Origin of the sequence: Corallococcus sp. CA049B (genome assembly GCF_003611685.1) — a bacterium.
GTDB classification, from domain to species: Bacteria; Myxococcota; Myxococcia; order Myxococcales; family Myxococcaceae; genus Corallococcus; species Corallococcus coralloides.
Genome location: NZ_RAWC01000024.1, coordinates 1 through 55,400, shown reverse-complemented (window position 1 = coordinate 55,400; position 55,400 = coordinate 1). Strand labels below are relative to the sequence as shown.

Sequence of the window (55,400 nt, the reverse complement as noted above, 5' to 3'; positions counted from 1 at the left end):
GCGGCCAACACCACCCACGAAGTGATGGCCCCCGCCACCACTGAGACAAAGAACTCCGGATTCAGCGTGTCCTACAGCGCGGCTCCAATGCTCGCGCGCAACGGTTCCAGCGACATGCCCACCGCGAGCGTCAGCCGGTCCAGCTCACCGAAGCCCGCTCCATCCTCCAGCAAGGACAGACAGTCTCCCGGAGCCTCATGCGCCCGGCACCAACGTCCATATCCGTCCCAAAACATGAACCCGAGCCCCAGGTCCAGCTGCGCCCCCTTCTTCGCGACCGCGCGCACCACCTTCGGCGCCCGCACCGTCAGTGGCACCTCCAGCACCAGCCGCGTCAGCGCGTCCTCGAACTCCCGCGCACTGACCGGCACACGGCGGTCCCACGTGGCCGGCGCATACGTCCGGGTCCCCTGCTCCGTGCGCAGCCGCACCGTGGGTCCGCTGGCGCAGCCCACCCAGAACACCAGCAGCAGCAGCCAGCCCGGCCCCACGGTTTCGTGCCCACGCGGCGTCTCCAACTCACGACAGGTCATCTACACTGTGCCGCGGACCGCGATCCTCCCCCGGTCCCGGAGCACGGATGACGTCGATATCGGATGAGACCCACCAGCGCATCACCGACCTCTGCGCCCAGGGAGACACCGCGGCGGGTGATGGCGACTTCGATCAGGCCCTGAAACACTTCAAGGCCGCCCTCGCCCTGATTCCCGAGCCCACCCGCGACCATCAGCAGAACACCTGGGTGCGCGCCGCCATCGGCGACATGTACTTCCAGCTCGAGCGCTTCGAGGACTGCCGCGAACACTTCCGCGAAGCCGTCCACTCGCCGGGAGGGCTCGGCAATCCCTTCATCCACCTGCGGCTCGGCCAGAGCGCCCTGGAGCTGGGAGACGAAGCCCGCGCGGCCGACGAGCTCGCCCGCGCCTTCATGGGCGGAGGCGAGGAGCTCTTCGAAGGCGACGACGCGAAGTACCTGGAGTTCATCCAGTCCCGCCTGCTGCCGCCCCAGGACGCCTGAGGGTTCCGGGGACCCGAGCGCCGGACTCCCCGCTCGACCTGGCGCCTCACGCACGCGGGGCATGCACACCCTGAGGCGTGAACCCGCTCCCGCGAGGAGGCGCCCATGACACGCCAGCAGCCGAGCACCGTCCGTCCCTTCTTCCCGGAGGGCTTCCGCGAAGGCGACGAGGACGTCAACGGCACGCGCATCCACTTCGTCATCGGCGGGAGGGGCAGCCCCGTCCTGCTGCTGCACGGCTACACGCAGACGCACCTCATGTGGTGGCGCCTGGCGCCGGAGCTCGCGAAGCAGCACACCGTGCTCATCCCGGACCTGCGAGGCGCGGGTGCGTCCGCCGCTCCCGCGCAGGGCTATGACAAGGAGACGATGGCCCGCGACATGCGCGCGCTGGTGAAGAAGCTCGGCTTCGACAAGGTCTCCGTCGTGGGCCACGACATTGGCCTGATGGTCGCCTACGCCTACGCAGCCCTGTTCCCCAGCGACGTCGAACGCCTGGCCCTCCTGGACGCGTTCCTGCCGGGCATCGAGCCCTGGTCCGACCAGGTCATGCGCAGCCTGGAGGTCTGGCACTTCACCTTCAACGGACCCACCGCGGAGAAGCTGGTGCAGGGGCGCGAGCGCATCTACTTCGACCATTTCTGGAGCGACTTCGCCGCCAATCCCCAAGCTGTCGGCGAAGCAGAACGGCAGGCGTACACGGAGGCCTACGCGGCCCCGGGCCGGCTCCACTCGACGTGGGGCTACTTCCAGGCGTTGGACCAGGACAAGAAGGCCTTCCGGGAGCTGGCCCGCAACAAACTCCCCATGCCCGTGATGGTCATTGGCGGTGACAAGTCCATGGGCGAACCGCTCGTCGCGCAGGCGCGTGCGGTGGCCACCCAGGTCGAGCCCCACATCCTCCGGGACACCGGCCACTGGGTGACCGAGGAGCGCCCCGAGGAGGTCCGCGAGCTGCTCGGCGGCTTCCTCCGGGCGTGACGCCGGGCCCGCTAGGCTCCGAACCCACCCAGCGCCGTGCGGCTGAAGCTGGCCGCGCCCTGGCTGACGCGCACGGCGGACTGGCTGAACACCTGGAACGCGGCGCGGATCTCCTGGGCGCTCTGCCCCGGCGTCAGAATCCACCGGTCCGAGATGCCCATCTCCTGGAACACGCGCCGGAAGTCCGTCACCCCATCGTCGATGCCCATCGCCGCGACGATGTGGTTCTCCACCCGCTGCAGGTCCTTCACCAGCGCCGCCACATCCTTCGCCCGCGCCTTCTGCGAGCCCGCGTCCGCGCCGTCCGTGATCAGCAGCGTCACCGTGCGCACCGGCACCCCGTTGCCGCTGAACTCCTGCGCCTTCGCCAGCACCGTGCCCAGCAGCACCACCGCCTGGTCGTACAGCGGCGTCCCCATGTCCGCCGAGTAGTTCTTGGAGTGCATCCGCACCACGTCCTCCAGCGGCCGGAACGGATTGAGCACGTGTCCGTTCAGGTAGCGCGTGTGGAACAGCACGCCGTCCTTCTGCTGGCTCGCCAGCAGCGCGTCCAGCACCAGGTTGTGCCCGTCACACACCGTCTTCGTGTGCCCCGCGTGCGAGATGCTCCCGGAGTCATCCGGCATCACCGTCACCAGCACCACCTCGCTCGCCTGCACGTCATCCACGTGGATGCCCAGGCCCGCCTGGATCTGCGCCCCCAGGTCCACCACCGTGAGCGTCTGCAGCCCCGCGGGGCTGAGGATGCCCTCCGCGTGCGCGTCCTCGAAGAGCTTCGTGACACCCGTCCCGTTCGCCTTGCTCATGTCCGTGTCTCCCTTCGTGTGAGTGTCAATGCCAGACGTCACGGCAGGTGCAGGTCGGGCCAGCTCGCCAGCGGGTCCGTGGACTTCACCAGGTGCATGCCCGCGTCCGCGAAGCGCTTGAGCGCCGCGTCCGCCTGCGGCGTGAAGTCCGCCGCGAAGCCGCCCTTGCCGTCCGGCACCGTCACCGACGACATGCAGTCCGTCAGCAGGTACACCTTGCGAGCCAGCGCCGCGTCCTGCGCGACGATCTCTCCCAGCAGGTCGTCGATGCTGCTCTTCACGCAGTGGCTGGCCGCCTGTCCGCCAATCACCACCGCGTCCGACGTGAGCAGCGTCTTCAGGAACTGCGTGTTGCGCTGCGCGAGCGGCTGGCCGTCATGCCGCATCAGCACCTCCGGCCGCAGCACCGAGTAGTTCTCCGTCAGCGGGTTGCCGCCCTTCACCTCCGCCCACGACTGCACGCCGCGCGCGTACGAGTGGAACAGCCGCGCCTCCTGCACCACGCCCGACAGCGCATGCCCGTCGCTGCCCAGCAGGCAGTGCGGCGGCCACAGGTAGAGCGTGTACTTCCCCGCGCGCTCCAACTCCTCGCAGTAGAACTTCACCTGCTTGAGCAGCCACGGGTAGTTGCCGCCGCACAGCCACTTCGCCACCGCGGGGTTCGGCTTCGCCTGGCCGCGCTCAATCTGCTCGCGAGTCACCTCGCGGTACGCCTGGAGCGGCTGGTCGTCCTGGTCCACCCAGAAGGACGGGAAGAAGATCTGGAAGGCGAAGTGCGTATCCAGCGTCGCGGTGACGTTCGTCAGCGACCCCAGGTTCCGGTAGATGAACTCCGCGATGCGGCGGTTGTCGTCGATGGCGCCCCGCCCGCTGCGCCCCGCCACGTACAGCGAGCCATCCGGGAAGCAGAAGTCCTTCTGCACGTCGATGAGCAGCAGGTGCAGGTTGAAGCGGTCCGTGGCCGCCGCCGTCACGCCCTGCGCCGCCTTCCACGCTCCGGCGTCACGCTGGAGCTTCCCGGCGTTCGCGCCGTAGCCGTACTCCGCCGCGTGGTTCGAATTGTAGAACCCGGGCAGCGGCAGTTCCTTCACGGTCGTCTTCTTCATGTCCATCCCCCTGTGTGTGTTTCACGTCATCCGCAGCACGGTGAGGTCCTGGGCCCCCACCACCGTCAATCCCTCACGCGACAGCAAGAGCCCCCGGCCCGCGTCCACGAACGGCTCCGCGTCCGGGAACTCGCGCACCGCCACCAACTGGCCCTGCTGGAGCTCCACGCGCGTCAGCCCCGCGTCCGTGGCGCAGAAGAGCGCGCCCCCCACGGCGCACTTTCCGCCCAGCGTCCCCAGCCACGAGCCGTCCCCCGCGTCGGCCCGGGCGCTCGCGCGCACCGCTCCGTCCAAGCCCAGCAGCACCGCGTGGTGCACCGTGCGGCCGTTGGCCTCCTCCGCGAGCAGCAGCCACACCGAGTCCGTGTCGAACACGGCCTCCGCGTCCAGCAGCTGCCCTGACGGCCACGGCAGCGCGAGCCCGTCCCGCAGGCCCTTGCGCTCCACGTTGAACAGGAAGGCCCCCCGGAGCCCCGCCGCGCGGTGGAACCCCAGACCGAACCGGGGCCCCACGAACAGCCGCGTCTGCCCCTGCAAGACGTCCCCCCACCGCTCGGCCCCGTACACACCGTCCCGCCACAGCCCGCCATCCGACGCCCAGAACCGGTGTCTGGCGTTGGCCGCGAACACCGGCCGGTGGTCGCAGACATCCACGCCCAGGAACTCCTGCTCCCGGCCCGGCGTGAACACCGCCACGCGCCCCCTCTGTCCCAGCAGCGTCACGTCCCCCTGCACCGCCCAGCGCAGCGTCGGGTCCAGCGCGCCGCGCATCACCGTGCGCCCGTCCTCGCGCCGGTACGCGCCGTCCGCGTGGTAGACGAAGCGCACCGACCCGTCCTCCGCGCTCGCGTGCACCAGCACGCCTCGGGTCGTGAACGTCCGCTTCGCCGTCACCTGTCCGCGCACCGCCGACACCGGCGTGGCCGCCACCATCGCGTGCGGCTGACACGTGGGACACGCGGCCCGCGCGTGCTCCAGGCCACACGACGCGCACACCGTGAAGCGAAGCCCCTCCAGCACCGGTAGAGGGAACGCGCCGCGCCGGTCCTCCACGAACACCTGGTGGAACAGGTGCAGCAAGTCATCCGGCAGCGAGGCCCGGGGCAGCGCGGGCTTGGGGTACTGCACGTCTGGATGGAACACCGTGACGCGCTGGAGCATCCGTCCCACCGCGTTCAGCCGGGCCGCCTGCGCCTTCGGCTTGTGGATGCCCCCCTGCGGCCCCACGCACAGCAGCGACTGCATCACGGTGACGGCGAAGGCATACCAATCGCTCTCCACCGTCGCCGGCCGCGAGGGCGTCAGCGTCCGCGCGCCAGGGTCCAGCCGCAGCGGGTCCAGGAACTTCTCCGTGAACACCGGGCACAGGAAGGGACCGAACTGGAAGCTGTCCGCGTCGATGAAGTACGCGTCCGTGCCCACCGTCAGCACGTTCAGGTCGTTGAAGTCCCCCACCACCACCCCGGCCGAGTGCACCGCCGCCAGCCCCCGGTGCAGCCCCGCCAGCACCGTCAGCGCGTCCGCGGCCTTGCCTCCCGCGCGCCGGAACGCGGGCTCGCTCCACCGGCGCAGCGGCTCCACGCCGTCCAGCTTGCGCATCGCATAGCCCAGCACCTCCGCGCCCTTCTTGTCCGTGGCCAGGGCCTGCGGCGTCACCACTCGCGCCGGAAGGCCCGAGGGAAACGCGCGCAGCTTGCGCTGGTGCTCCACCAGCCGGGCCTTCGCCGCGGCCTGCTCGGGCAACAGGCCCAGGTAGTCCGGGTGCTCGGGCTGCTTGAAGACCTTGAGCGCGCGGCCATCGCCCAGGTCATACACATCCGCCTCACCGCCCTTGCCCAGCGCGTGCTGCGGATCCAACCGGACCTTCCTTCCCTCCAGCCAGACGTCCATGGCCTCACGCCCTCCCCACCCGGCGGCGCAGCACCACCAGCGTGGTGTCGTCCGTCAGGAGGCCCGGCGTGCGCAGCAGCCGCCGCTCCGCGAAGTCCGCGCGAACCGACTCGCGGTTGAGCTGCGCGAGCCGCCGTCGCACCGCGTCCGGGTTCGTGAAGTACCGGTCCTCCGTCCAGAAGCGCGACAGCGGGCCCACCGCTTCATCGCGCTCCGGCAGCCGAGCCTGCGAAAGGCCCAGCAGGTCCCCCACCCCGTCCGTGCCCACCAGCAGCGCGTGCACGTCCTCCGTGGGCACCAGCGCCCGGGGCTCCAGCCGCACGTCCTCTCCGCGCAGCAGCGCGTGCGCGAGATACGGCGGCGCGTTGCCCGGGAACGGCCCCAGCGAGTGCACCTCGCCGTTGAGCATCCACACCCCGTCCCCCGACGAGAAGACGAGCGTGTGAGCCGGCGTCATCACCGCCCCCACCAGCGTGAAGAGCAGGTCCCCCAGCACGTCCCGACCCAGCGTGGACGCCAGGCCCTCCATCAGCTCCAACAGGTCCGAGCGCAGCCCGGGCAGGAAGTCCGCGCCGTCCACCGTCTCGCCGCGCGCCAGCCTCGCCTGCGCCGCCTGCGCCAGCCGCCGCACGCCCAGCTGCGCCCCCAGCTCACTGCACGGCTGGCTGCCACACCCGTCCGCCACCACCACCACCAGCCCGTGCTCGCTCTCCCGGACGCAGGCGGCGTCCTGGTTGTTGCGTCCCGAGCGCGCGTGCTCCCGCCCCTGCACCGAACCCACCGCGACATCGAAGGGCAGCGTGGACATGGCTCTCCCGTGGCCCTCGAAGGGCACGCACGACACAGGAACCTGCTGGCGAGTGGACGGCCCCAAGCCGACCAGCTTCGTGTATCTACGACACCAACATAGTGTCAATACAACACGAAGTCAAGGCAACGTGGGACAACCTGTCAGCGGGCGCCGATGGGCGTGACGGGAGGTGGGGGTGTTCAGAGCTCGAAGTTGAAGCCGGCCTTCTCGAGCTGTTTGTACTTCTTGTGGTCGAACCGGTAGAGGCGCGCGGCGCGGTGGGAGACGTCCTGCTCCACCTCGTCCAGCTCCTCCAAGAGGTCCATGGCGAGGATCTTCTTGCGGAAGTTGCGCTTGTCGAGCTCGCGCTCCAGCACCGTCTCGTACAGCCGCTGGAGCTGCGACAGCGTGAACTTGGGCGGCAGCAGCTCGAACCCGATGGGCTGGTAGCGCACCTTGCCCTTGAGCCGTTGCAGCGCGGTGGCCAGCACGTCCGCGTGGTCGAACGCGAGCTTCGGCGTGTCCCAGACGGAGAACCACGCCGCCTCACGCGCGTCGGTGGACGCCTGGAGGCGGTGCTGGGACAGCTTCACCAGCGCGAAGTACGCCACGGTGATGACGCGGCCCCGGGGGTCGCGGTCCGGAGCACCGAACGTGTAGAGCTGCTCCAGGTGGCTGGTGCGCAGGCCCGCTTCTTCCTCCAGCTCACGGCGCGCGGCGTCCTCCAGGGACTCGTCCATGCGCACGAAGCCGCCGGGCAGCGCCCACCGGCCCTGGTACGGCTCCACGCCGCGTTGGATGAGCAGCACCTTGAGGTCCTCTTCATCCAACCCGAAGACGACGCAGTCCACCGTCACCGCCGGGCGCGGGTACTCATAGGTGTGGCTCACGGGGAAACCCTCCGGCCAGCATCGTGTCCAGAGGACACGGTGCCGGCAAGCGCCTTCACACGTGGGAGGCGCACGGCGGCTGGACAGGTCTCCCGCGGTTCTTGAGCCCCCGGCGGCCGAAGCTCCCACGAGAACACGCGACGCACGGAGCGCAGCGGTAGGCCGTGACGGAGTGCTGGAACGGACACCAGGGCAGGCCACGGGCAGAAGCCGCCTGCCGGGGGCGATGTCCGCGAACTGGTCCGACAGTCGGACCAGTTCGCACCGCCTGCCACCCAAGGCCGTGCTGTCCCGGCGGGCGCCAGGGAGGGCCTGCCCTCGCGTCCATGTCAGACCCGTCTGGTTGGATGGGCGAAGCATGGACGAGGAGGGGGACGGTGATGGTGCGGGTGGGGCTCGTGGCGTACGTGGAGGAGCAGCTCGAGCGGGAGATCGCGCTGGGACGGCTGCCGAGGAACGGGCGGTTGGCCTCGGAGCGGATGATGGCTCGTCGCTATGGGGTGAGCCGGGGCACCGTGCGCGAGGCACTGCGGCGGCTGTCGGCGCGGGGGCTGGTGGTGCTGCATCCCGGCCGCCAGGCACGAGTGGTGGCACTGGATGAGTCGCTGACGCTGGAGAACCTGGGCCTGGCACTCCATGGCGAGCGCCCCGAGGAGTGCCGGCGCCTCTTGGAAGGCTTCTTCCACCTCAAGCGGCAGGTATTGGTGGAGCTGCTGGCCGACTGCTGCGCGAATGCCTCCGTCATGGACCTGCAGCTGCTGGGGGGCATCTGCTTCCAGCTTTGGGACGCGGCGCGCTGGCACCCCGCGGAGCGGTGCGTGCAGCTGGAGTTCGAGTTGCTGCGACTGGCGGCCCAGGCGGCGGCACATCCCGGGTACCAGCTCCTCATCCAGTCGCTACAGCGGGCCTTCAGAGGCACTGCGGCCCGGCTGCTGCCCTTCATGGGCGGCGAGTCGCTGCGCGAATGGGCCGTGTGCGCGATGCATGCCCTGAACGAGCGCGACACCCAGGCACTCCTGCACCAGCTGCCGGCACTCCTGAAGGCGTGCGATGAGCGTGTGCTGGACGCCTTCGCCTCCACTTCACGGAAGCATGCGTCCCCCGAGGACAACCGCCCCCAGGAGTGCAGCCCCAGCGCCCCAGCGTCAGCCACCGCGCAGGATGATGCGGGCCACCTCGCGCCAGCCGACGAGGCGCTCGAGGTTGCACCTCATGCCTCGCGGCAGGACTGTCCCGAGGAGGCGGACCGCGCGGCGCCGTTGTTCGCAGCGGCCCCGGCGCTCGCTCCCTGTGAGGGTGATGGGGAGTGTGCCGGAGGAGACGAGACGAACGCGCCCTCGGGGAGCCTGTCCGACGGTCGGACAGGTTGTGACGCTTCGCCTCCCCAGGCGGGACTCCAGCCCAGGTCTCCATCCACCGGCGCTCTTGGAGAGAATCGCGTAACGGAGGACGAGGCGGGTGGATTGCTCCGCGTCGACTGCTCCGGACGCCTCCGCACGAATCGTGCTTCCGCGCCGGATGCGTCAACGGACCGCGAACCGCCTTCCTAGACGGCGACGAGCCGGCCCAGGCGCCGCCAGTCGACCAGGTTGACGTTCTCCTCCGCCAGGTCGAACTCCAGCGAGCGGCGCATGCCCAGCACGTCGCCGCCCATCTGGAAGGGCACCTCGCGGTCGAAGTCCATCCGCAGGCGCTCCACGAAGAAGTCGTGCATGCGCGGCATGGGGTGCTCGCCGCGCCACAGGCGGAACATGTTGCGCGTGGCCTCCATCACGCCCGCGCCGTACACGCGCACGGACAGCCGGTGCGGCACCGCCTGCGCGAACGGGAACGCCTTGAAGCCGAAGCCCCACTCCGGCGTCGTCGCCGCGCCCGCCACGCCCGCGGGGCCCTGGTACAAGAGCTGCCCCTCGCCTGCGTTGGGCAACGGCCGCACCGCGCCCGTCGGGTCGATGGTCAGCGCGGGCGCGCCCAGGTTGTAGACGGAGACGTTCGGGTTGCCCTCGCCGAACAGGTGGCGCGGCACCGTGCGCGTGAACATGGCGCCCAGGTAGCCGCGCAGGCCGGACTGCGCCTTCTTCAGCGGACCCGCGGCGGCCAGCTGGTTCTTGAAGTCCTGAATCATCTCCGCGTCCCAGCCCGTGCCCGCGAAGGGCGCCACCCTGCCCTCCACCCGCACCAGGGAGAAGGGACGCAGGGGCGGCAGGCGCTCGCCGTACGCGGCGATCTGCTTCAGGGCCACCTGGGGACGCGGCGCCCCGGTGACGCGGGCCCAGGCGTTGCCCGTGCCCAGCGGCAGCACGCCAATGGCCGGCAGGGCCACGCCCTGGGAGCGCAGCTCGTTGAGCAGGCCCGTGATGGTGCCGTCACCTCCGCCCGCGAGCAGCAGGCTGGGCGGGTCGTGCCTCAGCTGATCCACCCACTCCTGGGCTTCCTCCAGGGAACGGGTCAGGGCCACCCGGGCCCGGGGGAGCAGGTCTCTGACGAGCCCGCCCATCCCCTCGGACCCTTTACGCGCACGCAGATTGACGAGGACGGCGATGTTCATGGCGGGCGCGACTCTTCCCCAGTTCATGTCATGGCCCCGTCACGAAAAGAGCCCCGGCATGGGACTCTCTCCGAAACATGGGCATCACACCCCCAGGGCGTGCATGAGCCGCGCGTCCAGGCGCCGCTCGGCCGCACGCCGGCGCAGCGTCACCGCCGCGGCGGCCAGCCCTCCGGCCACCAACAGACGACGTAGCCATTGTTTTCCGGTGCCGTGGTAACCGCCCGAGGCCGTATCCCCCTCCTCCATGGGCTGGAAGACGTTGCCGGAGGTGGGGCCCTGCCGCTCGCCCTGGAAGTGCAGCACCTCCGTGCCCACCCGCATGGTGCGCTCGTACGTGCGGGGGAACAGGCCGTGCATCGCCGCGAAGCTCTTCCCCGCGGGGCCGACAATCACCTCGTCCTGGGGGTGGCGCAGCACGCGGAGGATGGTGCGGGCCACGCGCTCCGGCGTGTAGACGGGCTCCACCGGGCGGACGCGCCAGCCGGTGTAGTTGGCGGTGTGGCGCCACAGGGGCGTGTCGATGGCGGCGGGCATCACCGTGCACACGTCGATGCCCGTGCCCAGCAGCTCCTGTCGCAGCGACGCGGAGAAGCCGCGCACCGCGAACTTGGAGGCCACATAGGCGCTCAGGTACGGCGCGGGCACGGTGCCAAAGGTGGAGGACACGTTGACGAGCGTCCCGTAGCCCTGGCGGCGGAACTGGGAGAGCGCCACGCGCGCCCCGCTCACCGTGCCGAAGAAGTTGGTCTCCATGAGCTGGCGGAACGCCTCGTCCGGCGTCTCCTCCAGGCTGCCCAGCATGTAGACGCCCGCGTTGTTCACCCAGCCGTCGAAGTGGCCGAAGGCCTCCACCGCGGCCTCCGCCAGGCGCTTCACGGCCGCCGCGTCCGACACGTCCGTGGGCACCATCAGGGCCTGGACGCCGTGGGACTCGCACTCGGCCGCCAGCTCCTCCAGGGGCTCCTCCCGCCGCGCGGCGAGCACCACGTGGGCGCCCTTCTTCGCCAGCAGCAGCGCCGTGGCCCGGCCAATGCCGCTGGAGGCGCCCGTGATGACGATGACCTTCTTCTTCCAGATGCGATCCATGGAGTGGGTCCTTGTTGGCGGGCCCGCCGGCTCTGGACGGCCCGAGCGTTCAAAATGGGTTCGTGGACGGAAAGGTGGGGATGACGCCCGGCGTCGCACCCGGGACGCCGGTGACTCACCCGAGGGGCAGGCAGCGAGGCAGGGGGCCTGGAATCCGGACGGGGGTCCACATGCGGGACCGGAGGCAGGCGCCGGGGGTCGCTGGCCTGGAGGGTGGACAGTCCGGTAGAGGACGGAACGCGGCCTGCATCGCCGGTCCGGCCATCCCTTCCACACCCACGTGACCATGCCCTTCCGTCCGAAGCCGTCCGCGTCCGCGCTGCTGTTGTGCCTGTTGTGCGCCACCGCCTCGGGGGCCGCGCCCCACCGGCTGGTGGTCTCCAGCGGCGATTGCCGGGACGCGGAGCTGAGCGGCCAGTCCAAGGCGTTCTACGACGCCCTCCGAGCCCGCCCCGAACAGCACCTGCTGAGCGCGCCCGAGTTCGCCGAGCGCCTCTTCCCAGACTCCTCGCGCTCCTTCGAGGACCTCCAGCGCCAGCTGGACGCCGCGCAGGACCAGTTCTACGAGGGCCGCAACGCCCGCGCGACCCAGCTCCTGGACGACGCCCTGCGCGACATCCGCCGCCTGCCGCCGGGCGAGCCGCGCTGGAAGCTCTTCGCCCATGCGCAGCTGTTGCACGGCCTCAACCACCGGGCGCAGGGGAAGACGAAGGACAGCGACGCGGCCTTCCTCCAGGTGCTGCGCCTCCAGCCGAAGTACCAGCTGGACCCGGACCAGTACGCCCCCTCCATCCGGCAGGCCTTCGAGAAGCTGCGCCGCGACCTGGCCCGGACGCCCAAGGTGAAGCTGTCCCTGAAGTCCACGCTGCCCGCGGCGGACGTGTACCTGGAGGGCCTGAGTGTGGGGCAGACGCCGCTCACGCTGGAGCTGCCCGCGGGCGCGTACGAGCTGACGATGGTGAAGGGGGACGCGGTGAGCTTCCCCCGGCAGGTGCAGGCGCAGGGGGCGGACACGCCGCTGCTGGTGGACCTGGCCTATGAGGGGTCCGTGACGGCCGCGCCCTTCCCGTGCCTCGCCGCCGCGGACGGCAACGAGGAGCGCACCTGGAGCCACGCGGTGCGCCTGGGCGGCACGCTGGGCGTGGAGGAGGTCATCGTCGTGCGGCTGGAGCGCCCGAGCAGCGGGCCCAAGTGGTTCGCCGCCACGGTGCTCAACGTCGACGGCGGGCAGAAGCTGCGCGAGGGCGGCTTCAAGACGCAGGGCCTGGACGCGCCCGGTGAGGCGCTCTCCGCGCTGGTGGACTTCGTCACCACCGGGCGCTCGCCCTCCAACCTCGTGGTGATGAACAACGCCAACGGCAAGGCGCCCTGGGACGCGGGCAGCGCGCGGGGCACGGCCGGCGCCTCCGGCACGGGCGCGGAACTCACCGCGCCCCACCTGCTGTCGGAGGACGTCTCCGGCGGTGCCGCCCCCGGCGCGGGCCTGCGCACGGCGTCGTACGTGACGCTGGGCGTGGGCGTGGCGGCCCTGGGCGGCGCGGGCGTGGTGCGGCTCTTGGCCCAGAAGGACCTGAACGGACTGGAGGACCGCCGCGCTGCCAACGGCGGGCAGCTGGTGAGCACGGATGCGCGGGCCGTCGCGCTGCGCGACTCGCTGGTGGGCAAGAGCAACGTCATGACGGGGCTGCTCGTGGGCGGGGGCGCGGCGGTCGTCACCGGGGCGGTGCTCTTCCTCGTGTCCTCCCCCGCGAAGCCCGCGCCCGTGACGCTGGGCGTGACGGCGGACGAGACGGGCGCGGCGGCGAGCGTGTCCGGAGCGTTCTGAGCGGACGGTCCCGGCCAGAGGTTCCTGGCCGGGAAACGCCGGGCGCGTAGAGTCGCGCCCCATGCGCGCTTCCCTCCTGCTGTTGCTGCTCACGGCGAGCACCGCCCTCGCCGCGCCCCGGACGTTCCGCGTCGACTACTTCCACACCGGCAACGCCACCGAGGAGCGCTTCAGCCTGGAGCGGCTGGTGGTGGAGCCCCTGCCCTGGCCGGGCCACCCGGCGCGGGCCATCGACGAGACGAACCTGGGCAAGTACCTCTTCGAGGTGCGGGACCGGCGGACGAACCGGCTCCTGTTCTCGCGCGGCTTCGCCTCCATCTTCGGCGAGTGGGAGCTGACGGACGAGGCGAAGCAGGCCCACCGCACCTTCAGTGAGTCGCTGCGCTTCCCCGCGCCGGACAGCCCCGTCCAGGTCATCCTGAAGAAGCGCGACGCCCAGAACGCCTTCCGCGAAATCTGGTCGCTGGTGGTGGATCCGAAGGACCCCTTCGTGGATCCCTCCTCGCCGCCCGCGCCGGGCCCGCTCTTGAAGCTGCTGGAGAACGGGCCGCCGCAGGACAAGGTGGACTTCCTCATCCTGGGGGACGGCTACACGGAGGCGGAGCGCGCCAAGTTCGAAAAGGACGCGCGCAAGCTGGTGGACATCCTCTTCAGCTATTCCCCCTTCAAGGAGCGCAAGGCGGACTTCAACGTCTGGGGGCTGATGCCCAAGGCGGCCGAGTCCGGCATCTCTCGGCCCTCCACCGGCGTCCACCGCCGCCCGCCCCTGGGCTCCACCTACGACGCCTTTGGCGCCGAGCGTTACATCCTCACCTTCGACAACGCCGCGCTGCGTGACACCGCCGCCTTCGCGCCCTACGAGTTCGTGGAAATCCTCTCCAACGGCAACACCTACGGCGGCGGAGGCATCTACGGCCTCTTCAGCACCGTGGCCGCCGACAGCCTCTGGGCGCCCTACGTCTTCGTCCACGAGTTCGGCCACCACTTCGCGGGGCTGGCGGACGAGTACTACACGTCCGCCCCCATCTACGGCGCCGCGCCCGCGGAGCGGGTGGAGCCCTGGGAGAAGAACGTCACCGCCCTCCACGACCCCGCCCGGCTCAAGTGGAAGGACCTGGTGGCGCCGGGGACCCCGCTGCCCACGCCCTGGAACCAGCCCGCCTATGACGCGCATGCCCTGCAGGTGCAGCAGCGCCGGCAGAAGATTCGTGCGGAGCGCAAACCCGAGTCGGAGATGGACGCGCTCTTCGTGGCGCAGCGGGACTGGGAGGAGAAATTCCTGGGCACGCAGAAGTTCTCCGGGAAGGTGGGCGCCTTCGAGGGGGCGCACTACGAGGCGAAGGGCTACTTCCGGCCCCAGATGGACTGCATGATGTTCACCCGCGACCGGGTGCCCTTTTGCGCGGTGTGCCAGCGCGGCATCACGGAGGTCATCGACCTGTACGCGGGTCCAGCGTCCGCTCCTGCACGGAAGAGTCCCTGACTTCCTTCGATTCCCAGGCCCCTGGGCGTCCTTTCGCGTGACAGGGACGTGGCAGGTGGTTGGGCAAATGGACGCCCCTCTGTCTTCGGGTGTAAGGGGGACCGCACCTGCAATCTGGACCCTATCTGGGAGGCATTCACATGCTGAAGCAGAGCCTGAAGCGGAGCTGGCTGCCGGCGCTCGTGACCACCGTGTTCGTCACGGTCGGCACGGGTTGCGGCGACGAGTGTGTCGATCAGTTCGACTGTCGTGACAAGGGCGCGCCGCCCGCGGGCCAGACGTGGACCTGCGCGGAGAACAAGTGCGAGCTGCGCACGCTGAACCTCCCTCCGGAAGAGGACGCGGGCACGGACGTGGACGCGGGCACGGACGCGGGCACCGACGCCGGCACGGAGACGGACGGCGGCACGGGCCCCCAGTCCTGCAACCCGGCCTGCGCGCTGACCGAGTCCTGCGACATCGCGGCGAACACCTGCACGCCCTCCAGCGTCACCACGCCGCTGGCGGATACGAGCGCGCAGATCGCCGCGTTCGTCGCGGCCCCGGCGGGCGCCCAGGCGACGGCGCTGCCCATCAGCGGCGCGTTCGTGACCTTCATCAAGCCCGCGGTGGCGGGCAGCGCGGCCACGGAGGCCTCCGGCTTCTTCCTGCAGGCCGAGGCCAACGGCCCGGCGATGTTCGTGCGCGACTCCGCGTCCACCACGACGGTCGCCGTCGGTGACCGCGTGACGCTGAACGTCACGGACAAGGAGATCATCAGCGGGCTCAACGTGGCGAAGACCGTCACGGACCTGACCGTGGTGAGCAAGAACCACGGCGTGTGGAGCCTGGACACGGCGACGCCCGCGGGCCTGAAGGTGGACGTGAACGCCGTCAGCACCTTCGAGGACGGCGGCACGACCAGCGTCTACGAGAGCCGCGTGGTCACCGTGTCCGGCAAGCTGGAAGCTGGCCAGGGCAGCGGCGTGGCCTTCACCGCCTTCCCGCTCATCACCACGGGTGAGCAGTCCCCCAGCCCCCTGCGCCTGCGCGTGCCCACCGCCCTGTCCACGGACCTGGACCTGGTCACCGGCTGCGACGTGACCGTGCCCACCGGCATCGTCTGGCGCTTCACCGCCCAGCCGCAGGTGTCCGTGTTCGCGCCGGAGCAGCTCACCGTCACCGCGTGCCCCGCGCCGAAGCTCACCGAGGCGCGTCCGCTGAACGGCACGGAAGTGCGGCTGACGTTCGACCGGAAGCTCAACGCGTCCAGCGTGCAGGCGGAGGACTTCGGCATCACGCCGACCGTGGCCGTGTCCGCGGCGACGGCGACGGGCAACCAGGTCTCGCTGACCACCGGAGACCTGACGGCTGGCACGGAGTACACGGTGACGGTCAACGGCGAGGTGACGGACCTGGCCGGCAAGGCCGTGGACGCGACCGCCAAGACCGCGACGTTCACCGGCCTGACGCCTCCTCCGACGGGCCCGTCGCTGGTCATCAATGAGATCGACTACGACAACGTGGGCACCGACAACGCGGAGTTCCTGGAGATCTTCAACCGCGGCACCGAGGCGGCGGACCTGACCAACGTCAAGCTGGTGTTCGTCAACGGCGACTCCACCGCCAACCCGCGCGTGGAGTACCTGAAGTTCAACCTGGCCGACACCAAGGACGCGGCTGGCAACGCGGTCACGTCGCTGCCCGCGGGCGGCTTCATCGTCGCGGCGGCCGAGCCGTACTTCACCACGACGACCCTGCCCGCGGGCACGCTGCGGCTGGTCATCAAGTCGGCCTCCAACGCGAACACCGACATCATCCAGAACGGCAGCGGTGACGGCGTGGGCCTGGTCGACGACGCGGCGGGCACGCTCCTCGACAGCGTGTTCTACGAGCCGGGCGCCCAGAACCCCACGTTCACCATCACCACGGCCGCGGGAGCCAAGTCGCTGAACTTCATGGAGGGCACGCGCACCACCGCCTCGGACTCGAACGGCGCCGTGGGCTCCCTGCAGCGGTCCCCGAACGGCAACGACACGAACGACAACAACGCGGACTTCGCGTTCGTGACCACGCTGACCCCGGGCGCGCCGACGCCGTAGTCGTCGCGTCTGACACCTTGCCTTGAGCCAGGGCCGCGTTCCCCCTCCGGGGAGCGCGGCCCTTCTTCTTGGATGACAGGGGGATGTGCGATTCTTGGAAACATGGGGATGCACCGCCCGTCATCGCGATGGGCCGTGGTCCCTTTCCGGCGTCTGGACCGGATGGCTTCCATGTCCCTCCCTCGCATCGTCACGCCCCTGCTCGCCCTGCTGCTCGCCGCGTGTCCCGGCTCCACACCGCCGCCACCGGTCGTGCCTTCCGACGGCGGGGTGAAGGCCGACGGCGGCGCGTCCGACGGAGGCGGGGAGCAAGCCGATGGTGGCGAGCAGGGTGACGGCGGCCTGTCTCCCGACGGTGGCGGCGACGGCGGCATGGCGGATGGCGGCGAGCCTGACGATGGTGGCGTATCCATCGACGGCGGCGAGCCCGGCGACGCGGGTGCGCCCGAGGATGGCGGCAGCATGTCCCCCGATGCGGGAGAGCCCGATGCAGGCATTCAGGCGCTGACCGTGACGTCCCTGGGGCTCGGGGACGGACGCGTGGGGGAGCCCTACGCCATGACGTTCACGGCCTCCGGCGGGCGGGCGCCGCTCACCTGGAGCTTCACCGGCACGCTGGCCGCGGGGCTCACCCTCTCCACCGACGGCGCCCTGTCCGGCACGCCCACCGCCGCGGGCACGGTGCCCTTCACCGTCACCGTTCGCGACGCGGACGGCCAGACCGCGTCCGCGCGGCTGCTGCTGCGGGTGGAGCCGCTCCTCTCGCTGTTCACCGTGGGCCACTGGAACCTGGAGTGGTTCGGCGCGCCCAACCAGGGACCGGCCAACTCCACCTCCGACGGCGGCGTGACCGACGACCTCCAGGTCGCGGGGGCGACGAGCGTCATCCGCGACGCGGGGGCCCACGTCTGGGGCCTGGTGGAGATGGTGGACACCGCGGACTTCAACACGCTCCTGGCGGGCCTGCCTGGCGGCTACAGCGGCTTCCTCGCCAACAACACCAGCTACGTCCTCAGCGGCACGTCGCTGTACTCCGCGGGCGAGCAGAAGCCCGGCATCGTCTACGACAGCTCGCTCACCTATCGCAGCGCCCAGGTCATCCTCACCGCGCAGGCCGCGGACTTCGGCGGACGCCCGCCGCTGCGCGTGGACTTCACCACCCGCATCCACGGCGAGGACGCGCCGCTGGTGGTCATCGTCACGCACATGAAGGCCTTCGAGGACATGACGTCCTATGGCCAGCGCGAGCGCTCCTCGACCGCGCTCAAGAGCTATCTGGACCAGTGGCTGCCCGAAGCGCGCGTGCTCGTCATCGGCGACTGGAACGATGACCTGGACCACTCCATCTCCACGCAGAACGGCGTCGCGCTGCCCACGCCCTACGCGAACTTCCTGGACGACCCCACGCACTACACCTTCCTCACGAAGGTGCTGACCGACGCCACCATCCGCACCACCACGGAGTACAACGACGTCATCGACCACACGCTCGTCACCGACGAGGTCGCCGTGGACGCCGTGCCCGGCGGCGTCCAGGTGCTCCGCCCCGACACGTCCATTCCGGACTACGCCCACACCGTCAGCGACCACTACCCCGTCCTCACCCGCTACGACCTGAGCGGCGTTCCCGGTCCGCGCGTGCGGCTCACCGCGCCCATGGACGGCACGTTCATCGTGGGCACCTCGCTGACGTTCACGTGGCGCTCGGCGGGCGTGAGCGCCGTGCGCATCGAGGCCTCCTACGACAGCGGCGACCTCTGGGACGTCGTGGCCCCTTCCGTGAGCGCGAGCGCGGGGACCTTCACGTGGACCGTGCCGGACGTGGAGAGCGACCTGGTGCGCGTGCGCGTGGTGGACACGGCCAACCCGTCGCGCTTCGACATGAACTCCGGCCGCATCTGGTTCACGCACACGGAGCCGCGAGTGATCATCAACGAGCTGCTCGCCAACGAGCCCGCGCTCCCCGGCACCACCGCGCACGAGTTCGTGGAACTCTACAACGCGGGGACCGCCCCCATGGACCTGTCCGGCTGGAGCCTGTGGGACGCCCTGAACCCGCAGCACGTCTTCGCCGCGGGCACGGTGCTGCAACCGGGCCGCCCCCTGGTCGTCTTCGGTGGGCCCATGGGCTTCCCGGCCGGCACGCCCGACACCGTCGCGGCCTCCAGCGGGTCGCTGAGCCTCAACAACACGTCGGACAGGGTGCAGCTCAAGCGCCCGGATGGCGGCGTCGTGGACAGCGTCGAGTACTCCAGCACCGTGGACGCGGTGTCCATCAACCGCGCTCCGGACCTGTCGCCAGACGCGGGCTTCGTGCTGCACACCACGCTGACGCCCGGGCTGCAGTCCTCGCCGGGCCGGCGCGCGGACGGAGGCGCGTTCTAGTCAGCGCAGCGGCGGGGCCTCGGGGTCGGGTCCGGGAGGCTTGACCGCGGGCACCGCCTCCACGTCCCGGGCGATCCACTCCTGGCCATGGTCCTCGTAGGTGACGCGGATCTCGTCGCCCTCGGACAGGTCATGCAGCTGCACGTTCTCGTCGGCGCGCTTGAGCCGCGTGGCCTCGTCCACGAAGACCTCCTGCTCCAGGCCATGGCCGTCCACGAAGAGCAGCTCGTCGTCGCCCACCCAGGACACGCGGCCCGCGGCCCAGCCCATGGGCCTCGGCTGCTGGCCGGAGCCGCCCGTTCCCTCTGGAGCTGGAGCGGGGGGCGGCGCGCCCCTGGCCTCTGAACCCGCGGTCTTCAGCGCCTTGGGATCCACGGTCTCCTTGGAGGCCATCAGCCCGCGAAGCACCTCCGAACGTCCCTCGCGGTGCTTCGCGGAAGGGCCGTCCGCCCCCGGCTCGCCGCCGTGGCACGCAGACAGCCCCCCGAGTCCCACCAGGCCCAGCACCAGCAGGCCCGCCGTCCCGCGCATTCTCCGCATTGGCCACGTCCTCCCGCGTCGTGCGAAGGCGCCCGCATCCCGACGGAGTCCTCCTCCATGGCGCGCGGGCCCGCTCTCCCCCGGTAAAGATGGGGACACCCTGCCCCGCCGGGAACCACGAGCACCGGGGCTTGGGCCTGGGTGCCTATCCGGCCAGCAGCCAGTCGCGAACCGCGAGGAAGCGGGCCGTGGGTGCCGCGGCGCTTCGCCACGCGACATAGAGCGTTCCCCGAGGCCGCCGCGCGGAGCGACGGCCCGGCTCCGGCGTGAGCGTCACGACCCGCTTCTCACGCACGGCGGGCGCCACCAGGTAGTCGGGCAACACCGCCAGCCCCACGCCCGCCTCCACCAGGGACAGCATCTCGTCCAGGTTCGCGACGCGGCACACCACCTGCGCCGGCAGGGGCTCTTTCGGCCCGAAGGTGGCGCGCCACCACGGCGCCAGCATGGCCAGGTCCGCGTCGAAGGCGATGAACCGGTGCGCAGCGAAGTCGCGTGCCCCGCGCGGCGTCCCCCACCGCTTCAGGTACGCGGGCGCGCCTATGGCGACGAACTCCTCCTGGGCCACCGCACGGACCTCCAGGCCCGGAGCGTCCGGCAACAGCCCGAGGATGCCCAGGTCCAACGCCCCCTCCAGCAACAGCCGTGACACGCGGCTGGGCACGTCGAAGCGCACGTCCAGCCGCAGCTCCGGGTGTCGCGCCAGCAGGCCCGGCAGGCGGGGCCGGAGCCAGTACCGGAAGAAGGGCCAGGGGCCGCCCAGGGACACCTCGCCGCGCACCGCGCGCTGGGCTTCGGAGGCCGCCTCCAACGCCGCGTCCAGCGCGGGCAGGTGCTCGCCCAGCCTCGCGACCAGGGCGGCTCCCGCCGGAGTGAGCCGGGCCCGGCGCCCCACCCGTTCGAACAGCGCCACGCCCACGTGCCGCTCCAGGGCCTTGAGCTTCTGGCCCACGGCGGAGGCGGTGATGCCCAGGCGCGTGGCGGCGGCCGCGTGCGTGCCCGCCCGGCTGACCTCCCACAGCGTCCAGAGCGCTTCGTGATTGCCAAGCATGGCTTCAGTTTATGTGAAGCGGCTCTCGATTTTCTTGGGGACGGCCGGGACGTATCTCATCGCCCATCGCCCCAGGAAGAGGGGCTCGAAGGAGGACGTCCCATGGAAGCGCTCACCGCCGTGAAGGTGCTGCTCATCGTCACCAGCCACTCGCAGTTCGGGAACACCGGGGAGAAGACGGGCTTCTGGTTGGAGGAGCTCGCCGCGCCGTACGAGCAGTTCACCAGGGCCGGGGCGCAGGTGGACATCGCGTCGCCGCTGGGCGGAAAGGCGCCCGTGGATCCGCGCAGCGAGAAGGAGCAGACGGAGGACACGCGCGCCTTCCTCGCGGACGCCGAGGCGACGAAGAAGCTGGCGAACACGAAGGTGCTCGCCCAGGTGAAGGACACCTACGACGCGTACTTCGTGGTGGGCGGGCACGGCGTGATGTGGGACCTGGCGAAGCACGCGCCGACGCACCAGCTGCTGTCCGCGGGCTACGCGCGGGGCTCGGTGGTGGCGGCGGTCTGCCACGGCCCGGCGGCGCTGGTGGGCGTGAAGGGACCGGACGGCGAGCCGCTGGTGGCGGGCAAGCGCGTGGCGGCTTTCAGCAACGCGGAGGAGCAGGCGGCGAAGTTCGACGCCATCGTCCCCTTCCCGCTGGAGACCCGGATGCGCGAGCTGGGCGCGCGCTACGAGTCCGGCCCGTTGTGGAAGAGCTTCACGGTGCGGGACGGGCGGCTCGTCACGGGGCAGAACCCGGCGTCCTCCGCCGCCACCGCGCGGGAGGTCCTGAAGGTCCTGGCGGAGAAGAAGCAGGCCCCGGCCCCCAAGGGCTGAAGCCCGCTGCCGTCAGCCGAACTGGAAGCCGGAGATGCGCGTCCCCATCATGGAGCCGGACCAGGCGGTGGTGCCCCGGTCCTCACCGGCGGCACCGGCGGCGACCATCAAGGGGAGCAGGTGCTCCTCGCGCGGATGGGCGAGCCGCGCGGAGGGGGCCTGCATCCACTGCGTGAGCCTGGCGTCACGCTCGGCCGCGGGAGAGGTGACGGCGTCCTGGACCCACGCGTCGAACTTCGCGGAGACCTCGTGGGCGCGAGGGTCTCCGAAGGCGCGCAGGTTGTGGAACGTCATCCCGCTGCCGATGATGAACACGCCCTCGTCGCGGAGCGGCGCGAGCGCCCGGCCCATGGCCAGGTGCTCCGCCGGGTCCAGCCCCTGCTTCAGCGACAGCTGGACGCAGGGGATGTCCGCCTCCGGGTACGTCAGCTTCAGCGGGATGAAGGTGCCGTGGTCGTAGCCGCGCGCCGGGTCCTCCGACGTGGCGATGCCCGCCGTGGAGAGCAGTTCGCGCACGCGCGCGGCGAGCCGTGGGTTGCCCGGCGCCGGCCAGGGGATGCGGTACGACTCCGGCGGGAAGCCGTAATAGTCATACAAGATGGGCGGCGCGGCGGACGTCATCACCGTGGCCACGGGCTCCTCCCAGTGGGCGGAGATGACGAGCAGCGCCTTGGGTGGCGTCGCGAGCTGCTGGCCCACCTGGCGCAGGTAGTTCGCGAGCGCCTGGACCTCCGCTTTCGGGAGGCCCATCTCCACGAAGGGCCACGGGCCGCCGCCGTGAGGGATGAAGACGACGGGCAGGCGCGCGGAGGCGTTGGACGGGTCGGTCGGCATGGGCGTTCTCGCCCCCATTCAACTCCACGGACGGACTGGCGCGCCAATGCACTCGGAGTGGAGCATCCCATCCCCTTGAGGCACGGCGGCGTCTGCTATGAAACCGCGCTGGGGGACGGAGGTGCGGTCCCGTCGCGATGGGGGTGGCATGAAGAGCATCATCGGTTGGGCGCTCGCCGCGTTCGGCGTCATCGGCTTTGGCATTGAGATCGACAAGCTGATCAGTGGCACAGCGGAAAACACGGTCGCGGGGTTCATCATCGGCGCCGTCTTCGTCCTCGGAGGACTGGCGCTCGTCCGCTCCGCGCGGCGCGCGAAGCTGCCGCCCGAATTGAGGGATGCGCCTGTCGTGGTGCGGCCCTCGCTGGACTCCCGCGACGTCGAGCGGGCCGTGCTCGCCTGCGCGCAGGGGCACGGCGGTCGCGTCACCATCGCCGAGGTGGCGACGGGCACGCACCTCTCCTTCACCGAGGCCAAGGAGGTGCTCGAGGCGCTCTCCCGCGCGGGTGCCTGCACCGTGGACGTCACGGAGAACGGCGCGTTCATCTACGAGTTCACCGGACTCATGCCGCGTGAGACGGCCCCCGCCGCGCTCAAGTCCTGAGCCCCGCGCTCCCGCTCAGACCTCCTCGTCGGGCAGTGATGGCACTCCACCGGCCGAACAGCTCCCTGCTCGCAGCGCCCGCCGCGCCTACCGCCCCAGCTTGAGCGTCACGGTCGCGGAGTCCTCCACCGCTCCCTTCAGCGTGAAGCGCAGCTCCCAGACGCCGGGCATGAAGAGGTCCGCGTCGGAGACCTCGAAGCTCCCTGGCTCTCTCACGGTGACTCGGGGCACTTCGGAGATGCCGTGGCCCATGGCGGGCATCCAGGGCTGGACGGACAGCACGACACCGGGCACCGGCTTTCCCGACACGGCGTCGGTGATTCGCACCTGGAGCACTTGAACGCCTCTCCGGAGCGGTGTCATCGAGGAGAGGACCTCGACGCGGAGCCGGCCGGATGCGCTGGCCACTGTCCCCACGGTGGTGGCCGCGCTCACCTGGCCAGCGTCGGGTGCGGCGGAGGGCGTCGCTCCCAGCAACAGCATTCCCATCAGCAGTGCCTTGATCATCCTTGCCGTGTAGCGGAAGAGGCCCACCCGGGTTCTGCGACAAGGTGTCGCATCGCGCAGGCGCGCTGGATGCGCGAGGGTGCGCCGTCATGTCCGCCCTTTCGTCCTCTTCCGCGCAGCCCCGCTCGTGGGTGTTCGTGGTGCTGGGAGCCGCGGGGCTGACCGTGTCCGCGCTCGCATGCGCGGCGCTCGTGCTGGTGCTGGACTTCGCCTGGTCGGAGGCGCCGCCTCCGAATGCCGCGTGGGAGCTGGAGGTCCCCCCTCCTGTGTATGGGCCACTGCCCTCGCTCACCCTTCGCGATGCGCGGGGCCAGCCGCTGGAGACCGGGCAGCTTCAGGGACAGCTCACCCTGCTCCAGTTCGCGGTGGAGGCGGATGCGCACCCCCTCCCCTTCCTGCGGCAGGTCCAGGAGCGGCTGGAGGCCGACGGCGTCCCGGTCCAGGTCGTCATCGCGTCGTCGCGCGACTCCACGGTGCTCCACCCGGACTGGCAGCCGCTGCGAGACAGCGGACGCCTCCTGTTGCTGGTGGACCAACGCCTCCAGGTCCGGGGCGTCTACGACGCGAACCAGACGCCATCCACTCCCGAACGCGTCATCACGGACGCGCGCTGTCTGCGCTCCTGCCCCCCTCTATGAAGACCCCATCCCTCTTCGTGCTCGCCGGAGCAGCGGTCATCGCGTTGCTGTTCACCGCGTGGCCTCGCGTTCAACGCGAACGCGCGCGCATCGCCGCGGCGAACCTGCCCCTGTACGGGCCGCTCCCGCGCTTCGAGCTGACCGCCCAGACGGGACGTCCTTTCTCCGACGCCGACATGCGGGGCCACCTCTACGTGGCGGACTTCTTCTTCACCCGCTGCCCCACCGTGTGCCCGCTGCTCACGGAGAAGATGCTGCGCGTGCAGCGACAGGCCCGGGAGCAGGGCTTGGACGTGCGCTTCGCCTCGTTCAGCGTCGACCCTCGCCACGACACGCCGGAGCGGCTGACCGCCTATGCGCGCGACCACCGCATCGACACGTCCAACTGGACGCTGCTGACAGGGCCGCTGGACCAGGTGGAGACGACCGTCCTGGAGGGCTTCCGGGTGATGATGGGCCGCGACGCCGACGCGGGCGAAGACGACTTCTTCAGCGTCTTCCACGGGGAGCACTTCGTGCTCGTGGACGCCCGGGGACAGCTTCGCGGCTACTACCGGGTCACCGAGGGAGCAGGCGGCTTGGAAGCCCTGCTCCGGGACGCCGCGCTGCTGGCCCAGGCGCCGGAGTAACAACACGGAATTCAGGAAAGCCAGAGGGTCCGGTGAGTAGACTCGTGCGGCCGTCCATCCCCGACCCGGAGAACAGAGTGTCGCACCCCACGATCCGCACCATCCTTGGCGCATCCGCCCCGGACTCGCTTGACCCCTTCAGCACCGCATTGCTGGTGATCGACTTCCAGGAAGAATACTTCAGCGGAAAGCTGCCCATTCCGGATGGGACGCGCGCACTGAACAACGCCAGGCGGCTCATCGCCTTCGCGGATCGGCACAAGCTGCCGGTCTTCCACGTGTGGCACGTGAGCCCGTCCGGCGCTCCCGTCTTCGCCCACGACAGCGCGACGGTCTTCTGCCACAAGGACCTCCAGCCGGCCGCCCATCACAAGGTCGTGAAGAAGAACCACATCAGCGTGTTCCAGGGCACGGAGCTTCATCACGAGCTTCAAATCTCCCGAATCAAGACGCTGATCATCTCCGGACTGATGACCCACGCCTGCGTGTCCGGCGCGGCGCGGGATGCGGTCCCCCTGGGCTACAACGTCATCGTGGCGGACGACGCCTCGGCCACCCGGGACATCGATGCGCCCGGCGGCGGCACCATTCCCCATGATGTGCTGCACAAGTCCGCGCTGGTGACCATCGCCGACACCTTTGGCGCCGTCATGGGCACCAGCACCATCGTGAATCTGGACGTCCGCTGACGTGACGGAAGTCAGCGGGCTCGCCGCACAGGACGCGCCCGCTTTCTTCCCGCAGCCTCGTCAGGCGAGGTCGAGGGCCCAAGAACCATCCTGCCAATTCCGCAAGGTTTGCTGGGCCCCCAGAGCTGCCAGACCCTGGCCCTTTGCTGCATCTTCCAGAAGCGCCGTGGCTTCGGCGGTCTTGTCCCGAAGCAGGAACGCAGCAGTAGTGACCCTGACATCCATACGCGCGTGAGAAAAAAGCGCAGCCAGTGCATTGAGGCCAGCGTCGCCCTTCTCACGCAACGCCATGAACGCGGCAAGCGCCTTTTCGGCATGCTTGTTGCCCGCCCTTGCATCCCCCCGAAGGATGCAGTCCGTCTGCGCCGCGATGTTCTGGGCGAACTCCTCTACGAACTTCTCAAGCGACATCACCAGACCCTATTTTTCACGTTCTCAATGGCTCGAAATCCGAAGGCGCGTTGAGCTTCGAAGGACTGTGTGCTCAACCATTCTCGCACTGTCTTGACAGCGCCGCGCCCGTGCCGGTCGTGTTGGACCGATGGAGGATGATGGCCGCGCCGGTCCCTCCACTCACCACCGACGCCACGCCCCCTGCTGGCACCGCGACGCGCTCCAGCGCCAGCGCGCCCTCCGCTGACAGCGAGAGCGGTAGGCCCCAGCGAAGTAGCTGTCCACGAAGTCTTCCATGGGGATGAGGTCTGGAAACATCAGCTCCACACGCCTCAGAGGCTCATCCCGGGTCCAGCGCCCAAACACCCAACTCCCAGTTCTTCAGCACCTGCGCGGCTTCAAAGGCGATCAACCCTTCACCTCGCGCAGCCTCTTCTAGAACAGCCTTCGATTCGGCCGTCCGATGCCTCAAGAGGTATGCCGCCGCCATGGTACTGACGTCCTTGTCGGGGTGCTTGAGCAGCACGGCAAGGGCATCCCGACCCGCATCTCCCTGCCCCTTCAACTTCCGAACAGCCGCGATGTAACGATCCGCATGCTTGTTCCCAGCCTTGGCGTCCCCACGCGCGATGGATGCCGTCTGCGCTGATACATTCCGCGCGAACTCCTCAACCCACTTTTCGAGCTCCGTCACCAGATTCCTCTCGTCACGTTCTGGATCGCCAGCAATCCGAATTCGCGCTGCGCCTCAAAGGATTGAGTGCTCAGCCACTGCCTCACCGTCAAGGTTTCCGAGTTCGTGAGTCTAGGCCGTTTCGACGAATAGAGAGAACTCACTCCACTGTGAACATCCTTGCCAAGTGCGACGATGTTCTCGCTGTTGTGGAGAGTCTGTGGCCCGAAGCGAGACGCATTCCCCTCCGTCTGCTCCACGATGTGGTGCCACTCCTTGCCGTCCCCTGCGGGTCCCATTGCCCGCTTGAAGGACTTGAAGGACGAATAGCCCTTCGGCCCACTCGACGGCGCCGCGCCCGTGCCGGTCGTGTTGGACCGATGGAGGATGATGGCCGCCCCAGGGCCACCGCTGAGTACCGCCGCCGCGCGCCCTGCTGGCACCGCGACGCGCTCCAGCGCCAGCGCGCCCTCTGCTGACAGTGACAGCACCGGCACCGTGGCTTCCGCGCCCAGCGCCATCCCCTTCAGCGTCCGCGTCGTGGCCGAGGCCGCGCCCCAGGTGACGAGCATCCCCGTCGTCAGCCGTGACACTTCGCGGATCTGCTCGCCACGCGTCATGGACTGGAAGCGCTCCCAGTACGCGGGCGATGACGTGATGAGGGCCGCCACGCCCGCTGGCAGATGCCTCAGTCCCGCGATGCTGTCGGCGGGACGCGTGAGCACCTGTCCCAGCGCGTGGTACAGCTCCACGAAGGCATCCTCGGCTCCGTCCAGGGTGCGGCCGATGACGTCCGCGTCATCGTACACCTCGGCCAGGGGACGCCCGTCCGAGACCTGGAGCCGCGCATCCATGGCGCGGAAGACACCGCCCTTGCCGCTGTAGAAGCGCCCCAACTCGAAGCCATGCGCTCGAAAGGCTCCGTCCCTCCACTCGACGGGCGCCACCCTCTGCTGGGTGCGGCCGCTGAGTGCCCAGGCGAGGCAGCCATCCGGTCGCAACACCGCGACCTGCTCCCGGGAGAAGCGCTCCACCCGGCGCAGCAACTCCTCGCGAGAAGTCTCGCCTCGCTCCAGCACCTCTCGCAGCAGCAAGCCCGCCACCATGCGGGGCGGCAGCGAGTCCAGCGTGACGGGCTTGCGCAGGAGGACTTCCAGCAGCCGCACGGCTTGCGTGGGCGTGAGCGTACTCCCCCACAGGGGCTGCTCGTCCCGCGCGTCCAGCCCCGCGTTCGTCAACAGTTGCTCCCAGGCGTCCGTGCGCACACCGGAGCTCGCGCTGGCGCGGTCGGCATGCGTTCCTGGAGCTCGCGCCCTCGCGGACTCCCGGGGCGAATAACGCAGGGTCCTGCTGGAGACAGCGGGCGCGCAGCCCGTGAAGAGCAGGACCGCGCAGCACACCAAGACACCTGTACGCATGGAGCCACTCCAAGTCCGGACGCAGCTTGGAGTGTCTCGCGTTGCCTACTGGATCGCGAAGATGAGCGTCACCTTCGCCTGCACCGTCTGCTCCTCCGGCTGGATGGGCGTGGGGGGCGCGGCTCGCGACTCCGCCATGTCCATGGCGAAGGTGGCCGGGTACAGGCGCGGGGCTTCCGTCACCGTGCTCGCGTCCAGCACCGCTCCCAGCTTCACGTTGAGCGACGCGGCCAGCACCTCCGCGGACTTGCGCGCTCGCGCCACCGCCTGCCGCAGCGCTTCGCCCTGCACCGCGTCCTGGCGGCTCAGCCCGAAGCGCACCGAGTCCACCCGGTTCGCCCCCGCCGCCAGCGCCTTGTCCAACAGGCTCCCCACCTTGGACAGGTCCGTCACGTGGACGCTCACCAGGTTGCTCACCCGGTAGCCCTTCAGCTTCGGCTCACCGCCCTGCGGCGGCGACGGCGTGTACTCCGGATAGACGTTGTAGTTGCGCGTCTGCAAATCGCGCTTCGCGATGCCCGCCCCCGTCAGCGCCGCGAGCACCTTCTCCATCCGCTTCGCGTTCTCCTCGCCCGCGGCCTTCGCGTTCTGCGCGGACGTCTCCACCGCCACGTCGATGAAGGCCTCGTCCGGCTGCGCCTTCACCTCGCCCGTGCCCTCCACGCGCAGCGTGCGCACCTGCGGATCCACCGGCGGCCGGGGCTGCGGTGAACCGGCCGGGCCCTGCGTCTGCGCCGCGGCCGTGAAGCCCGCGAGCACCACCAGCGTCGTCAACATCCTGCGAACAGCGGACATGGCGCCTCCTTCCCAAGGCGGGAGTACCTTCGCGCATCCTGGCGCGAAAGCCTCTCATGCCCCTCCGGACGCCCCAGCCCCGGCGGACATTCACCGGACCCGAGGCGTCCTGCGCCGGACGCTCGCTCAGTGCAGCGAGTCACCCGCCGAACCCACCGACATCATGGACTCCAACGGCTTGCGCAGCGGACGCGGCGCGGACTTGCGCACCTGCGTGACGGCCTTGCGGCGCGCCGTGCGCAGCGCGTCCCGGCCCATGTCCATCACCGCCGCCACCGCCCCCGTCAGCAGGTTGCCCGGAGGCGTGTCCGGCGCGGCCGGGTGCGGGTGCGTGGGCGCGCCCTTCTTCGCCAGCTCCAGCGCCTCGCCCACCTGCCGCAGCTCCTGCGGCTTGAAGGCCTTCTTCACCTCCGGGAAGAGGTACTGCTCCTCCTCCGTGACGTGCGCGCGCACGTTCTCCATCAGCACGTGCACCTTCGCGTCGAAGCGCTCGGACTCCGGCGGCAGCGTGTCCAGCTCCGACAGCACCCACTTCACCACGTGGTGCTCCTCCAGCGCCCGCAGCACGTCCGAGGACAGGGCCTCCGAGCGCGCGCGCACGGCCGGGTAGAAGACCTGCTCCTCGATGGCGGCGTGGATGGACAGCTCCCGCACGATTTCGTCCACCAGCTTGCGCTTGTGCGCCAGCGCGTGGTCCCCCGCCTTCTCGAACTTGCGGAACAGCTGCTCCACCGTCTTGTGGTCCGCCTTCAGCAACGTGATGGCATCCATGGGCTGTCTCCCTTTGCGTCGAATCGGGGGCCGCGCCTCCCCCATCGCGAAGCCGCTCGGGCCCAGGCAGGCCCTGGCGCAGCGCGGCACGGGGTGAAGGGTGGGGATGGATTCACGGCCGTGCCCACCCCCGCCGCCCTGGCCCCCGCGTCCGGACGGAGGGCAGCCGGGCGACAGGCCCCTTCTGTCCGGTATCGGTCGGAAAACCGCACCCGGCCCCACTCCCCGGTCGGCCCGGGAGTGCACACCGTGCGCGGCCAGATCGGTCTCGCGCGGGCGGCGGGCAAGGGAATAGGGGCAATACCGTGACGACGAACACGCTGCGCCTCCGGGTGGCGCGCATCACCCGTGAAGCGGAAGGCATCCAGTCCTACGAGCTGGTCTCCCAGGACGGCGGCGCCCTGCCCGAGTTCGAAGCCGGCGCCCACCTGGACGTCCAGGTGCCGGGGCTGAACGGCATGCGGCAGTACTCGCTCTGCAATGACCCGGGCGAGACGCACCGCTACGTCATCGCCGTGCAGCGCGACGCCAACGGCCGCGGCGGCTCCAAGGCGATGCACGAGAACGTCCACGAGGGCGACGTGCTCACCGTGAGCGAGCCCCTCAACGACTTCCCGCTGCTCTACGGACGCAGCTACGTGCTCATCGCGGGCGGCATCGGCATCACGCCGCTGTTGGCCATGGCGCGCCTGCTGGAGCGCACCGGCGCGGAGTGGGTGCTGCACTACTGCACGCGCGACGCGGACCGCACCGCCTTCCGGGAGCTCTTGTCCACGCCGTCCTTCGCGGGACGCGTGCACGTGCACCACGACGGGGGCGACCCTTCGAAGGGGCTGGACGTGCGGGCGCTGCTCGCCACGCGCGGCCCGGGCACCCGGCTGTACTGCTGCGGCCCGGCGGGCCTGATGAAGGCCGTGCGCGAGGCGGCCACGCTGCACAAGTGGCCCTGGGAGAAGGTGCACTTCGAGGCCTTCACCGCGGAGGGCACGTCCGCCACCCACGCGACGCCGGAGGAGGACTTCGAGGTGTCGCTCAAGAGCACCGGCCAGGTGCTGCGCGTGCCGGCCGGCAAGAGCGTGCTCAACGTGCTGCGCACCCACGGCGTGAAGGTGGAGAGCGACTGCGAGGCGGGCTCCTGCGGCACCTGCGTCACCCGCGTATGCGAGGGAACTCCGGACCACCGTGACACGTTCTTCCAGCAAGAGCCCGCGGGAAATGCGCGAATGCTGGTCTGCGTGTCTCGCGCCCGGTCCAAGCGGCTGGTGCTGGATTTGTAGTGACACCCCCGGGCCCGGCGTTTTGAAGCGCGCCTGGGCGCGGCGGGCCGCCTATGCTCGCGCCCCGCTCGTACACGAGAGAGGCTGATGAGCGAAGGGACGTTGTTCTCCATGGACACTCCGCCCACCGAGGCCCGGTTCCAGAACCGGCTCTGGGTGGCGGATGCATTGGACCTCACGGGCGCGGCGCTCGTGGGTTGGGGGGCGGTGCGCGCGGCGGAGTGGGTGTCCACGCCGGCGCTGCTGGGGTTCGCCATGGGGGCCGCCTGGGTGGTGCTGTCCTGCGTGGGCGGGCTGACGGGGCTCACCCCGGGCCGCCACGCGCTGGGCCTCAAGCTGGAGCGGGCGGAGGGAAAGGTGCCCGGCCTGGGCGCGGGGCTGCTGCGCGCGCTCACCGCGCCGGTGGAGCTGCTGCTTCAGGTGGTGCTGCAACGCCGCCCGCTGGATGCGCAGCTGGGCGTGCACGCGGCCGTGATTCCGGGTGGCCTCCGGGGCTGGGCGCGGAGCCTGCCGCTGCCGCTCGTGGGGTGGGTGCTGCTGGCGGGCGCGGTGTGGAGCATCGTCACGCCCACGCGTCAGGAGATGCTCCAGTACCTGGACCGCACGCTGACCGGGTGGCACTGCTGCCACGGCACGCGCGAGGCCACCTGGCAGTGCCGCGCGTCCCTGTCCCGCGCGGTGCGCAACGCGAACGGCGGCGACACGGAGGTCGCGGAGTTCCTGCGCAACGAGTGCCCCGTGGCCGCCACGCGGCTCAAGCCCTGAGGCGTCACGCGAGCCCGAGAGGGCCCGCGTTTCAGCGCTTGCGCAGCGCGAAGGTGTCCTCGCCCTCGTCGCAGCTCACCCACACGGCCTTCTCCGGTACGACGGGCAGCTTCTCGTACACCTTGAAGTAGCGCTCTTCCAGCTTGACGGTGTGAGTCTTGTAGGGCTCGAGACTCGCCATCCGCGCCTGCCTCCGTCCGCTCAGGACGATGGCGCAGTTGTGCCAGGTCCGGGTGTCGGAGCTGATCACATAGAGGGTGCTGTTGAGCCCCAGGATGCCGTCGATCTCCGCGGAGCCCAGGAGGCGTGAGCGCTCCACGGGCTTCGGCTCGGGCGCGGGCGCGGGCGCGGGCGGCGCGGCCTGTGGAGACTCGGCCACGGGCGTGGGCAGCGTCGGGCCCGAGGGGCGAGCGGTCATCAGCAGGAAGCGCGGCTCCTTCGCCGCGTCCGCCTCCGCGTCCAGCCGCACGTCCATGCGCTTGCGGCTCGGGTTGATGGACACCACGGTCGCCGTCCCCAGCACCGGACGCTTGCGGGTCCCCCTCTGGATGGGCCCCACCACCTGGAACACCGTGCCCGCGTTGATGCCCGAGGGCACCGTGACGTTCACCACGCGCTGACCGCCGCCGGTCGCACCAATCTCTACTGCGGGCAGCCTCGCGGACACCATCTCGACCTGAGGCGTCGCGGGCCGCTTCGTCCCGGGGACGGGCTTCGACGCGGGTGAAGGCTTCGCCACCGGCTCGGGCTTCACTTCCGGTTCCCCCGCCACCATGCCCGCGTCCACCGCCGCTTCAGTTGGGGGCTCCTCGGTCGGCGTCACCGCGGGAGGCGGCTCCTCCACCTTCGGGGGCGCGGCGGTCACCACCGGCTCGGACGGCGGAAGCGCCTGGGGTGCCACGGGCTGCTCGGCCGTGTTCGGGCGCAGCACGTAGGCGGTGATGCCCACGGAGGCGCCCACCAGCAGCAGCGCCGCCACGGCGATCCGCGCCACCGGCCTGCGGGACTCGGGCTGCACCGGCAGCGGTCCGGACGTGCCCGCCACCACCGCGCCCTTGGGAGACGCGGGCGACAGGTGCACCGCCGTGGCGCCCAGCGCGGCCGCGTCCACCTCGTCGGTGCTCCGCGCCACGCCGCCAGAGCCCGGCGTGCTCGGCGCCACGCCACCAGAGCCCGACGTGGCAGAGCCCGGCGCGGGCACGGCCACGCCACCTGAGCCAGATGTGCTCGGCGCCACGCCACCGGAGCCCGAGGGATGGGACACGAACGTGCCCCCCGGCCCGAGCGCCGGTTCGCCCACGTCGATGCGCCCGGTGTTGGGCCTGTTCCCGGTGGGCTCCTCCGTGGCCTGGACGGCCGCCGCGTCGGGAGTCGCACCGCTCCCGGAGCCGCCGTACAGCCCCGTGCCCGAACCGCTCCGGGGCGCGGGCGACGGCGTGCGCCGCTCCCCGTGCACGCTGGACGTCAGCTTGCGCTGCTCGGCGAAGGCCTCCGGGCAGAGCGCGCGCACGAACTCGCCCACCTCCTCCGCCCCAATGGGGCTCCCCGAGCGCAGCAACTCCGCGTTGAGCGCCCGCGCGAACTCATCCGCCCGCGAGTACCGGTCCGCCGGCGACGGCGCCAGCGCGCGGCGCAGCACCGCCTCCAGCGACGGCTCCACGTCCGGACGGAAGTCCGTCAGCGGCGGCACCACCGGATGCGACATCGCCGCCATCATCTCGCCCACGGTGCCGTGGGGAACCAGCCCACGGCCCGCCAGCATCTCCCACACCACCACCGCGCAGGAGTAGATGTCGCTGCGATGGTCCAGCGGCTCGGCGCGGACCTGCTCCGGGGACATGTACCCCAGCTTCCCCATCACCGTGGACGGCAGCGTGTACTTGCTGCGCGCGGTGGACTTCGCGAGGCCGAAGTCGATGACCTTCACCTCGCCCTCGTACGACACCATCACGTTGTGCGGGGACACGTCGCGGTGGACGATGCCCAGGGGCTCGCCGTCCGTGCCCGTCTTGCGGTGCGCGTACCCCAGCCCCTCCGCCATGCGCTGGCCGATGTAGAGCGCCACCGGCGCCGGCACCGCCCGCCCCTGCACCCGGGCCTGCTCCAGCAGGTACCCCAGGTCCACGCCCGCCACGTACTCCAGGGCCATGTAGTAGGTGCCGTCCGCCTCGCCCATGTCGTACACCTGGGCGATGGAGGAGTGCACCAGGTGCACCAGCACCTTGGCCTCGTGGTGGAACCGGTCCAGGAACTGCCGGTCCTTCACCAGCCCCGGCAGGATGGTCTTCACGATGCAGGGCTTTTCGAAGCCCGCCGCCCCGGACAGCTTCGCCAGGTACACCTCTCCCATGCCGCCCTGGCCCAGGAGGTGGACGAGCTCGTAGCGCCCGAAGAAACGGGGGGACTCTGTGGGTGCGGTGCTCATGGCTTTCGCTCCGGAGCGCAGCATGGACTCCCCCATGGAATCAAGCCGCGCACCTCGCGCCACCCCTCCTTGCCAGCCTTCGGACACCCCTGGCGCGAAAAAGAGAAAGTCCCGGGGGCAACGGAATTCCCGAGCCTGTGTTCCGACGGACAACAGGTCTGTTGTGCACCCGCGCACGTCCTGGCTGCCCCTGGGGCCTGGGGACGATGCGAGTCCGCGCGGGGATGCGTTCCCTCATCGCAGCACGCCGCTTCCTTCCCCTGCGAGGGGGGCGGGCTCCTCCCGGTCCTCCGCCATGCAGGGGGACCGCCCTCAGGAGGGGCGTCCTGCTTGGAAGGAGTCGCATCATGAGGCATTGGGCATTCGTCGGGTTGCTGGCGCTGGCCGCGTGTGCGCCAGAGTCGTCCCCTCGCACCTCCGCGCAGGGGCATGTGTGCCCGGGCGTCGTGGCCGGAGGAATGACGGTCCGTCAGGGGCTGGATGGACACCTGCCCTCCCGGGCACAGGAGGACGGGCGCGAGCCGGTCATCATCCGCTTCCGCCGGGGAGACCGCACCCAGGCCTCCAGCGTCACGGCGTCGGGCGCCAGCTTCACGGCGAGCACCGGCGCGAAGGTGGGCGCCGTCTACCGCAACATCCCCGCGGTGGCCGCGCGCGTGACGCCCGAGGAGCGGCTCCTGCTGGAGCGCAGCCCCCTGGTGGAGAGCATCGAGGCGGACCAGGTCTGGGCCGCCCAGGGCCTGACGCCCGGGCTGCTCGCGCCGCTGCCGCGCCAGGTGACGGCCGTCACGCCCGTGCCGGCGGACGAGTACACGGAAGGCCTGCGCCTGGTGCAGGCCCCGGACGTGTGGGACGCGGACCGGGACGGCGTGCTGGACGTGGGCGCGCCCACGGGCGAGGGCGTGCGGGTGTGCGTCATCGACAGCGGCCTGGACATGGACCACCCGGAGTTCCAGGGCGCGGTGGCGGGCACCCACGACTTCGTGGACGAAGACGAAGACGCCAATGACCGCGGCCCCCAGGGCCAGTGGGGCCAGGGCCACGGCACGCACGTGGCGGGCATCATCGCGGCGCGCATGGGCCACGGCGGCAACACCGGTCCCCGCGGCGCGCCGGGCGGCATGGTGGGCGTGGCGCCCAACGCGTCGCTGCTCATCGCCCGCGTGCTGGACCTGTCCGGGCAGACGCAGATGAGCGTGGTCCTCTCCGCCATGGAGTGGTGCGAGTCCCAGGGCGCGCGCGTGGTGTCGCTGTCGCTGGGCGGCGGCAACCCCACCCGCAGCACGGTGGAGGCGTTCCGCGCGCTGAAGGACCACGGCCTGCTGGTGGTGGCGGCCGCGGGCAACCAGGGCGGCCCGGTGCTGTACCCCGCGTCCGACCCGTCCGTGCTCGCGGTGGGCGCGGTGGACGCGAACGAGCGGCGCGCGAGCTTCTCCAACGGGGGCGCGGAGCTCGCGCTGGTGGCGCCCGGCGTGGACGTGCTGTCCACCTTCCCCCGGGGGCTGGGCGCCTCCGCGGAGATGTCCCTGGACGACACGTCCCCCATGTCGCGCTCGCTCCTGTACTCGCCCACGGGTGACACCGCGGGGCGGCTGGTGGACTGCGGCCTGGGGGATTCGCTGGCCTCGTGCTTCGAGGCCACCTGTGACGGCTTCGTCGCCTACGTGCGGCCGGGCGCGGTGCCGGTGTCCGAGGCCATGGCCAACGTGATGATGCAGGGCGCGCGCGCCGTCGTCTTCGGCTCCGACGACGCCCCCGCGGGCGGCGCGGTGGACATCCTCTCCCTGCCCCGCATCGGCCGCTGGGCCCCCGCCGTCAGCGTCAACCAGGCCGCCAGCACCATGCTGCGCGAGCGGCTGGGCGCGGACGCGCGGCTGTCCCTGGTGCCCGTGGACTACACCCACGTCTCCGGCACCTCCATGGCCGCGCCCTACGTGAGCGGCGTGGCCGCGCTGCTCTGGAGCGCCCGTCCGGAGCTCACGCCGCAACAGGTGCGCGACGCGCTGGAGGCCTCCGCGAAGGACCTGGGCATCGCGGGCCTGGACCCCGTGTTCGGCCACGGCCTGGTGCGCGCGCGTGACGCCTTGCAGCTTCTGCCGTGACGCACTCACTTCTCAATTCATGGGAAGCATCAGCAGCGCATCACGGACGCGGAGCGTGGCTGTGGGGGCACGGAAAAGTGCTCCGCGTGATGAAATCGAGAATGCGCTGCTGCGTGGAATGAAAGCGCGCCGGGATTGTACGTGGCGCGCGCCAATGGCTGCCGGAGGGGCGGCCAACCGGGCGCGAAAACCATCTCATTCTTGAATTGAGGATATCCATGTTGCGAATTGCTGTTGCCGCCCTCGTCGTTGCCGCCACGGGTTGCGCCTCTTCGGGTGGCGCCGCGGCCGCGGGTCGCGCGGGCAACGCCACGGTCACGGGCAGCATCGCGTACCCCGCGAGCGGCCTGCAGGGTGATCCGTGCACGTCGGTCGGGGTGAAGGTGACGGAGGGTGACACCGTGGCCCTGGGCCGGGGCGAGGTGAAGCAGAGCCGCAACAACCGTTGCAGCTACAACGTCAGCGCGCTGCCGGAGGACCGGGAGCTGAACGTGGAGCTGGTGGTGGACGCGGGCCTCAAGTGCGCCAACGGCGCGGCGCCCACGGTCACCCCGGGCCCCACGAAGATGAAGATCGCCAAGTTCGCGGCGCCGGTGGTGAGCTTCAAGCTGGCCTGCGAGTAGCGCTCTCGGAGTCCCGTGGAGGTGCTTCACGCCGTGAAGGCCGGGCGTCCCCAGGTGGGTCCCCGGCCTTCGTGCGTGGATGGCCGCATGCCCGGCGGGGAGACAGGGACCATTGATTGCTGAACACAAGGGCGCGAAGCTGCCCCGGCCCATGACTGGTCTCCGTCCGCGTACCGCCGTGCTCGCCCTGGCCCTGCTGGGGACGGGTTGCGAATCCGAAGTTCCCTTTCCGACCGAAGATGAGCTGGACCAGCTGAGCGCCCTGCACACGCAGAGCGTGAAGCCGGAGGCGGACCCCACGAACAAGTGGGCGGACAACGCGGACGCGGCGGTGCTGGGCCAGCGGCTGTTCGAGGACCCGGGGCTTTCGCGCTGCGGGACGGTGTCCTGCAAGAGCTGCCACACGGGTGAGTCCTACACGGTGGAGACGGCGACGGCGGAGGGCTGCGGAGGCCACCAGTCGGAACGCAACCCGCCCAGCCTGCTGAACGTGGGCTACAGCCGCTGGTTCATGTGGGACGGGCGGGCGGACCGGCTCTGGTCTCAGGCGCTGCTGCCGCTGACGAACCCCATCGAAATGGACTCGGACGCGACGGTGGTGCGCGCGCGGCTGTCCGGCGAGCCCTCGTACACGGCGGCGTACACGCAGCTGTTCGGCAAGGCGCCCGCGGACGAGTCCGACCCGGACCGGCTGATGGCGAACGTGGGCAAGGTGCTGGCGGCGTACCAGCGCACGCTCAACCGCACCGACGCGCCCTTCGACGCGGACGTGCGGCGCTTCCTGCAGGCGGTGGCGGCGGGCACGCAGGAGAAGGACCCGGCGTACCTGGGCCTGAAGACGTTCATGCGCAAGGGCCAGTGCGTGGTGTGCCACAAGGGCCGCTCGCTGTCGGACGACAAGTTCCACAACCTGGGGCTGAAGGACTCCGGCCCGGGGCGGCGCGGGCAGGCGGCCGCGGTGGACGCGCTGGTGTCCTGGCCGTTCAACGCCGCGGGCCCCTACAGCGACGCGCCTGGCGGCATCGACGCGGCGCGGCTGTCCACGCTGAAGGCGCAGGCGCAGACGAAGCCCACGGAGGTGGAGGGCGCGTTCCGCACGCCCACGCTGCGCAACGTGGCGCTCTCCGCGCCGTACATGCACACCGGCGCGCAGAAGACGCTGGAGGACGTGGTCGACTTCTACAACGAGGGCGGCGACCCGGACGGCACCTTCGCGGGCGTGCGCACGGAGACCATCGTCAAGCTGGACCTGAGCAGCGAGGAGAAGCAGGCGCTGGTGACGCTGCTCAAGTCCATGACGGGCGTGGCGAAGTAGGCCTTCAGCGCACCAGGTGGAAGGACGTCTGACGCTGGAAGGCCCAGTGCACGGCGCCCTGCGAGTCCACGACGACGTCCTCCTCCTGGGCGGAGCGCAGGGGCTGGTCCTTCCACTCCGGCACGGGGCTCGTCGCCTGCAGCTCGATGGAGAACCAGGAGCCGGGCATCACCTTGTGCTCGCCGTTGCCGGGCACGCCCTCCTGGCGGTCCCACATGCCAATCATGGGGCCGGCGCCGTGGCCGTGCAGGCCAATGGGGTGTGAGTACACGCTGCCGTTGATGCCTTCGGACTTCATGCGCGCGAGCGAGGCGCGCAGGACTTCATTGCCGGTGCGGCCCGGCTTGATTTCACCGGTGACGATGTCCTGGAGCCGGTTGGACGCCTTGAGCGCGGCCTTGAGGCCTTCGGGGGCGTCCGTCTCTCCGTCGCGCAGCACGTAGCCCATGTGCTGGGTGTCGGTGTTGAGGCGGAGCGCGGTGACGCCGAAGTCGCAGTGGAGCACGTCGCCGCGCTGGATGACGGGGTTGTCCCCCAGCTGTTCGTCGGTGCTTCCCTGGCGCTGCACGTCCACGTCCGGCTGGAACCAGGTGTCCAGGCCTTCGTCGGCCAGGCGCTGGCGCATCCACCACTCCACGTCCTGGGTGGTGGTGGTGCCGGGGGTGATGACGGCGTTGGAGAAGGCGGTCTGGATGAGGCTCCAGGCGTACTTCTGGAGGTCGGCGTAGAAGCGGACCTCGTCGGCGCCGCGCCAGCCGAGCACGTCCAGGGGCAGGCCCCCGGCGGGCTTGAGGCGCTTCGTCCAGGTGGGGCCCAGGGCCTGGGTCATGCCTTCGTATTCGCCGTGGGTGAGGCCGTCCGCGAAGGCGATGGCGGGGGACACGTTGATGGCGATGGTGTCCGGCTTGCGCTCCTCCACGACCTGCTTGAGGAGCAGCCACTGTTCAGGGCCCAGGAGCTCGGCGGCGCGCTGCGAGCCGCCGCGGTCCACCATCATGGGGGCGCGGCGGGCTTCATAGAGGCCGCCCTGGGTGCTGCCGCCCAGCGCCAGCCGCTCCACGCCCTGGTCCGCGCCCCGGTCGAAGAAGACGTAGATGGTGCGGCGGCGGGCGGAGAAGGTGGTGGGGGCGACGAGCGCCTTGAAGACGGGGTCCTCGTTGTACTCGCGCATGGGGACGACCCACATGCGCACGCCGTACTTGCGCATGAGCTGGGGCACGCCGGTCTCCAGCCGGTCCTTGAGCCACGCCTGCTGGCGGGCGGACTGTTCGCGCAGCGTGCCGAAGGGGCGCACCGGCGCGGCGGGGGCGGCCTGCGCGGCGACAGCAGCGGGCGCGGCCGGCGCGGCGGCAACCGGGGCCTCGGGCTTCGAGGGGGCGACGGGCGCGGTGGCGCAGGCGGAGGAACAGACGAGCGGGGCGACGAGCAGGTGTTTCCAGGAGCGCATGGGCGCGCAGTCTGTCACGCGCCCTGTCGCGCCGCGCGGAGCAATAAGTCCCCCAGGAACCGCGTTGTCTGTCATTCAAGGAAAAGCCAGACACACTGTCCTGGCTTCACTTCGAATCCGTGGAGTGTCTGTCCAAGCCAGGTTTTTACTCCAGGGGCGTTACCTGGGCCACGGCGGGAGCGGGGACGTATTCCTCGCTCGTGGCCAGGGTGCCCAGTTCGTTCACTCCGCCCACCACCAGCACCGTGCCCCGGCGCAGCCATAGCGCTCCGGCTTCGCCTCGCGGCTCATGCAGCGTGGGCGCCTGCGTCCACAGGCCCTTCGCCGGGTCGAAGCGCTCCGCGGAGTCCAGCGTGCCTCGTGAGGAGTGCTCGCCGCCCACCACCAGCACCGCGCCCTCCGCCGTCAGCAGCGCCGCGTGGTGCTCGCGCGGCACCGCTGGCGCTTCCACCAGCTCCCAGTCGTTTCGCTCCGGCACGTACACCTCCGCCGTCCGCGCCGCCTGCGTCGTGGTGCCGCCCACCACCAGCACGCGCCCGTCCGGGAGCAGCGTCACGGTGTGCCCCAGCCGGTGCGTCCCCGCCGCGCCGCCCACCGCGCCCGCCTTCTCCCAGTGGCCCGTCGCCGGGTCGTACAGCTCCGACTGCAGGCCGCTCGCGAAGAGCACCTTTCCCGTGCGCAGCACCACCGCCGTCCCCGCGCCACCCCGCGCGTACGCGGGCGCCTCCGCTGCGCTCCACGTCCCCGTCACCGGGTCGAACAGCTCCGCTGAACGCACCGGCCGCAGGTCCACGTCCGTGCCCCCCGCCACCAGCACGCGCCCGTCCGGCAACACCACCACCGCCGGGTCGTTGCGCGCCTCGCTCATGGGCGCCGCTTGCGTCCATACGCCCGTGTCCGGCGCGTACAGCTCCGCGCTCGCCAGCGCGCCCACCGTCACGCCGTTGGAGCCGCCCACCACCAGCACGCGCCCATCCGGAAGCCGCACCGCCGCGTGGTTGCGCCGCGCCGTGCGCAGCGCTCCCGTGGACCTCCAGCGCCCCGTGTCCGGGTCGAAGACCTCGCTGCTGCCCAGCGTGCGGCTGCCGTCATGCCCTCCCGCCGCGAGCACCCGCCCGTCGTCCAACGCGATGTAGGGCAACAGCCGCCTCGGCGTGGACAACACGCCCGGCACCGGCGCCTCCACGCCGCCCGCATCCGCTCGCGGCGCGGGGCCGCACGCGAACACCACTCCCAACCACAGCATCGTGACGCAAGAAGTCGAAAACCGTCGCATGGCCCCACCGGGACGTCGGGTCGAGGGGTCCGTTTAACGCGCCGGTCTGACACCCAGGCCCTCGCAAGGTCCTGTGATTCCAGGGCCTTGCCCTGCCCTCCGGGTTGGAAATCCCGAACTCCCGGAGGCAGCGCCGGGCCTGTCCGCCTCAGTGCCGCATGGGACCCACGGGGTCGTTCGCGGGCTCCGCTTCCAGGCCCTCGCTGTGGCGCGGCGGCAGGGCTCCGCCGTCGTCGTCCTCCTCCAGCGTGAGCTGCGAGTGGTCCGCCGGCTTGAGCAGGACTTCATCCCCGCGCACGGCCTCCACGTCGCTGTACTCGACCAGGTAGTCGCGCCGGGGAATGGGCACCAGCCCCTGCTCCAGTTCGAAGTGCGTGTCGCCCACGCCGGCCACCCTGCCCAGCTGCTGCCCGTCGGCGGTGCGCACCGACATGCCCTCGCGAACCTCTCCCGCGTGAATCATCGCGTCGCTCCTCGCGCTCATGGGGTCCTCACCAAGAGTGGGGTCGCTCCCGCCGCCGTGCGCGCCCTGGCAGGCAGCCCGGTGGGCCCTCGGGCCGCCTTCTTCCACGCCCGTGTGCCTGGCCTGCGCGCGGCCCCGTCGCGCGGTGCCTAACGTTGCCTCAAGGAGGCCCCCATGCTGCTGGAACTGTCGAACGACGAATCGCGCGTGCTGAAGGACGCCGTGGATTCCACGCTGCAAACGCTGCTGGATGAAATCGCCCGGGCGGATCAACGCGAGCACAAGGAAGCGCTGCATCAGCGCTACGAACGGCTCGCTGCCCTCCAGCGCCGGCTGGAACCCGTGGTGGAGAGCGAACAGGTCTACGCCTGACAACCTCCCCGCCCAAACCCTCATCAGCGCTCCACGCGCCGAATTGCGATTCACACTCCGTCTGCATAGGATTTACATGCAGTCCCGCAGCAACCCGACTTGGCCAGAGAATCTCCACGGGGGTCCGTGGCCGTCCGTCTGGACGGAGGCCTTGTCGGCCGTTGAATCCGGCATGACCCCGATGCACCGCCGGCAAATCCATCACTGGAGTTGCCATGAGCAGGTCTTCGAAGCAGCCCCCACTCATGCGGGTCCTCCAGGTCATCCATGGCTACCCCATGCGCTTCAACGCGGGCTCGGAGGTGTATACCCAGGCACTTTCACAAGGCCTGTCGAGCCGGCACGAGGTCCAGGTCTTCACCCGCCGCGAGGACCCGTTCCTCCCGGACTACGATCTGACGCAGGAGCGCGATCCGGACGACCCGCGCGTCCTGCTCCACCTGGTCAACCTCCCCAACAGCCGTGACCGCTACCGGCATGAAGGGGTGGATCAACGCTTCGCGGAGGTGCTGGGCGGCTTCCGTCCCCACGTCATCCACGTGGGTCATCTGAACCACCTGTCCACGTCCCTGCTGGAGGTGGGCGCGGCCCGTGGCATCCCCATCGTCTTCACGCTGCACGACTACTGGCTCATGTGTCCCCGTGGGCAGTTCATGCAGATGCATCCGGCTCCCGGGAACGAGCCCTGGTCCGCGTGCTCAGGCCAGGAGGACCGGAAGTGCGCGGAGCGCTGCTACGCGCGCTACTTCTCTGGTGCCCCCGAAACGCGGGAGCAGGACGTCGCGCACTGGAGTCAGTGGGTGCACGACCGGATGGAGCATGTGCGCCGGATGATGGAGCACGTGGACCTCTTCATCGCGCCCTCGCGCTACCTGCTGGAGCGGTTCCAGCGGGACTTCGGGCTGCCCGCCAACAAGTCGGTGTATCTGGATTACGGCTTCGACCTGGAGCGCCTGCGCCACCGGCAGCGAACGCCCGGGCCCGACGTCGTCTTCGGCTACATCGGCACCCACATCCCGGCCAAGGGCATCCATCACCTCATCCAGGCCTTCGGTCAGGTGCGCGGCAAGGCGCGGCTGAAGATCTGGGGACGGCCTCGCGGCGAACACACGGAGACGCTCAAGGCCCTGGCCCGAGCCCTCCCGGGAGATGCCAGCACGCGCGTGGAGTGGCTTCCCGAGTACCGCAACGCGGACATCGTAAGGGATGTCTTCAACCACGTGGACGCCATCGTCGTGCCCTCCATCTGGGTGGAGAACTCTCCGCTGGTCATCCACGAGGCGCTCCAGGCGCGGGTGCCTGTCATCACCGCGGACGCGGGAGGGATGCGCGAGTACGTCCGCGATGGAGAGAACGGCCTGCTCTTCACCCACCGCGACCCCGGGTCGCTTGCCCGGGCCATGCAACAACTCGTGGATGCGCCGGACCTCGCGGTGCGGCTGGGCGGTCGCGGGCACCTCTTCGGAGAAGGGGGCGACGTGCAGGGGATGCAGGCCCACGTGGAGGCCGTGGAGGCACTCTATGCACGCGCCATCCGGGAGCACCGTGCCCGGCGTACCCCCACCCGGCCCGGTCCCTGGCGCATCACCTTCGACACCAACCCTGACGACTGCAACCTGCACTGCATCATGTGCGAGGACCACTCGCCCCACAGCGATACCCAGCGGCTGCGCAGGGAGGCCGGCCAGCCCAAGCGCCGCATGCCCCTGGAGCTGCTGCGCAGGGTCATGGAGGACAGCGACGGCACGCCCCTCCGGGAGGTGATTCCGTCCACCATGGGCGAGCCGCTGCTCTATCCCCACTTCGACGACATCATCGACCTGTGCATGGCGCACGGGGTGTGGCTGAACCTCACCACCAACGGGACGTTTCCCAGGCGAGGAGCCCGCGCGTGGGCGCGCCGGCTGGTCCCCATCACCTCCGACGTGAAGGTGTCGTGGAACGGGGCCACGAAGCAGACCCATGAATCGGTGATGCCAGGGACGCGCTGGGAGCAGGTCCTGGAGAACCTCCGCCAGTTCGTGGCCGAGCGGGATGCGCATGCGCGCGAGGGCGGCCATCGCTGCCGGGTCACGCTCCAGCTCACCTTCCTGGAGTCGAACGTGGGGGAGCTGGCGGACATCGTGCGGCTCGCGGCGGACCTGGGCGTGGACCGGGTGAAGGGGCATCACCTCTGGGCCCACTTCGCCGCCATCCAGCCCCTGTCCATGAGGCGCGACGCATCCGCCATCCGGCGCTGGAACGAGGCCGCCCGGCAAGCCCATGCTGTCGCGGAGGAGTGCCGCCGGCCGGATGGGAGCAAGGTGCTGCTGGAGAACATCCATCCCCTGGGAGCGGAGGCCGTCACGGATCTCGCGCCCGGGGCGCGCTGTCCCTTCCTGGGGAAGGAGGCCTGGGTGAGCGCCGTGGGCCGCTTCGACCCCTGCTGCGCTCCCGACAAGGAACGCAGGACGCTCGGGAACATGGGCAACCTGAACGAGGTGGGCATCCAGGACGTGTGGACGGGCCCGGCCTATCAACGGCTGCTGACCACTTATCAGGACCATCCCCTGTGCCGTGGCTGCAACATGCGTCAGCCGGTGAAGGAGTCCGCTTGAAACCCGGGTCGAATACGCGAGTCGCGCCTGACAGGACCCATCATCTCCTGGACGGCAAGCCGCTCTATGCCGCGCGCTTCACCGAGGTCCTCTCGTTTCACGAACCGGGGCTCGCGGCCGTACGGGACGCCTCGGGCGCGTTCCACATCGACCTGAAGGGCAACGCGCTCTCTTCTCGCCGCTTCATCCGGACGTTTGGGTTCTATGAAGGGCTCGCGGCCGTGGTGGATGCGGCAGGGGCGTTTCACCTGCGCGTGGATGGGCAGGAGCTCACGTCGGGGCGCCACGCGTGGTGCGGCAACTTCCAGGACGGGCGCTGTCCGGTCCGGTCGAAGGACGGCCGGTACTTCCACATCGATGGTCAGGGTGAGCCGGTCTACGACGAGCGGTACGCCTACGCGGGAGACTTCCGGGACGGCTCCGCGGTGGTGCAGGAGGCCTCGGGCCTCCACCTGCACATCGACAAGCAGGGGCACCCCTTGAATGCGCGCCGGTTCCTGGACCTGGATGTCTTCCACAAGGGCTTCGCGCGTGCGCGGGACGCAGGCGGCTGGCATCACGTCGACGCGGCGGGAGACGCGCTCTACCCCCTGCGCTTCGCCTTCGTGGAGCCCTTCTACAACGGGCAGGCCCGCGTGGAGACGTTGGACGGCGCGCTCCAGGTCATCGACGAGCAGGGCGTCACCGTGCGCGAGTTGCGTGCACGCCTTCCAGGGCCGGCATGAGGCCCTCGCCCGAATCTGTCATTGCCTTCGCCCGGGAGCAGCTCGTTCCTCTCTGCCGCGAGTTCCCGGGCCGATTCTTCCTGGCCGGAGGCGCGTTCAAGACCCTGCTCCATGGGCGTCCCCCGCATGACCTGGACCTCTGGCCGGCGAGCATCCTGGATCGGCAGATGCTCCTCGTTCATCTGGAGGCCCAGGGGGCCCTATTGCGGGAGGACAACCCTCCCTTCCAGACGTCGTTCCAGCTCTCGGGCCGGCGGCTCGAAGTGGCCTACGACTGCACGCCAGCGATCCTGGAAGAGCGCCTCTCCCGATTCGACCTGGGCCTCTCCGCCATCGGCGTGGAGTACGCGGAAGGCCATTGGCGGGGGCACGTCCATCCCCTGGCGGCGGAGTCCGTCCAGCGCCGCGAGGTGCTGCTGCTGCGCCCGCTGGCCAACTGGAAGTACCTGCTCGCCACCCTGGAGCGGTTGCGGCGCTATGGAGAGGAGCTGGGGTATCGCGTCCCTGTGATTGAGGAGCAGCACCTCTGGGACCTGTTCGAGGCACAGCCTCGCGAGTCCCAGGATGCCCTGATGACGCGCCATGCGCGTGTCGCGCGCGAGGCCAGCGGCATCCTGGCGGAAGCCTCGCTGCGGCTGCGCCCCTGACTCACACCGCGCGCCCCGTCCTCGCGTCGAACCGGCGCAGGTACCGAGCGTCATGGCGCAGCCACACCGTGTCTCCGCTCGCGGCGCGGAAGTCCCCGGGCGCCCGCGCCACCAGGCGCTCGCCGCCCATCTCCACCGTCACCCAGACCTCCGCGCCCATGGGCTCCACCAGGTACACGCGCCCCTCGCGCGCGTCCTCCGGCGTAGGCCCCTGCCCCACCTGGAGGTGCTCCGGCCGCAGACCCAGCACCGCGTCACCGCCGGACAGGCCCAGCGTCTCCGGCTTCACCAGGTTGATGCGCGGCGAGCCGAAGAAGCCCGCCACGAAGAGGTTCGCTGGCGCGTCGTACAGCTCGCGCGGCGGGGCCACCTGCTGCACCTCGCCCTGGCTCATCACCACCACGCGGTCCGACAGCGTCATCGCCTCCGCCTGGTCATGCGTGACGTAGATGAACGTGGCCTTCAGCTGTTCGTGCAGCTTCTTGATTTCGCCGCGCATCTGCGTGCGCAGCGCCGCGTCCAGGTTGGACAGGGGCTCGTCGAAGAGGAACACCTTGGGCCTGCGCACCAGCGCGCGCCCCAGCGCCACGCGCTGCCGCTGTCCGCCCGACAGCTCCTTGGGCCGGCGCGACAAGAGCGCCTCCAGCCCCAGCACGCCGGACACCTCGCGCACGCGCGCCTCGACGTCCTTCGCGTCCATCCCCGCCACCTTCAGCGGGAACGCCAGGTTCCCCGCCACGTCCAGGTGCGGGTAGAGCGCGTAGCTCTGGAACACCATCGCGATGTCGCGCTCGCGCGGGGACAGGTCGTTCACCAACTGCCCGTCGATTCTCAGCTCGCCGCCGGACAGCTCCTCCAGCCCGGCGATGAGGTTCAACGTCGTGGACTTGCCGCAGCCGGACGGGCCCACCAGCGACACGAACTCGCCGTCCGCGATGTCCAGCGTCACGCCCTTCACCGCCGCCACGCCCCCCCGGTACACCTTGCGCACGTCCTGCAGGGACACCGTCGCCAAGGCTCCGCTCCTCCACTCAGGGACACGCCCCGCGAAAAGCCCCAGCATCGCCGCTCGCGGCCGCCCGGAAAGTCCAGTCCACCCCGCCCCGTCACATCCCCTACGTGACGGGTTTTCCAGGACGGGCGGTTTGTTACAGGCTTAACAGTTCTCTACACTGCGCCGGAACGCCATCCACCGGAGCGCCCGCCCATGCCCTTCACCTTCCGTGGCCAGAACCTGACCGCCATCCTGGGCGACCCGCTCACCGCGGCCAACAGCCTGTACGGCATCATGAGCGCCGCGGAGCCGGAGTTCATGGAGGAGCTGCGGCAGCACTGGAAGAAGCACATCCGCGAGACGCCCGGCGTGAACGGCACCGCGTGGCGGCCCGCGCTGAAGGCCTTCTCCGCCATCGAGGGCTACTGGGGCAACACGTACAGCGACCACCGCATCGCGAAGGTGCTCTACGGGACGACGCACTCGGTGGCCACGCAGGCGGTGACGGGCGTGGGCTCTTCCGCGCAGTTCCTGCGAGACTTCGAGGCCGCGCGCGACGAGGCCTTCTACGTCTTCTTCCAGGGCGCGTCCGTGAACCAGCTGGCGGGCGTGTCCTTCCGGGCCACGTACTACCACAAGGACGTGTCGTCGCTGTTCGAGCAGCGCCCCCACAGCAAGCTCAAGACCATCGTGTCCCGCCGGGTCATCGAGACGGCGCAGATCATGCTGCGCATCCTCTACGGCAACATGAACATGGGCTGGGGCAGCCTCTACAGCACGCGCACCCTGTCCACCACGCTGCTGCTGGCGCAGATGCACAACTCCGCGCTGGGTCACTACAAGTCCCTCAATACGGGGCGGAAGCATTGCTACAACCAGAGCGGGGTCGCGTTCACGCTGCTGACGTTCGCGTACGTCGTCGCGCAGGCGTGGGTGGACAAGGGCTACGAGTACAACGAGCAGCGCTGGTACTTCTTCTGGAAGCTGCTGGGCTCGCTGCTGGGCGTGGACACGCGCCTCATCCCGGACGACCACGCGGAGGCCGCCACGCTGTGGGACCTCTTCTTCTCGCAAGGGGAGTGCTTCGGCGGCATGCCCGCGCCCTACCCCACGACGCTGGACCCCAACCGCATCGACGATGACCTGTGGAACGGCTACGACGTGAAGCCGGAGGCGAACCTGCTCCAGTGGGTGCCTGCCTTCATCGTCACCCAACTGCGCAACAGCCTGCGCTGGGGCAAGTACCTCATCGGCCGCTGACTTCAGCGCTCCACCGTCACACCCTTCCAGAAGGCCACATAGCCCTGGATGTTGGACGCGGCCGGCTTGGGCTCCGGATAGAACCAGGCCGCGTCGGCGTTCGTCTTCCCGTCCACCTCCACGGAGTAGTAGCTGGCCTCGCCCTTCCAGGGGCAGGTGGTGTGCGTGGCGCTGGGCTTGAAGTGCTCGCGCACCAGGCTGTCCGGCGGGAAGTAGATGTTGCCCTCCACGGTCTCGTAGGTGTCGCTCTTCGCGAGCACCGTGCCGTTCCATTTCGCGACTGGCATGGGGAACCCTCCTGGGGACTTCGCTAACGGCGCCTCAGCCCACTTGCGCGGCCTGTTTGGACGCGTGCTGGGTGAGGAAGGGGGCGAGCTCCGCGTTGACGAGCGCCGGCTCCTCCACGGAGGACGAATGGCCTCCGCGCGACAGGCGCACCAGCTGGGAGCCGGGAATGAGCGAGTGGATGCGCTCCGATTTGGCGGGCACGGTCGCGCGGTCCTCTTCCCCCACGATGACGAGCGTGGGCGTGCGGATGCGCGGCAGCTCCTCCGCGATGGGCTTGCGTTGGATGACGCCGTTGACGGCGCGGTAGATGTCGCGGCGGTTGCCCGTCAGGCGCGTCCGCCACAGCGCCCGCTCCTCGGCGCGGCCCGGGTCGGTGAGGAACGACGTGCCGAACATGATGCGCATCACCGGCGTGGCGACGGGGCCCAGGCCCACGTAGCGGGCGATGAGGTTGAGCGCGGTGTAGCGCGGCACGTTGACAAGGGGCTCGGGGTCCGCGGACGTCTCCAGGAGCACCAGCGAGCGCAGCAGGTCCGGCCGGCGCGCCGCGAGCCGCATGCCCACGAAGCCGCCCATGGACAGGCCCACGAAGTGGACGGGGGCCACGCCCAGCGACTCGATGAGCGCCACCGCGTCCGCGTACACCGTCTCCACGTCGATGGCGGACTCGGGCGGCACGTCGCTCTGGCCCTGCCCCCGGTGGTCGTACGCGATGCAGCGGAAGCGGCCGCGCAGGGCCTCCACCTGCGGGTCGAACAGCCGGGTGCTCCAGAGGAGCCCGTGGCTGAAGAGGACCACGTCTCCAGAACCCCCCGTGTCCTCGTAGTACAGCCGGGTTCCATTCACGGACCGCATGGGCATGGGCATGGCCTCCCTTGGCTTGGAGGGAGACCCTAATCCAGGGCTCGCCAGGACCGCAGCCCTCCCTGGGAGGTCATTGTCCACTGGAGGAGGCGGGCTTGCGCGGAGCGCCGCTTGTGCGGCCTGGCGCTTGGGAGGAGCATGGGCGGCACCTTCCGGATGCGCTCCTCTCGCCCTGTCCTTGTCGCCCTCGCGGTGGTGGTCCTCGCGGCGGGCCTGTTCTTCCTCCTGCGCCCTTCGTCCGCGCCCACGCCCGCGGTGTCTCCGCCGGTGGCCCAGGCTCCGGCAGCGCCCGTGGACGCGGGCCGTGTGGCCGCGGCCGTGCCGGTGAAGACGGTGGAGGCGCCGCCCTCGAAGCCGAACCCTTTCGTGGGCTCGCAGGTGTGCGCGGACTGCCACGAGGAGCAGCACACGGGCTGGAAGCACGACTGGCACTCGCGGGCGCTGTCGCCTGCGACGAAGCCGTACGTGGTGGGCACGTTCGCGGCGGGCACGCACTTCAAGGGCGAGTCCAGCGAGGCGTGGATGCGCCGCGACGGGAGCCAGTACCTGATGCGCACCAAGGGCGCGGACGGGAACCTGGGCGAGTGGCCGGTGCAGTGGGTGGTGGGCGGCAAGCGGATGCAGGACCCCATCACGCTGTTGCCGGACGGCCGCTGGCAGGTGATGCCGGTGTACTTCCACGTGACGGGCAAGGGCGAGTGGGTGGACTACTCGGAGAAGAAGCAGGGGGCGCTGTCGCCGGACCACCCGTTCTTCTGGACGAACTTCCGCCGCAGCGCGCAGCACGCGTGCCTGGACTGCCACGTGACGGGGCTGGACGCGCGCTATGACCGGGCGAGCCACCAGTGGGAGACGAAGTTCGCGGACGCGGGCGTCGCGTGCGAGTCCTGCCACGGGCCCGGCGGGCGGCACGCGGAGTCGCAGCTGCCAGAGGACATCATCCAGCCGGCGAAGCTGTCGAAGGAGGAGGGCTTCGCGGTGTGCGCGCAGTGCCACGGGCCGCGCCGCACGCTGTTCCCCATGCTGGACGCGAAGCACCACTTCCTGCCCGGCCAGCGCTACGACGCGAGCTATCAGCCCATGGTGCTGCTGGTGGGCAACGACCGCTCCGGGGACTTCTTCGCGGACGGGCGGCCCAGCACCTCCAGCTTCGAGTACCAAGCGCTCCTCCAGTCCCAGTGCCACCTGAAGGGCGGGGCCACGTGCCTGACGTGCCACACGGCGCCGCACGACGCGAGCGCGCCCAACGAGGTGCGCAAGCAGAAGCCGGTGGCGGCGCGCACGTCGGTGAACGCGTCCACGTGCCAGGGCTGTCACACAGAGGTGGTGGCGCAGGGCGAGCAGCACACGCACCACAAGGCCGCGGCGGCGCAGGACTGCCTGGCGTGCCACATGCCGCCGGTGGTGTCGGGCGTGCTGGACCACTTCGCGGACCACGCGCTGGACGTGCCGGCGCCGCAAAACACGGCGCGCCACGACATCCCCAACGCGTGCAACACCTGTCACGCGAAGCAGACGCCGGACGCGATGCAGACGGCGCTGGTGAAGTGGTGGCCAAAGGCGGAGGCGCGGCAGCAGCGGCGGCTGCGGCTGGCGGACGCGTTCGACGAGAAGACGGCGGCGCAGAGCCGTGGGGCGCTGGAGGCGGTGCTGGCGGACACGGCGGAGGCGGGCACGCTGCGGGGCGCGGCGGCGAAGCTCCTGGCGCGCCGGTTCAAGCACGACGCGGTGCCGGCGCTGCGGGCGGCGCTGAAGGGGACGACGGACAGCACGCTGCGCTCGGACATCATCGACGGGTTGGGCGCGGCGAACGCGCGCGAGGCGACGGACGACCTGGCGGCGCTGCTCAAGGACGGCTCGCTGTGGGTGCGGCAGGGCGCGGCGTTGACGCTGGCGGCGTTCGGGGACGCGAGGGGGATGCCGGCGTTGCAGGCGCTGGCGACGGAGCCGGAGACGCGAGGGCTGGTGCAGCCGCACGTGATGCTGGGGCAGCTGGCCATGCGCCGCAGGGACGTGGCCACGGCGACGCGCGAATTCGAGCAGGCGCTGGACCTGCAGCCCTACAACGCGGAGGTGCTGGTGCGGCTGGCGGACCTCTACGCGGTGCAGGGCAACGCGGCGAAGGGCCGCGAGCGGCTGGAGGAAGCGCTCCGGTTCGATCCGCAGAACAGGTCCGCAAAGCAGCGGCTGGGCATGTTGCCGCGGTGAGGATGCGCTGGAGCGCGACATGGCGCGCGTTGCCAGCGACGCTGCTCGTGGTGGGTTGCCTGCGGTCCATGCCCACGCGTGATGCGTGGACGAATGACGCGTCCATCGAGTTCCCACGGTTCTTTGAGCAGCCTGCCGTGGAAGCGAGCGCGGAGGGAGGCGCTGTCGAACTGAGCGGCACCGTCCTGCATGCGCTCGACGTCGCCGCCGCCGACTTCCTGGGCCCACAAGGTGCCAACACCCCGTGCGTCGACCGGCGCGAGTCACACCGGTACAGGGTCATTCAGCGGCCAGGGGTCATCTTCGTCCGGATCGATGAGGATCCCCGGGCCTGTGGGTTGACTGTCCCCGCGCTGCACTCAGGCGCGCAGTACGCGGTCGGAAGCGATGGCCGGATCCTCCGCCGCGTTCGGGATGGTGAGCCGGATGAGTCGCTGGAGCCCACGGATGCAGGGCCCGGCATCCTGGTTCCCACGTCGGAGGTCGGCCGGTCCTTCGATCCACCCGATGGCTCCGTGCCCTTGCCATTCATCCAGACGCCTGGCCCGGATGCGGGGACCGGAGTGCACCATGGCCCATGACCTGCACCAACTCCTGGAAGAGGTCACGGACGAGGCGTCGTTCCTGCGCTTCATCCAGGCGCGGAGCGAGGACGGCGCGGAGCCGGGTGCGCGGGCAGGTCCTACGAATAGCGGGGACCCACCCAGCCGCCCCTGAACGGCCTCAGTGCTGCACGGCGAGGATGCGCCGTCCCTTCACGTCCACGGCATAGGTCGCCCCCATGTCCATGATGGCTCCCTGCTTCTCACAGAGTTGGGGCTTGAGCGTGATCTGCACGAAGGTCACGCCCTCCGGGCCAGGTGCCGCGCTGACGTCATAGGACTCGCGCTGATAGAGACAGTGCTCCTCCTCCGTGGCCCCTTCGTGGGGCTTCAAATCCAGGGGCCGGAAATCATCCAGCGCCAGTTGCATGGCGGTCACCATGCCGCCCGCGAGCGTCTGCGCATCTTCGGGGAGGTCCAGTGGGAACTGGACGCGAGCCGCCTCTTCCGGCGGTGCATGAGGAGGACGCGAAGTGCGTTGAAAGAGCGCACACGCGGGGAGCAGGAACAGGGCCAGGAGCCATCCTGACTTCGCTGGTTTTGAGAGATGCATGGGCGTGGGTGTTACTCCGTAACGGCGGTCATCAGACCCGTGGCCTTGTGCTCTGGCTTGACGATACCGATGAGCGCCCAGCGCTTCCCGCGCCGTTCATAGACTTCTCCAGGTCTGGCTTCACCGATGTACGGGACCAGCTTCATCACCCGGCATGCCGTGTCAAACTGGAGCCGGATGGAATATCTCTGACGTGCCTCTGCTCGGTCAGGCCTGGACATGCGCGAGTTGGCCCAGGGGTGGCTATGGTAGTCCGCCTGGATTTTCACCGCGCCTCGTGAGTCCCGAACGAAGTTCGGCTGCTTGCAGCTCTTCTGTTGCTCAGGAGTGGCCTTCAGGAGAGGTCCAAGCGGAGATGGCATGCTCGCCGAGTAGGCACCATCTCCCACGGAGTAGAGGACCCCGCAGTATTCCTGTCCATACTCACGCCCCTGGGCGCGCGGTAGCTCCATGACGGCGGGGCAGAGCTGATCGATGACCGCATCGATGTCAGCGGAGGGTCGGATGGCATCCCAGGGGCCTCGCACCCATACGGCACCATTCATGAGTCCGTAGTCGCGATCCTCGACTGGAACAGGGCTGGCCCCCGCGCAGGACACGAACCAGAGCCCTGTCGCAGCCGCACACAGGAACAAGGTCCTGAGAATTGGCATCAACATGTAATACCACCAAATCAAATGCTCGCTCCACTGGAGCGTGCCACTGCCCCTGACCCGACCGTCATGACACCCGTGGCGTGCTGAACGCGCGCCCTCCCTTGAAGACAGACGCCTGCCCGGCGCTCGCGACGCACGTTGGCTCTTCCCCAGCCAGCGTCAGGACGCGCCATGTCTCCACGAGCCCCTCCCCCTTCCCTGCCCTTGCGTCCGTAAGGGCAACCCCGGACCTCCAGCGCCGACTCGAGGTCCATGCATCGCCTGCTGAGCACTTCCTCGCCCTGCTGTGTTGTCCACTGGAGCGCCGGGGGGCGCGAACCGTGGCCGGGGGCTGGCTTCGCCCCTACCTGGGGAGCATCCCTTATGAACGCGCTCGTGTTCGCAGCCCTGCTGGTTCCCGCCGGAATCCCCGGCGAGGCGCCAGCGCCGCACGGCTCCGGACCCCTCCGTCCCGTCCTCGCGCAATACACCGCGCCGCCACAGCGCGCTCCACCCGCGCCTCCGCCGCCCACGCCTTCCGTGGCGCCACCGGCCGCGCCCACGCAGCCTCCCGCCGCTCCCGCGCCGAACGCCCCCCGCGCTCCCGCTCCCGCTCCCGCGCCGCCCCGGCCCGGCCGCGCCAGCACGCCCGCATCCCAGAACCCGGACGACGTCCCCGAAGTGCCACCCCCATTCCAGGCGAACGTGTCGGATCCGCTGCTCACTCCCGCGCCCGCCGCGCCCCAGGAGATCCAGTCCTGGAACGAAGCGCTCACGCTCCTGCGCCAGCGCTCCACCGACCTCCAGGCCGTCCTGGGACAGGTCGAGGTCGCCGCGGGCACGTGGCGCATCGCGCTCGCCAACCTGCTGCCCTCCGTCGGCGGCACCCTGTCCGTCCAATACAACGTCCTCAACCCGAACATCCCCGCTGTCGGCGGTGGCGTGGGCGGCGGCATCGGCGGTGGCGTCAGCGGCGCCGGGGGCTTCACGCCCACGGAACTCCTGGGTATCGGCGTGCTCACCGCGAACGTGCCTGTCGTGGACCTGGCCAGCCTCTACGCCCTGGGCAGCGCCAAGGAGTCGCGCCGCACCGCCAACCTGTCGCTCGCGGAGACGCGCCGGCAGCTCACCCGGGGCCTCGCGCAGGCGCTCGTCTCCGTGTCCTCCAACGAGCGCCTGGCGGAGGTCAACCGCGTCAACCTGCGCACCGCGCTGGAGCGGCTGGCCCTCGCGCAGCGCCGCTTCGAGCTGGGCGCCGGCACCCGCCTGGACGTCGTCCGCGTGGAGCAGGACGCCCAGGCCGCCCGCCGCAACGTCGTCACCGGCGACGAGAACCTGCGCCAGGCCCGCGAGGCCCTCGGCCTCGCCCTGGGCACCCCGTCCGCCGTGGGCATCAAGCCGGGACTCGAACTGACCACGCTCTTCGAGGGCGCGAAGGCCGCCTGCCGCACGCTGGAGTCGCTGGAGAACCGCCCGGACATCGCCGCCGCGAAGTCGCGCCAGGTGGTGGCCGAGCGCGCCATCGGCGAGGTGTATCGCCAGTACGCGCCCACCCTGGACCTCACCAGCACCACCACCGCGCTCACCGTCAACCCGGGCTTCGCCGAAGTCCCCATCTGGAACGTCGGCGCCAGCCTGGTGCTGCCCTTCTGGGACGGCGGCGCGCGCGAGGGCCGCCTGCGCCAGGCCCGCGGCCAGCTGGAGCAGGCCCGCGCGGACTACACCAACCGGGAGCGCAACGTCGTCATCGAGGTCACCCAGGCGAAGCGCGCCGTGCAGGTGACCCAGGCGACGCGCGACCTGGCGGACCGCGAGCGGAAGCTCGCGGAAGAGAATGACCGGCTCACCCGCCGCAGCTTCGAGGTGGGCACCGGAACGAGCCTCGAGCTGGTGGACGCGGCCGGGGCCCTGCGGCAGGCCGAACTGGAGCTCGTCATCCGCGACTTCCAGTTCCGCCAGGCCCAGGTGGATGCATTCCTGTCGGAGGCAGCATGCGATTGGTGAGGGGCGGTTGGGGCGCGTGGGGGCTCGTCCTCGCACTGGCGGCGGGCGGGTGCAGCGGCGACAAGGGCCCCGGCCAGGCCGCGCCCGGAGGCGGCCCCCAGGGCGGCCAGCAGCGCCAGGGCGGCGGCAAGCCCACGCCCGTGCAGGTGATGGCGGTGAAGCCCGGCCCGGTGCGCGACACCCGCGAATACGTGGGCACCCTCATCTCCCGCAGCAGCATCACCGTCGTCCCGCAGGTCGCCGGATACATCCAGAAGATCTCCGTCCGCCCCGGCCAGCAGGTGAAGGCCGGTCAGGTGCTGCTCGTCGTGGATCCACGCCAGGAGCAGGCCTCCCTGCGCGCCACCCAGGCCCAGAAGGCCTCCGCCGTCGCCAACCGCGAGTTCGCGCGCAAGACGCGCGAGCGCAGCGCGCAGCTCCTCAAGGAAGGGCTCGTCAGCCGCCAGGACTACGAACAGGCCGTGGCCCAGGCGGCGCAATCCGAGGCCCAGGCCCAGGCCGCGGAGGCGCAAATCCAGAACCAGCAGGTGCAGCTGGGCTTCTTCAACGTGAGCGCCCCCTTCGACGGCGTCGTGGGCGACATCCCCGTGAAGCTGGGCGACTACGTGACGCCGCAGACGGCGCTCACCCTCGTGGACCAGAGCCGCGCCCTGGAGCTGTCCGTGCAGGTGCCCGTGGACCAGGCCACGCGGGTGAAGGTGGGAG

The 55,400-nt window shown here is 70.4% G+C and carries 52 protein-coding genes (1 of these 52 running past the window's edge); 26 read left to right on the top strand and 26 right to left on the bottom strand.

What is annotated here, in order from left to right:
- Both D7W82_RS41420 and D7W82_RS41415 read right to left on the bottom strand, forming a co-directional pair.
- Positions 1–38, bottom strand: partial view of a hypothetical protein gene (locus D7W82_RS41420; RefSeq protein WP_233587382.1) — the 5' portion only. It extends 412 nt beyond the left edge of the window; the window shows 38 of its 450 coding nt (coding positions 1–38); its start codon is at positions 36–38; the stop codon falls past the left edge of the window.
- Positions 39–71: 33 nt separating this feature from the next.
- Positions 72–518 (bottom strand): hypothetical protein, encoded by a 447-nt coding sequence (locus D7W82_RS41415; RefSeq protein WP_233587381.1) that lies wholly within the window; start codon positions 516–518, stop codon positions 72–74.
- 62 nt (positions 519–580) lie between these two features.
- Here D7W82_RS41415 and D7W82_RS08310 point away from each other — a divergent pair, with 62 nt between their 5' ends.
- Positions 581–1,018, top strand: coding sequence for a M48 family metallopeptidase (locus D7W82_RS08310; protein WP_120617813.1), 438 nt, complete (start codon positions 581–583; stop codon positions 1,016–1,018).
- Between the two features lie 105 nt (positions 1,019–1,123).
- Entirely contained in the window at positions 1,124–1,999 is an 876-nt protein-coding gene (locus tag D7W82_RS08305) for an alpha/beta fold hydrolase (protein WP_120617812.1), read from the top strand.
- Between the two features lie 11 nt (positions 2,000–2,010).
- Here D7W82_RS08305 and D7W82_RS08300 read toward each other — a convergent pair whose 3' ends face one another.
- The 5 genes from D7W82_RS08300 to D7W82_RS08280 all read right to left on the bottom strand — a co-directional run bounded on the left by D7W82_RS08300 (position 2,011) and on the right by D7W82_RS08280 (position 7,481).
- Entirely contained in the window at positions 2,011–2,805 is a 795-nt protein-coding gene (locus tag D7W82_RS08300) for a hypothetical protein (protein ID WP_120617811.1), read from the bottom strand.
- A 38-nt stretch (positions 2,806–2,843) separates the two neighbouring features.
- Positions 2,844–3,911 (bottom strand): nicotinamidase, encoded by a 1,068-nt coding sequence (locus tag D7W82_RS08295; RefSeq protein ID WP_120617832.1) that lies wholly within the window; start codon positions 3,909–3,911, stop codon positions 2,844–2,846.
- Positions 3,912–3,932: 21 nt separating this feature from the next.
- Positions 3,933–5,801: a hypothetical protein gene (locus D7W82_RS08290; protein ID WP_120617810.1), complete on the bottom strand. Its 1,869-nt coding sequence runs from the start codon at positions 5,799–5,801 to the stop codon at positions 3,933–3,935.
- 4 nt (positions 5,802–5,805) lie between these two features.
- Complete coding sequence (locus tag D7W82_RS08285) at positions 5,806–6,609, bottom strand: protein phosphatase 2C domain-containing protein (RefSeq protein ID WP_120617809.1); 804 nt, start codon at positions 6,607–6,609, stop codon at positions 5,806–5,808.
- 182 nt (positions 6,610–6,791) lie between these two features.
- A complete protein-coding gene (locus D7W82_RS08280; RefSeq protein WP_120617808.1) occupies positions 6,792–7,481 on the bottom strand; it encodes an NUDIX domain-containing protein in 690 nt (229 codons plus the stop codon).
- A gap of 380 nt (positions 7,482–7,861) precedes the next feature.
- Between D7W82_RS08280 and D7W82_RS08275 the strand changes: the two genes are divergently transcribed.
- On the top strand, positions 7,862–9,031 hold the full coding sequence (locus D7W82_RS08275; RefSeq protein ID WP_120617807.1) for a FadR/GntR family transcriptional regulator: 1,170 nt from the start codon (positions 7,862–7,864) through the stop codon (positions 9,029–9,031).
- Here the strand turns inward: D7W82_RS08275 and D7W82_RS08270 are convergent.
- Positions 9,028–10,029, bottom strand: a complete 1,002-nt coding sequence (locus D7W82_RS08270) for a diacylglycerol kinase family protein (RefSeq protein WP_120617806.1) — start codon at positions 10,027–10,029, stop codon at positions 9,028–9,030. The two genes, D7W82_RS08275 and D7W82_RS08270, sit on opposite strands and share 4 nt — an antisense overlap.
- An 84-nt stretch (positions 10,030–10,113) precedes the next feature.
- Positions 10,114–11,118 (bottom strand): SDR family oxidoreductase, encoded by a 1,005-nt coding sequence (locus D7W82_RS08265; protein ID WP_120617805.1) that lies wholly within the window; start codon positions 11,116–11,118, stop codon positions 10,114–10,116.
- 286 nt (positions 11,119–11,404) lie between these two features.
- On the opposite strand from D7W82_RS08265, the gene D7W82_RS08260 reads away from it, so the two are divergent.
- From D7W82_RS08260 to D7W82_RS08245, 4 genes are all read left to right on the top strand, one after another.
- Complete coding sequence (locus D7W82_RS08260) at positions 11,405–12,943, top strand: PEGA domain-containing protein (RefSeq protein WP_120617831.1); 1,539 nt, start codon at positions 11,405–11,407, stop codon at positions 12,941–12,943.
- A 61-nt stretch (positions 12,944–13,004) separates the two neighbouring features.
- Positions 13,005–14,426, top strand: coding sequence for an IgA Peptidase M64 (locus tag D7W82_RS08255; RefSeq protein ID WP_120617804.1), 1,422 nt, complete (start codon positions 13,005–13,007; stop codon positions 14,424–14,426).
- A 140-nt stretch (positions 14,427–14,566) separates the two neighbouring features.
- Positions 14,567–16,507 (top strand): lamin tail domain-containing protein, encoded by a 1,941-nt coding sequence (locus D7W82_RS08250; RefSeq protein ID WP_120617803.1) that lies wholly within the window; start codon positions 14,567–14,569, stop codon positions 16,505–16,507.
- Positions 16,508–16,678: 171 nt separating this feature from the next.
- Entirely contained in the window at positions 16,679–18,892 is a 2,214-nt protein-coding gene (locus D7W82_RS08245) for a lamin tail domain-containing protein (RefSeq protein ID WP_233587380.1), read from the top strand.
- Here the strand turns inward: D7W82_RS08245 and D7W82_RS08240 are convergent, their stop codons facing one another.
- Together D7W82_RS08240 and D7W82_RS08235 are read right to left on the bottom strand one after the other, a co-directional pair.
- Positions 18,893–19,432, bottom strand: coding sequence for a hypothetical protein (locus tag D7W82_RS08240; protein WP_147439264.1), 540 nt, complete (start codon positions 19,430–19,432; stop codon positions 18,893–18,895).
- 145 nt (positions 19,433–19,577) lie between these two features.
- Entirely contained in the window at positions 19,578–20,483 is a 906-nt protein-coding gene (locus D7W82_RS08235; RefSeq protein WP_120617801.1) for a LysR family transcriptional regulator, read from the bottom strand.
- 102 nt (positions 20,484–20,585) lie between these two features.
- Between D7W82_RS08235 and D7W82_RS08230 the strand changes: the two genes are divergently transcribed.
- The gene (locus tag D7W82_RS08230; RefSeq protein ID WP_120617800.1) at positions 20,586–21,302 is read left to right on the top strand and encodes a type 1 glutamine amidotransferase domain-containing protein; all 717 of its coding nucleotides are present in this window, start codon (positions 20,586–20,588) and stop codon (positions 21,300–21,302) included.
- Between the two features lie 12 nt (positions 21,303–21,314).
- Here the strand turns inward: D7W82_RS08230 and D7W82_RS08225 are convergent, their stop codons facing one another.
- On the bottom strand, positions 21,315–22,136 hold the full coding sequence (locus tag D7W82_RS08225; RefSeq protein WP_120617799.1) for a class III extradiol ring-cleavage dioxygenase: 822 nt from the start codon (positions 22,134–22,136) through the stop codon (positions 21,315–21,317).
- Between the two features lie 148 nt (positions 22,137–22,284).
- Here D7W82_RS08225 and D7W82_RS08220 point away from each other — a divergent pair, with 148 nt between their 5' ends.
- On the top strand, positions 22,285–22,740 hold the full coding sequence (locus D7W82_RS08220) for a hypothetical protein (RefSeq protein ID WP_120617798.1): 456 nt from the start codon (positions 22,285–22,287) through the stop codon (positions 22,738–22,740).
- A gap of 87 nt (positions 22,741–22,827) precedes the next feature.
- Here the strand turns inward: D7W82_RS08220 and D7W82_RS08215 are convergent, their stop codons facing one another.
- Positions 22,828–23,247 (bottom strand): FixH family protein, encoded by a 420-nt coding sequence (locus D7W82_RS08215; RefSeq protein ID WP_233587379.1) that lies wholly within the window; start codon positions 23,245–23,247, stop codon positions 22,828–22,830.
- 89 nt (positions 23,248–23,336) lie between these two features.
- Between D7W82_RS08215 and D7W82_RS08210 the strand changes: the two genes are divergently transcribed.
- Genes D7W82_RS08210 through D7W82_RS08200 form a run of 3 tightly spaced genes read left to right on the top strand, consistent with a single transcriptional unit; the run spans position 23,337 to position 25,203 of the window.
- On the top strand, positions 23,337–23,885 hold the full coding sequence (locus D7W82_RS08210; protein WP_120617797.1) for a hypothetical protein: 549 nt from the start codon (positions 23,337–23,339) through the stop codon (positions 23,883–23,885).
- The gene (locus D7W82_RS08205) at positions 23,882–24,514 is read left to right on the top strand and encodes an SCO family protein (RefSeq protein ID WP_120617796.1); all 633 of its coding nucleotides are present in this window, start codon (positions 23,882–23,884) and stop codon (positions 24,512–24,514) included. Before D7W82_RS08210 ends, D7W82_RS08205 begins: the two co-directional genes overlap by 4 nt.
- 32 nt (positions 24,515–24,546) lie before the next feature.
- Complete coding sequence (locus tag D7W82_RS08200; protein WP_233587378.1) at positions 24,547–25,203, top strand: cysteine hydrolase family protein; 657 nt, start codon at positions 24,547–24,549, stop codon at positions 25,201–25,203.
- A gap of 60 nt (positions 25,204–25,263) precedes the next feature.
- On the opposite strand, the gene D7W82_RS08195 is transcribed toward D7W82_RS08200, so the two are convergent.
- The 5 genes from D7W82_RS08195 to D7W82_RS08175 all read right to left on the bottom strand — a co-directional run bounded on the left by D7W82_RS08195 (position 25,264) and on the right by D7W82_RS08175 (position 29,253).
- Positions 25,264–25,614, bottom strand: coding sequence for a DUF2019 domain-containing protein (locus D7W82_RS08195; protein WP_120617795.1), 351 nt, complete (start codon positions 25,612–25,614; stop codon positions 25,264–25,266).
- Between the two features lie 322 nt (positions 25,615–25,936).
- A complete protein-coding gene (locus D7W82_RS08190) occupies positions 25,937–26,290 on the bottom strand; it encodes a DUF2019 domain-containing protein (protein WP_120617794.1) in 354 nt (117 codons plus the stop codon).
- A complete protein-coding gene (locus D7W82_RS08185) occupies positions 26,287–27,687 on the bottom strand; it encodes a hypothetical protein (RefSeq protein ID WP_147439263.1) in 1,401 nt (466 codons plus the stop codon). Before D7W82_RS08185 ends, D7W82_RS08190 begins: the two co-directional genes overlap by 4 nt.
- A gap of 45 nt (positions 27,688–27,732) precedes the next feature.
- Positions 27,733–28,482 (bottom strand): SIMPL domain-containing protein, encoded by a 750-nt coding sequence (locus D7W82_RS08180; RefSeq protein ID WP_120617792.1) that lies wholly within the window; start codon positions 28,480–28,482, stop codon positions 27,733–27,735.
- Positions 28,483–28,608: 126 nt separating this feature from the next.
- Entirely contained in the window at positions 28,609–29,253 is a 645-nt protein-coding gene (locus tag D7W82_RS08175) for a hemerythrin domain-containing protein (protein ID WP_120617791.1), read from the bottom strand.
- A gap of 305 nt (positions 29,254–29,558) precedes the next feature.
- On the opposite strand from D7W82_RS08175, the gene D7W82_RS08170 reads away from it, so the two are divergent.
- Together D7W82_RS08170 and D7W82_RS08165 are read left to right on the top strand one after the other, a co-directional pair.
- Complete coding sequence (locus D7W82_RS08170) at positions 29,559–30,530, top strand: PDR/VanB family oxidoreductase (RefSeq protein WP_120617790.1); 972 nt, start codon at positions 29,559–29,561, stop codon at positions 30,528–30,530.
- 87 nt (positions 30,531–30,617) lie between these two features.
- On the top strand, positions 30,618–31,295 hold the full coding sequence (locus D7W82_RS08165) for an RDD family protein (protein ID WP_120617789.1): 678 nt from the start codon (positions 30,618–30,620) through the stop codon (positions 31,293–31,295).
- Positions 31,296–31,326: 31 nt separating this feature from the next.
- Here D7W82_RS08165 and D7W82_RS08160 read toward each other — a convergent pair whose 3' ends face one another.
- Positions 31,327–33,720: a serine/threonine-protein kinase gene (locus D7W82_RS08160; protein WP_120617827.1), complete on the bottom strand. Its 2,394-nt coding sequence runs from the start codon at positions 33,718–33,720 to the stop codon at positions 31,327–31,329.
- 347 nt (positions 33,721–34,067) lie between these two features.
- On the opposite strand from D7W82_RS08160, the gene D7W82_RS08155 reads away from it, so the two are divergent.
- The 3 genes from D7W82_RS08155 to D7W82_RS08145 all read left to right on the top strand — a co-directional run bounded on the left by D7W82_RS08155 (position 34,068) and on the right by D7W82_RS08145 (position 37,760).
- Positions 34,068–35,822, top strand: a complete 1,755-nt coding sequence (locus D7W82_RS08155) for a S8 family serine peptidase (protein WP_120617788.1) — start codon at positions 34,068–34,070, stop codon at positions 35,820–35,822.
- A 218-nt stretch (positions 35,823–36,040) separates the two neighbouring features.
- On the top strand, positions 36,041–36,445 hold the full coding sequence (locus D7W82_RS08150) for a hypothetical protein (RefSeq protein WP_120617787.1): 405 nt from the start codon (positions 36,041–36,043) through the stop codon (positions 36,443–36,445).
- 151 nt (positions 36,446–36,596) lie between these two features.
- A complete protein-coding gene (locus D7W82_RS08145) occupies positions 36,597–37,760 on the top strand; it encodes a cytochrome-c peroxidase (RefSeq protein WP_120617786.1) in 1,164 nt (387 codons plus the stop codon).
- A gap of 4 nt (positions 37,761–37,764) precedes the next feature.
- Here the strand turns inward: D7W82_RS08145 and D7W82_RS08140 are convergent, their stop codons facing one another.
- The 3 genes from D7W82_RS08140 to D7W82_RS08130 all read right to left on the bottom strand — a co-directional run bounded on the left by D7W82_RS08140 (position 37,765) and on the right by D7W82_RS08130 (position 40,967).
- A complete protein-coding gene (locus D7W82_RS08140) occupies positions 37,765–39,207 on the bottom strand; it encodes a M24 family metallopeptidase (protein WP_120617785.1) in 1,443 nt (480 codons plus the stop codon).
- A 145-nt stretch (positions 39,208–39,352) separates the two neighbouring features.
- Entirely contained in the window at positions 39,353–40,453 is a 1,101-nt protein-coding gene (locus D7W82_RS08135; protein ID WP_199727708.1) for a kelch repeat-containing protein, read from the bottom strand.
- Positions 40,454–40,631: 178 nt separating this feature from the next.
- Positions 40,632–40,967 (bottom strand): DUF2171 domain-containing protein, encoded by a 336-nt coding sequence (locus D7W82_RS08130; protein ID WP_233587377.1) that lies wholly within the window; start codon positions 40,965–40,967, stop codon positions 40,632–40,634.
- Positions 40,968–41,120: 153 nt separating this feature from the next.
- Between D7W82_RS08130 and D7W82_RS08125 the strand changes: the two genes are divergently transcribed.
- The 4 genes from D7W82_RS08125 to D7W82_RS08110 all read left to right on the top strand — a co-directional run bounded on the left by D7W82_RS08125 (position 41,121) and on the right by D7W82_RS08110 (position 45,287).
- Entirely contained in the window at positions 41,121–41,318 is a 198-nt protein-coding gene (locus D7W82_RS08125; protein ID WP_120617782.1) for a hypothetical protein, read from the top strand.
- A 215-nt stretch (positions 41,319–41,533) separates the two neighbouring features.
- Positions 41,534–43,915: a glycosyltransferase gene (locus D7W82_RS08120; RefSeq protein WP_233587376.1), complete on the top strand. Its 2,382-nt coding sequence runs from the start codon at positions 41,534–41,536 to the stop codon at positions 43,913–43,915.
- On the top strand, positions 43,912–44,640 hold the full coding sequence (locus tag D7W82_RS08115; protein ID WP_199727707.1) for a WG repeat-containing protein: 729 nt from the start codon (positions 43,912–43,914) through the stop codon (positions 44,638–44,640). Before D7W82_RS08120 ends, D7W82_RS08115 begins: the two co-directional genes overlap by 4 nt.
- Positions 44,637–45,287 carry a hypothetical protein gene (locus tag D7W82_RS08110; RefSeq protein ID WP_120617780.1) on the top strand — a complete coding sequence of 217 codons (651 nt, stop codon included), beginning with the start codon at positions 44,637–44,639 and terminating at the stop codon, positions 45,285–45,287. The genes D7W82_RS08115 and D7W82_RS08110 overlap by 4 nt, the downstream gene beginning before the upstream one ends.
- Position 45,288: 1 nt before the next feature.
- Here the strand turns inward: D7W82_RS08110 and D7W82_RS08105 are convergent, their stop codons facing one another.
- Entirely contained in the window at positions 45,289–46,302 is a 1,014-nt protein-coding gene (locus D7W82_RS08105) for an ABC transporter ATP-binding protein (protein WP_120617779.1), read from the bottom strand.
- Between the two features lie 192 nt (positions 46,303–46,494).
- On the opposite strand from D7W82_RS08105, the gene D7W82_RS08100 reads away from it, so the two are divergent.
- Positions 46,495–47,541: an oxygenase MpaB family protein gene (locus D7W82_RS08100; RefSeq protein WP_120617778.1), complete on the top strand. Its 1,047-nt coding sequence runs from the start codon at positions 46,495–46,497 to the stop codon at positions 47,539–47,541.
- Between the two features lie 2 nt (positions 47,542–47,543).
- Here D7W82_RS08100 and D7W82_RS08095 read toward each other — a convergent pair whose 3' ends face one another.
- Both D7W82_RS08095 and D7W82_RS08090 read right to left on the bottom strand, forming a co-directional pair.
- Positions 47,544–47,828 (bottom strand): DUF427 domain-containing protein, encoded by a 285-nt coding sequence (locus D7W82_RS08095; RefSeq protein ID WP_120617777.1) that lies wholly within the window; start codon positions 47,826–47,828, stop codon positions 47,544–47,546.
- A gap of 34 nt (positions 47,829–47,862) precedes the next feature.
- Positions 47,863–48,690: an alpha/beta fold hydrolase gene (locus tag D7W82_RS08090; protein ID WP_120617825.1), complete on the bottom strand. Its 828-nt coding sequence runs from the start codon at positions 48,688–48,690 to the stop codon at positions 47,863–47,865.
- A gap of 141 nt (positions 48,691–48,831) precedes the next feature.
- Between D7W82_RS08090 and D7W82_RS08085 the strand changes: the two genes are divergently transcribed.
- Both D7W82_RS08085 and D7W82_RS40445 read left to right on the top strand, forming a co-directional pair.
- On the top strand, positions 48,832–50,901 hold the full coding sequence (locus tag D7W82_RS08085; protein ID WP_120617776.1) for a HEAT repeat domain-containing protein: 2,070 nt from the start codon (positions 48,832–48,834) through the stop codon (positions 50,899–50,901).
- Between the two features lie 570 nt (positions 50,902–51,471).
- On the top strand, positions 51,472–51,618 hold the full coding sequence (locus tag D7W82_RS40445; protein ID WP_158617612.1) for a hypothetical protein: 147 nt from the start codon (positions 51,472–51,474) through the stop codon (positions 51,616–51,618).
- Between the two features lie 6 nt (positions 51,619–51,624).
- On the opposite strand, the gene D7W82_RS42525 is transcribed toward D7W82_RS40445, so the two are convergent.
- On the bottom strand, positions 51,625–51,885 hold the full coding sequence (locus D7W82_RS42525) for a hypothetical protein (RefSeq protein WP_370450954.1): 261 nt from the start codon (positions 51,883–51,885) through the stop codon (positions 51,625–51,627).
- Between the two features lie 1,190 nt (positions 51,886–53,075).
- Between D7W82_RS42525 and D7W82_RS08065 the strand changes: the two genes are divergently transcribed.
- Positions 53,076–54,695, top strand: a complete 1,620-nt coding sequence (locus tag D7W82_RS08065) for a TolC family protein (protein ID WP_120617773.1) — start codon at positions 53,076–53,078, stop codon at positions 54,693–54,695.
- A partial coding sequence (locus D7W82_RS08060) for an efflux RND transporter periplasmic adaptor subunit (RefSeq protein WP_120617823.1) occupies positions 54,683–55,400 on the top strand: 718 nt, incomplete at its 3' end. The genes D7W82_RS08065 and D7W82_RS08060, both read left to right, overlap by 13 nt.

Excerpts from the sequence above, each read along its gene's own strand:
- D7W82_RS08310 (WP_120617813.1), top strand. The coding sequence starts at position 581 with ATGACGTCGATATCGGATGAGACCCACCAGCGCATCACCGACCTCTGC.
- D7W82_RS08305 (WP_120617812.1), top strand. The coding sequence starts at position 1,124 with ATGACACGCCAGCAGCCGAGCACCGTCCGTCCCTTCTTCCCGGAGGGC.
- D7W82_RS08300 (WP_120617811.1), bottom strand. The coding sequence starts at position 2,805 with ATGAGCAAGGCGAACGGGACGGGTGTCACGAAGCTCTTCGAGGACGCG.
- D7W82_RS08295 (WP_120617832.1), bottom strand. The coding sequence starts at position 3,911 with ATGAAGAAGACGACCGTGAAGGAACTGCCGCTGCCCGGGTTCTACAAT.
- D7W82_RS08290 (WP_120617810.1), bottom strand. The coding sequence starts at position 5,801 with ATGGACGTCTGGCTGGAGGGAAGGAAGGTCCGGTTGGATCCGCAGCAC.
- D7W82_RS08285 (WP_120617809.1), bottom strand. The coding sequence starts at position 6,609 with ATGTCCACGCTGCCCTTCGATGTCGCGGTGGGTTCGGTGCAGGGGCGG.
- D7W82_RS08275 (WP_120617807.1), top strand. The coding sequence starts at position 7,862 with ATGGTGCGGGTGGGGCTCGTGGCGTACGTGGAGGAGCAGCTCGAGCGG.
- D7W82_RS08270 (WP_120617806.1), bottom strand. The coding sequence starts at position 10,029 with ATGAACATCGCCGTCCTCGTCAATCTGCGTGCGCGTAAAGGGTCCGAG.
- D7W82_RS08265 (WP_120617805.1), bottom strand. The coding sequence starts at position 11,118 with ATGGATCGCATCTGGAAGAAGAAGGTCATCGTCATCACGGGCGCCTCC.
- D7W82_RS08260 (WP_120617831.1), top strand. The coding sequence starts at position 11,405 with ATGCCCTTCCGTCCGAAGCCGTCCGCGTCCGCGCTGCTGTTGTGCCTG.
- D7W82_RS08255 (WP_120617804.1), top strand. The coding sequence starts at position 13,005 with ATGCGCGCTTCCCTCCTGCTGTTGCTGCTCACGGCGAGCACCGCCCTC.
- D7W82_RS08250 (WP_120617803.1), top strand. The coding sequence starts at position 14,567 with ATGCTGAAGCAGAGCCTGAAGCGGAGCTGGCTGCCGGCGCTCGTGACC.
- D7W82_RS08245 (WP_233587380.1), top strand. The coding sequence starts at position 16,679 with ATGTCCCTCCCTCGCATCGTCACGCCCCTGCTCGCCCTGCTGCTCGCC.
- D7W82_RS08240 (WP_147439264.1), bottom strand. The coding sequence starts at position 19,432 with ATGCGGAGAATGCGCGGGACGGCGGGCCTGCTGGTGCTGGGCCTGGTG.
- D7W82_RS08235 (WP_120617801.1), bottom strand. The coding sequence starts at position 20,483 with ATGCTTGGCAATCACGAAGCGCTCTGGACGCTGTGGGAGGTCAGCCGG.
- D7W82_RS08230 (WP_120617800.1), top strand. The coding sequence starts at position 20,586 with ATGGAAGCGCTCACCGCCGTGAAGGTGCTGCTCATCGTCACCAGCCAC.
- D7W82_RS08225 (WP_120617799.1), bottom strand. The coding sequence starts at position 22,136 with ATGCCGACCGACCCGTCCAACGCCTCCGCGCGCCTGCCCGTCGTCTTC.
- D7W82_RS08220 (WP_120617798.1), top strand. The coding sequence starts at position 22,285 with ATGAAGAGCATCATCGGTTGGGCGCTCGCCGCGTTCGGCGTCATCGGC.
- D7W82_RS08215 (WP_233587379.1), bottom strand. The coding sequence starts at position 23,247 with ATGATCAAGGCACTGCTGATGGGAATGCTGTTGCTGGGAGCGACGCCC.
- D7W82_RS08210 (WP_120617797.1), top strand. The coding sequence starts at position 23,337 with ATGTCCGCCCTTTCGTCCTCTTCCGCGCAGCCCCGCTCGTGGGTGTTC.
- D7W82_RS08205 (WP_120617796.1), top strand. The coding sequence starts at position 23,882 with ATGAAGACCCCATCCCTCTTCGTGCTCGCCGGAGCAGCGGTCATCGCG.
- D7W82_RS08195 (WP_120617795.1), bottom strand. The coding sequence starts at position 25,614 with ATGTCGCTTGAGAAGTTCGTAGAGGAGTTCGCCCAGAACATCGCGGCG.
- D7W82_RS08185 (WP_147439263.1), bottom strand. The coding sequence starts at position 27,687 with ATGCGTACAGGTGTCTTGGTGTGCTGCGCGGTCCTGCTCTTCACGGGC.
- D7W82_RS08180 (WP_120617792.1), bottom strand. The coding sequence starts at position 28,482 with ATGTCCGCTGTTCGCAGGATGTTGACGACGCTGGTGGTGCTCGCGGGC.
- D7W82_RS08175 (WP_120617791.1), bottom strand. The coding sequence starts at position 29,253 with ATGGATGCCATCACGTTGCTGAAGGCGGACCACAAGACGGTGGAGCAG.
- D7W82_RS08165 (WP_120617789.1), top strand. The coding sequence starts at position 30,618 with ATGAGCGAAGGGACGTTGTTCTCCATGGACACTCCGCCCACCGAGGCC.
- D7W82_RS08160 (WP_120617827.1), bottom strand. The coding sequence starts at position 33,720 with ATGAGCACCGCACCCACAGAGTCCCCCCGTTTCTTCGGGCGCTACGAG.
- D7W82_RS08155 (WP_120617788.1), top strand. The coding sequence starts at position 34,068 with ATGAGGCATTGGGCATTCGTCGGGTTGCTGGCGCTGGCCGCGTGTGCG.
- D7W82_RS08150 (WP_120617787.1), top strand. The coding sequence starts at position 36,041 with ATGTTGCGAATTGCTGTTGCCGCCCTCGTCGTTGCCGCCACGGGTTGC.
- D7W82_RS08145 (WP_120617786.1), top strand. The coding sequence starts at position 36,597 with ATGACTGGTCTCCGTCCGCGTACCGCCGTGCTCGCCCTGGCCCTGCTG.
- D7W82_RS08140 (WP_120617785.1), bottom strand. The coding sequence starts at position 39,207 with ATGCGCTCCTGGAAACACCTGCTCGTCGCCCCGCTCGTCTGTTCCTCC.
- D7W82_RS08135 (WP_199727708.1), bottom strand. The coding sequence starts at position 40,453 with ATGCTGTGGTTGGGAGTGGTGTTCGCGTGCGGCCCCGCGCCGCGAGCG.
- D7W82_RS08130 (WP_233587377.1), bottom strand. The coding sequence starts at position 40,967 with ATGAGCGCGAGGAGCGACGCGATGATTCACGCGGGAGAGGTTCGCGAG.
- D7W82_RS08125 (WP_120617782.1), top strand. The coding sequence starts at position 41,121 with ATGCTGCTGGAACTGTCGAACGACGAATCGCGCGTGCTGAAGGACGCC.
- D7W82_RS08120 (WP_233587376.1), top strand. The coding sequence starts at position 41,534 with ATGAGCAGGTCTTCGAAGCAGCCCCCACTCATGCGGGTCCTCCAGGTC.
- D7W82_RS08110 (WP_120617780.1), top strand. The coding sequence starts at position 44,637 with ATGAGGCCCTCGCCCGAATCTGTCATTGCCTTCGCCCGGGAGCAGCTC.
- D7W82_RS08100 (WP_120617778.1), top strand. The coding sequence starts at position 46,495 with ATGCCCTTCACCTTCCGTGGCCAGAACCTGACCGCCATCCTGGGCGAC.
- D7W82_RS08095 (WP_120617777.1), bottom strand. The coding sequence starts at position 47,828 with ATGCCAGTCGCGAAATGGAACGGCACGGTGCTCGCGAAGAGCGACACC.
- D7W82_RS08090 (WP_120617825.1), bottom strand. The coding sequence starts at position 48,690 with ATGCCCATGCGGTCCGTGAATGGAACCCGGCTGTACTACGAGGACACG.
- D7W82_RS08085 (WP_120617776.1), top strand. The coding sequence starts at position 48,832 with ATGGGCGGCACCTTCCGGATGCGCTCCTCTCGCCCTGTCCTTGTCGCC.
- D7W82_RS40445 (WP_158617612.1), top strand. The coding sequence starts at position 51,472 with ATGGCCCATGACCTGCACCAACTCCTGGAAGAGGTCACGGACGAGGCG.
- D7W82_RS42525 (WP_370450954.1), bottom strand. The coding sequence starts at position 51,885 with ATGGTGACCGCCATGCAACTGGCGCTGGATGATTTCCGGCCCCTGGAT.
- D7W82_RS08065 (WP_120617773.1), top strand. The coding sequence starts at position 53,076 with ATGAACGCGCTCGTGTTCGCAGCCCTGCTGGTTCCCGCCGGAATCCCC.